This is a genomic window from Sedimentibacter sp., from assembly GCF_038562225.1.
In the GTDB taxonomy this organism is placed as follows: Bacteria; Bacillota; Clostridia; order Tissierellales; family Sedimentibacteraceae; genus Sedimentibacter.
Window position 1 is genome coordinate 56,644 of the sequence record NZ_JBCFAS010000005.1, and the last position, 57,671, is coordinate 114,314.

Sequence of the window (57,671 nt, forward strand, 5' to 3'; positions counted from 1 at the left end):
TAACATCAAAGCCTTTAATATATCCTTCTTCCAACAATATAGAGGATATTTCCTTCTTTATTTTAGAAGCGGGTATATCAACAAATTCATGTTTTGAGTGATTTGCATTTCTTATTCTTGTTAACATATCTGCGATAGGATCTGTCATTACCATGTAAGTAACCTCCTTCCATTATATAAAATTTTACCAACTAGCTTTTTTAACGCCAGGTATCTGACCTTTGTAAGCCAGTTCTCTAAAGCATATACGGCATATACCGAATTTCCTTAAATAAGCATGAGGTCTTCCACAAATCTTGCATCTTGTATATTCTCTTGTTGAGAATTTCTGTTTTCTCTGTTGTTTTACTTTTAGAGATGTCTTTGCCATGTTTTCGCTCCCTCCCTTACTTACTAAAAGGCATTCCCATTAATTTCAAAAGCTCACGAGCTTCCTCATCTGTATTCGCTGTGGTTGTGATGATTATGTCCATACCTCTTATTTTATCGATTTTATCGTAATTGATTTCTGGAAATATCAACTGTTCTTTTATTCCCAAAGCGTAGTTTCCTCTGCCATCAAAGGAAGTCTTTGAAACTCCTCTGAAGTCTCTAACTCTAGGTAATGCAATGTTTACAAGTTTATCGAGGAATTCATACATATGTTCTCCTCTCAAAGTAACCTTGCAGCCAACTGCCATTCCTTCTCTTACCTTGAAGTTAGAAATTGATTTTCTGGCTTTGGTAACAACAGGCTTCTGACCTGCTATGATAGTCATTTCTTCAACAGCATTGTCTAAGAACTTTTGATTTTCTTTAGCTTCACCAACGCCCATATTAATCACTATCTTTTCTATTTTTGGTGCCTGCATAATGCTTGTGTACTGAAATTTTTCCATCAGTGCCGGCACTACTTGTTCCTTATATGTCGCTTTTAATCTAGCCATATAGTTCGTACCTCCCTTCGAGCATTATATTAAATCACTGTACCGCACTTTTTACATGCTCTTACTTTTTTTCCGTTTTCTACTTTTACTTCAGTTCTTACGCCTGATTTGCATTTATCGCAATATAGCATAACATTTGAAACATTCACAGTGCCTTCCTGGTGCAAAATGCCAGCTTGCTGAACCTGATTATTCTGCTTTTGATGCTTGGTAATCATGTTTACACCTTCAACGATCACTCTGTTCTGTTTAGGCATGCTTGTAAGAACCTTACCGATCTTGCCTCTGTCGCTGCCTGCTATAACTACAACTTTATCGCCTTTTTTTACGTGCATCTTTATACACCTCCTATTAAAGTACTTCCGGTGCTAGTGAGATTATCTTCATGAATTTTCCATCTCTTAATTCTCTTGTTATAGGTCCAAATATACGTGTTCCGACAGGTGTTCTGTCTTCTTTGATGATAACAGCTGCATTCTCGTCGAATTTTATATATGTGCCGTCGTTTCTTCTTACGCCGGTTTTAGTTCTCACTATAACCGCCTTTACAACATCACCCTTCTTAACAACTCCTCCAGGTGTTGCAGATTTAACCGCACATACAACTATATCGCCAATGTTTCCATATTTTCTTACGGAACCGCCCATTACTCTTATTACAAGAACTTCCTTAGCTCCAGAATTGTCTGCGACTCTTAACCTTGACTCTGTTTGTATCATGAACTTCTACCTCCCTTCAATTGTCTTAGGGTTTATTTAGCTTCCTCTAGTATTTCAACTACTCTCCAGCATTTTGTTTTTGATAATGGTCTGGTTTCCATTATTTTAACAGTGTCACCAATTTTGCACTTGTTCTCTTCGTCATGTGCCTTGTATTTTTTAGTCATTTTTATTTGTTTTTTATAAAGAGGATGTGCTACAAGCTTTTCAGTAGCAACTACTATTGTTTTATCCATTTTATCACTAACTACTTTACCAATTCTTACTTTTCTGTTGCCTCTTTCCAAAGTAAATCCTCCTTTCTTATTGCGCGTTTATGTTCAATTCGCGTTCTCTGAGAACTGTCTTAACGCGTGCAATATCTTTCTTGACTTTATTGATTCTCATCGGATTATCAAGTTCTCCGGTTGCAAGTTGAAATCTCAAATTGAAAAGTTCTGTTTTCAGATCAACTACAGACTTATTCAATTCATCAACTGATTTATTTCTTAGTTCATTAGCTTTCATTTGCTTCACCATCCTTTTCTGCTGCCTGATCCTTGGTAACAAATTTGCATTTGATAGGCAATTTATGCATGGCAAGTCTCATTGCTTCTCTGGCTACTTCTTCTGAAACCCCTGACATTTCGAACATTACTCTGCCCGGTTTTACAACTGCCACCCAGTATTCAGGTGATCCCTTACCTTTACCCATACGAGTCTCGGCAGGTTTTTTTGTTACTGGTTTATCTGGGAATATTTTAATCCAGATTTGTCCGCCTCTCTTAACTGATCTGGTCATAGCTCTTCTGGCAGCCTCTATCTGGTTTGATGTTATCCAAGCTGGTTCAAGTGCTTGAAGCCCGAATTCGCCGTAAGTTACACTGTTGCCTCTTGTAGCGGCTCCGGTCATTCTACCTCTCATCTGCTTACGGTGTTTAACTCTCTTAGGCATTAACATAATAATTTCCTCCTTCCTTCAGGACTTATTACTTTTTATCTCTTTTATTGAAGTTATTGTTTGGTCTTCTTTTTTTCTTGTTATCTCTGTTATCTGAAAGTGCTTTTGTTGGTTCCTGATTGTCTGACAATAATGAACCTTTCTTTCTCAGCACTTCGCCTCTGCATATCCATACCTTAACGCCGATTTTACCGAATGTAGTGTTAGCTTCTGCAAAACCGTAGCTGATGTCAGCTCTTAAAGTCTGGAGAGGAATCTTACCCTCTGAATATCCTTCAGTTCTAGCCATATCTGCTCCGTTTAATCTTCCAGATACACTAGTCTTAATTCCCTTAGCACCCAATTTCATAGTTCTTTGCATTGATTGCTTCATTGCTCTTCTGAAAGAAATTCGCTTTTCAATCTGGCTTGCAATGTTCTCTGCAACTAACTGTGCGTTTAATTCAGGAACCTTTATTTCTTCTACATTGATTATAACAGTCTTGCCAGTTATTTTTTCTATTGCGTTTTTCAGGCTGTCAACGCCAGTACCGCCCTTACCGATTATCATACCTGGTTTTGCTGTGAATACACTTACTTTTACTCTGCTGGCAAATCTTTCGATTTCAACCTTAGCTATACCAGCTTGATTCAAGCTGCCTTTTATAAACTCACGAATTTTGTAGTCTTCAGTTAAGTTTAAACCAAAATTCTTTTTGTCAGCATACCATTTAGAGTCCCAATCATTGATTATACCAACCCTAAGTCCATGAGGATTTACCTTTTGACCCATTTTTTACCTCCTTTACTGATCTTATTCTCTTTCTTTTACTACAGCTCCAACGTGGCTGCTTCTTTTCAATATTTTAAACGCTGATCCTTTTGCTCTAGGTCTCCATCTCTTAAGAGTCGGTCCCTGATTTGCATAGACTTCAGACACATACAATTTGTCTCTATCCATTTCAAAGTTGTTTTCTGCATTTGCTGTAGCTGATTTAACTACTTTTTCCAGTATTTTAGCTCCCTTGCTTGGGTAAAATTTCAGGATTGCCAATGCTTCGTCAACTTGCTTACCTCTTACCATATCACACACGAATCTCATTTTTCTAGGTGATACTCTTATATATTTAGCAACTGCTCTAGCTTCCATTAAGCTTACCTCCCTTCCTATCTAACTTTTGAAGATTTTTCAGTCTTATCGTGTCCTCGATAAGTTCTTGTTGGAGCAAATTCGCCGAGTTTGTGTCCAACCATATCTTCAGTTATATATACAGGAACGTGCTTTCTGCCATCATGTATAGCTAATGTATGGCCTACCATTTCGGGGAATATTGTCGATCTTCTAGACCAAGTTTTTAAAACTTTTTTGTTGTTGGCATCATTCATTTCCACAATCTTTTTCATAAGACTTGGTTCGCAATAAGGCCCTTTCTTTAATGATCTACCCATTCACTATTTCCTCCTTTCACAAAACAATAGCCTATTTCGCGTTTCTTCTCTTAACAATCATCTTGTCAGATTTATTTTTCTTCTTACGAGTTTTGTAACCAAGGGCTGGTTTACCCCAAGGAGTAACTGGTCCTGGTCTACCTATAGGAGCTCTACCTTCTCCACCGCCGTGTGGGTGGTCGTTAGGATTCATTACGGAACCTCTTACTGTAGGTCTGATTCCCATATGTCTCTTTCTACCAGCTTTACCTATTGAAATGTTTTCGTGATCCAGGTTTCCTACCTGTCCGATAGTAGCTCTGCAATCCATGCTTACCATTCTCATTTCACCGCTTGGCAGTCTCAGAGTGGCATACTTGCCTTCCTTAGCCATAAGCTGTGCTGAGTTTCCTGCTGATCTTACCAACTGAGCGCCTTTTCCAGGTTTAAGCTCTATGTTGTGAATCATTGTACCTACAGGAATGTTTTTCAAAGGAAGAGCATTACCGATTTTGATATCTGCATCTGGTCCTGAAACAATAGTGTCACCAACATTCAATTTGTATGGAGCGATGATATATCTTTTTTCTCCATCAACGTAGTTGATCAAAGCTATGTTAGCGCTTCTGTTTGGATCGTATTCAATTGTTGCAACTTTTCCCGGTACTCCGTCTTTAGTTCTTTTAAAATCAATGATTCTATATTTTCTCTTTTCGCCGCCGCCCTGATGACGAACAGTTATTCTTCCGTAAGAGTTTCTGCCCGCTTTGCTTTTCAATGGAGCTAAAAGAGACTTCTCTGGTTCATTAGTAGTTATTTCTTCAAATGTTGAAACAGTCATTTGTCTCAACGCCGGAGAGGTTGGTCTGTATTTTCTAATACCCATGAGATTTTCCTCCTTTTTAATAATTTACCTTTTACATATTTTTAAGATTCTCGCAGTCTTTAGATTCCTTCAAAGAATTCTATTGTCTTGCTTTCTTCTGTCAGAGTTACGATGGCTTTTTTCCAGTCGTTTTTCTTGCCTATGCTTGCGCCCATTCTTTTTTGCTTTCCAAGCATGTTCATAGTGTTTACGCTGGCAACCTTAACTCCGAACACTTTTTCCACTGCGTTCTTTATTTCTGTTTTGTTTGATTTCTTGTCAACCACAAAAGTGTACTTTTTGTCAGCCATGTTTTCCATGCTGGCTTCTGTAACTATCGGTCTGATTATAATATCGTGTGGATCGCGCATTATGCGTACACCTCCTCCACTTTATTAACTGCATCCTTTGTTATTATGAAAGAATCACAGTTTAATATGTCATAAACATTGATTGTATTAACATAAGCCGTCTTAACACCTTCGATGTTAGCAGCTGCTCTTAATACAGCCTCATCTCTTTCAGGTAAAACTATCAATGTCTTTTTGCTTGCTTTAAGGTTAGCTAAAACCTTAACCATTTCTTTTGTTTTTGGCTGTTCCAGAACTATTCTGTCAACAACAATCATTTCCTGATCCTGTACCTTAGAAGTCAATGCTGACTTAAGAGCCAATCTCTTGAATTTCTTTGGTATTTTGTAGCTGTAATCTCTTGGTTTTGGAGCAAATACCACTCCGCCGCCTTTCCACTGCGGTGATCTGATACTTCCCTGTCTTGCTCGGCCAGTTCCTTTTTGTCTCCAAGGTTTCTTGCCGCCGCCGCGTACTTCGCCTCTGGTCTTTGCAGACTGAGTTCCTTGTCTTTGATTAGCCAAATAATTTTTTACAGCTTCATACATTACATGAGTGTTTACTTCTACACCAAATATGTCATCGCTTAATTCGATGTCGCCTACCTGGCTGCCTGTTATATCATAAAGAGCTACTTTTGGCATCTTTAATCCTCCTTTCCCTGCAATTATTACTTAGATTTTCTAACTGCTTCTCTTATTTTTACTAAACCTTTTTTCGGTCCCGGTATCGCACCTTTTAAAAGTATTGCATTTCTGTCAACGTCAACCTTTACCACTTCAAGGTTTAATACTGTAACTTTTTCATTTCCCATATGTCCGTGATGCTTAGTTCCCTTAACTACTCTTGCAACACCTGTAGAAGCTCCCAAAGAACCTCTTAATCTGTGGAATTTAGAACCGTGGCTTGCATCACCTGTGTGGTGTCCGTGTCTTTTAATGCTTCCCTGGAATCCCTTACCTTTGGAAATTCCTGTAACATCAACCTTTTCACCAATCTGGAAAATATCAACGCCGATTTTCTGACCAACTTCATAGTTATCAATGTTATCAACTCTGAACTCTCTCAGGAACCTTTTAGGCTCTACTTTTGATTTATCAAAATGACCCTTTATAGGTTTAATAACATTTTTAATTTTCACGTCGCCAAATCCAACCTGAATTGCGTTGTAACCGTCTTTTTCAACAGTCTTCTTCTGAACAACAACCATATCGCCGGATTCAACAACAGTTACCGGAACAACTTCACCTTGCTCTGTGAACACCTGAGTCATTCCGACTTTCTTACCAAGAATTGCTTTCATGTTTACACCTCCTATTTTCTTACAGCGGATTGCCGCTTAGGCAATCATTCTAAGCAGAGTTGCTTTTGCTTTTTATTTCTCTACTTTTTCTTACAATTTGATTTCGATGTCAACTCCTGCCGGCAGATTCAGCTTCATCAGAGAATCAACAGTCTTCGGAGTCGGGTTAGTTATGTCTATCAATCTTTTGTGAGTTCTTTGCTCAAACTGCTCTCTGGAGTCTTTGTACTTGTGAACCGCTCTAAGTATTGTGATAACTTGTTTCTCAGTCGGCAGCGGAATAGGACCTGCTACTGTTGCACCAGTACTTTTAGCTGTCTCCACGATTTTTTGTGCAGATTGATCAATTAATTGATGATCATAAGCTTTTAACCTAATTCTTATTTTCTGTGCGTTTGCCATTTTTTTACCTCCTTCTTCGTATGTCATCCATACAACTCGGAACCGCTCGATACACCACGCCGGGTGTTTCGTAATTATGTTTTAAAAAAGCAGTACCGGTCGCCCTGTTTCCTAACAGGACATACTCTGCAAAAATTACCTGAAACATTTGTATTTCAGCAACCTTCTGCGTCATCGCATGTGGCAAGCTTTATAATAATATACCATTAATTATCATAAATCAAGAGTTTTTTTCATATTTTTTAAATTATTTCAGATGTTTAACAATTGTTACATCCGGTTCATAAAGCTTGTGTTTTCCTCGACATTATTGCATGTTTTCTCATTGATTTTTGAAGATTTTATGCTATTTGCAAAATTTAATAATTAAAATCAGGAACTTTTTCAATTATACCATGTTGCGTATTTAATTCATACACAATTTTTATATAATTGGTATTATATAAAAACGAGGAGTACATGTCGGACGTCCTTGCCGTCAAAGGACTGTTCAGAGACTCTGCAGGAAAAAAATCACCACCCGGAATTATTCTGGATGGTGATTTGAATAGTCCATATTTAATTGTTAAAGTGATTTGCTTTCCTGTATTCTTTTAGCATTGATTTCTTTCCAAAGTTCCACGTCAACACCTTTCCAGGATAGCTTCTCAGGATCATAGTAAGGATCCTTGCCGGCTTTCATTTGTTCAACATAGTCATTGTACAGAGCGATACATTTTGGGAATAATAAGATAACAATTAACATATTAACCCATGTAGTTGTACCCAGAGCAAGGTCTGAAAGATTCCAAGCTGTACCGGATTCAATGATACCCCAGCAGAATACTAATACAGGCATACCAAATTGCATAGTTCTTGTTATAGCTTTACGAATTTTTTGTTGTTCCGGTTTTTGGAACAAGTACAGAGCTGCTGTTTCTGCTTCATAGTAGTAGCTGATTAAGCATGTGAAAGAGAATAATAACAGCATAACTGCAATAAAGATATTTCCGAATCCGCCAAGAACTGTACTTGCAGCCGCTTGAACGAATACAACACCGCCGGTAACGCCTTCAGCAATACCGCTGCCATGGTAGCCGCTTGCTGTATTAAAGGTGTCTGTTAAAAGAATCAAAAGACCTGAGCATGTACATACGATAACTGTATCTAACCATACACCTGCAGCATTTGACAAGCCTTGTTTAACAGGATGACTGGTTTCAGCAGCAGCAGCTGTTGGCGTAGACTCACCCATACCTGATGCAGATGAGAACGTACCTCTCTTAACACCTTGCTGAATAGCAGTACCTATAGTAGCGCCAAATACTGCGTTCAATCCAAATGCTGAAGTAACAACGTTAGAAAGCAATGCAGGAACTTTTGTGATGTTTAACACTACAACTATAAGAGTAACCGCCATGTAAACAACTGTCATAAAAGGAACTATCATAGAAGCTACGGAGCTTATACGTTTGATACCGCCAAAGACTGTTATGAACAGTAATACTGCAATGACAGCAGAAGTAACTGCCATTGGAACACCTGTTGCTTCACGGAATGCATCAGAAATTGTATACGTAGCAGCTGCCGGCATAAATACAGCGCAAGCCACACCAAAAACTAAAGCCATAAAAGTACCGTATGCTTTCCAGCCAAGGCCACGCTCTGCACAGTAAGCACCGCCGCCACGATATGCACCGTCAACACGGATTTTATAAAGCTGACCCAACGTACACTCAGCAAAGCAAACTGCAGAGTTAGTCATACCTATAAGTATCATCCAAAACATCGCGCCGGGACCACCCATATAAATTGCAACGGCAACACCTGCAATATTACCTGTTCCGATACGCATAGCCATTGTTGTACAGAATGATGCAAATGCAGAGATACCTGATTCAGAGTCACCTTTTTCCAGGATACGGCTCCACATATCTTTAAAACGAACAAATTGGAAAAAACCTAATCTTACTGTAAAATAAATACCGGTACCAGCGATAAGCACTAGCATACCAACGCCCCAAATATAGCCATTGGCCCAATTAGTAAAACTGTTTAACAAATTTAACATGACTTTCCTCCTAAAAATGTAGTTGATAATGTTTTCACAACTGATATGCTTATATTACCAACCTAATGCCTGTTCTTATAAGAATGTCAATTTATGTTCTTATATAAAATTCCTGTGTTTCAAAATCAACAAATCCTATTAATACTATGGCTAAGTCAATAATATAAACCAAATATAAATTAAGCAATTACTATGCCAACTCTTATTTTTCTTTCAGAACTGCAAAGTATCAGTAAAATTCAACATAATAAAATTCACATCGTTTTATATGTGAATTTATGTTTTAGCACAATGTACAAAAATCATAACATTAAGTGTACGATAATTTTACACTTGTATTAAAATCCATCAAATTTTAAAACATTTTTTTGTCATTCTAATGCTTCACCAGAAAAGTTTTATAAAAAAGTTGCTCCGCAACTCCGCTATGGGGACCTATGTCCCCCTTCGGCGTAAAAACGCTTACGCATTTTTACTGAGCACCCCCCTTGACGGCAAGGACGTCCCGTCCTTTGCAATCCTCGTTTTTTATATAATAAGAAAGAGAACTTTCTTATTATATAAAAAAACAGCTTTCGTCAGAAAGCTGTTTTATCATTAATTGTTCATTGTTCACTATTCAGTGTTCAATGCGCAGTCTCATTCACCAATGTATTTGCTTCCGTTGGTCGCATACATTGGGAATTCGTTGCGAAAGACCTACCGCTATTTTTCAGAAAAAATCATTCTGAAAAACAGGGTTAGGGCTTCTTATTTTATTATAGAAGTAACAACGCCTGATCCAACTGTTCTTCCGCCTTCACGGATAGCGAATCTCAAACCTTCTTCGATTGCTATCGGGTGAATCAGTTCAACGATGAATCTTGAGTTATCTCCAGGCATGCACATTTCTACGCCTTCTTCAAGGTCGATCTGTCCTGTGATGTCTGTTGTTCTGAAATAGAACTGTGGTCTGTATCCGTTAAAGAAAGGAGTGTGTCTTCCGCCTTCTTCTTTAGTCAGAACGTAAACTTCAGCATTGAATTTTGTGTGTGGTGTGATTGAACCTGGTTTTGCAAGAACCTGGCCTCTCTGGATTTCATTTCTCTGAACTCCTCTTAAAAGAGCTCCGATGTTGTCTCCAGCCTGTGCCTGATCAAGCAACTTCTTGAACATTTCAACACCTGTACAAGTAGTTTCAGTTGGTTCTTCATTCAATCCAACGATCTGAATCTTATCCTGAACCTTCAATACTCCTCTTTCAACTCTTCCTGTTGCAACTGTTCCTCTTCCTGTAATAGAGAATACATCTTCTACAGGCATCAAGAATGGTTTGTCAATGTCTCTTTCTGGTGTTGGTACCCATTCGTCAACTGCTGCCATCAATTCAAGTATTTTATCTCCCCAAGGTCCCATTGGATCTTCAAGAGCTTTTAATGCTGAACCTTTTACTATTGGAGTGTTGTCTCCGTCGAATTCATATTCTGAAAGAAGTTCTCTTACTTCCATTTCAACCAATTCGATTAATTCTGGATCGTCTACCATGTCTTCTTTGTTCAAGAAAACAACTAACTTAGGAACGCCAACCTGTCTTGAAAGAAGGATGTGCTCTCTTGTCTGTGGCATAGGACCATCAGCTGCTGATACAACTATGATACCGCCGTCCATCTGAGCTGCTCCAGTGATCATGTTCTTAACATAGTCAGCATGGCCTGGGCAGTCAACGTGCGCGTAGTGTCTGTTAGGAGTTTCATATTCAACGTGTGCTGTTGAAATTGTGATTCCTCTTTCTCTTTCTTCTGGAGCTTTGTCTATGTTTTCAAATGCTACAGCTTCTCCAGTACCATATCTTTCATGCAATGTCTTTGTAATTGCTGCTGTTAAAGTAGTCTTACCATGGTCAACGTGGCCAATTGTACCAATGTTAACATGGGGTTTATTTCTTTCAAATTTTTGCTTTGCCATTTTGTTTCCTCCATAATTTATTTATTATTGTTATTGTTGTTGTTGTGTTATTTTTTCAGCTACGCTGTTTGGAACTCTTTCAAAGTGGTGGAATTCCATCGAATAAGCTGCTCTACCCTGGCTCATGGAACGAAGAACAGTTGCATATCCAAACATTTCTGATAATGGAACAAATGCATCTACAATCTTAACTCCACTTCTGTCAGAGAATCCTTCAACTCTTCCTCTTCTAGAACTAATGTCTCCCATAACATCTCCTAAGTAATCTTCTGGAGTTGTTACTTCAACTTTCATATATGGTTCCATCAATACTGGTGAAGCCTTTCTCATAGCTTCTTTGAAAGCCATAGAACCGGCAATCTTAAATGCCATTTCTGAAGAGTCGACTTCATGGTATGATCCATCATACAATGTTACTTTGAAATCAAGTACCGGATATCCTGCAAGAACACCGTTTTCAGCTGCGCCTCTTATACCGGCTTCAACTGCTGGAATATATTCCTTAGGAATCGCTCCACCGACAATTGCATTGACAAATTCAATACCTTTGCCTGCTTCAACAGGTTCCATAGTGATTTTAACATGACCGTACTGTCCTTTACCACCGGACTGTCTTGCATACTTCATATCAACATCAGATGTTCCTGTAATTGTTTCTTTGTAAGAAACTTGTGGCTTACCAACATTTGCTTCAACCTTGAATTCTCTTAAGAGTCTGTCAACGATGATTTCCAAATGAAGCTCGCCCATTCCTGCTATAATTGTCTGACCAGTGTCAGGATTTGTATATGTCTTGAATGTCGGGTCTTCTTCAGCAAGCTTCTGAAGGCCGATACCCATTTTTTCCTGTCCTGCCTTAGTCTTAGGTTCAATTGCTACTTCTATAACTGGGTCAGGGAATTCCATAGATTCTAATACTACCGGATGGTCAGGATCACACAACGTATCTCCTGTTGTAGTGAACTTTAAACCTACCGCTGCTTCTATGTCTCCCGAATAAGATGTTTTAATTTCTTCTCTCTTGTTAGCATGCATCTGAAGTATACGGCCAATTCTCTCTTTTTTATTCTTAGTGGAATTCAGAACGTAACTTCCTGATTCTAATGTTCCGCCATAAATTCTAAAGAAAGTCAATTTTCCAACGAATGGGTCAGTCATGATCTTAAATGCCAACGCTGCTAAAGGAGCATCATCTGCAATATGCACTTCAACTTCTTCTTTAGTGTCAGGATCAAAACCTTTCATTTGTGGTACGTCAACTGGACTTGGCAAGTAATCTATTACTGCATCCAACATCAGTCTAACACCTTTATGTTTATATGCTGTGCCGCAAAGTACAGGAATTATCTGAACATTGGTTGTAGCAATTCTTATTGCTTTTTTCAATTCTTCAACAGTGATTTCTTCGCCGTTTAAGTATTTTTCCATCAATGCTTCATCAGTATCGGCTACAGCTTCAACTAATTTTTCTCTGTATTCATTTGCTTGATCAACATATTCTTCTGGTATTTCTGTAATGGTGATATCTGTTCCTTCATCGTTGCCATAGTTTATAGTCTTCATTTCAACTAAATCTATAATAGCTCTGAAGTTTTCTTCAACACCGATAGGCAACTGAATTGGAACAGCATTAGCTTTTAATCTGTCAATGATTGTTCCGACTGAATAGAAGAAATCAGCACCCATTTTATCCATTTTGTTTATTAAACAAATTCTTGGTACACCATATTTATCTGCCTGTCTCCAAACAGTTTCTGACTGAGGTTCAACCCCCATTTTAGCATCAAATACTGTTACTGCACCATCAAGTACTCTCAATGATCTTTCAACTTCAACTGTAAAGTCTACGTGGCCTGGCGTATCTATTATGTTTATTCTTACATCTTTCCAATGACAAGTAGTAGCAGCTGAAGTTATTGTAATTCCTCTTTCCTGCTCTTGCTCCATCCAGTCCATCTGAGATGCACCTTCATGAGTTTCTCCAATTTTATGAATTTTCCCGGTATAGAACAGGATTCTTTCAGTAGTTGTAGTTTTTCCCGCATCAATGTGCGCCATAATACCAATATTTCTGGTATTTTCCAAAGAATATTCTCTACTCATTTTAACCTCCTTCACGCTGCTAAGTTAAGTTCTTTACTTAATTTAAGCATATTACCATCTGAAATGTGCGAATGCTTTGTTAGCTTCTGCCATTTTATGTGTATCTTCTCTTTTCTTAACGCTGGCTCCTACGTTGTTAGCTGCATCCATCAATTCCTTTGCAAGCTTTTCACGCATAGTCTTTTCTCCTCTTTTACGAGAATATCCTACAAGCCATCTCAATCCCAAAGTTTGTCTTCTCTCTGGTCTTACTTCAACCGGTACCTGGTAAGTGGCACCGCCAACTCTTCTTGCTTTAACTTCAAGAACTGGCATGATGTTGTTCATTGCTTTAGTGAACACCTCTAACGGTTCTTCACCTGTCTTTTCTCTTATGATGTCAAATGCATCATACACGATTGTTTGAGCAACTCCCTTTTTTCCATCATACATGAGTTGGTTTATCAATTTAGTAACGACTTTGTCCTTATATATAGGATCTTCCATTACTTCTCTCTTTTGTATGTGACCTTTTCTTGGCACTTTGCTTCCCTCCTTAATAAAATTTAATTCACAGGTACTCGACAATAGTTTGCCGTTGTGCACAAAATGCAATTCATCTCTGCAACAGTCTATGTATTCATCTGATGATGAACTTTAAAACCGTAAACTTCAATGCAACAATTCCTGACGCTTCTCGGAGAACTCCGCAAAACATTAGAAAATTGTATATATATATTATGGCGCGTTTGCAATCATAACCTGCATAGTGTGCCGGATATCGTCTAGTTATTTCTTCACTTTTTCTCTCTTAGCTCCATACTTGGATCTAGATTGTTTCCTCTTTGCAACACCAGCTGTATCAAGGGTACCTCTTATAATGTGGTATCTAACCCCTGGTAAGTCTTTAACCCTTCCGCCTCTTATAAGAACAACTGAGTGTTCCTGTAAGTTGTGGCCAACTCCAGGGATGTATGCAGTAACTTCAACACCTGTTGTCAGTTTAACTCTGGCAATTTTTCTTAAAGCTGAGTTAGGCTTCTTAGGTGTTACAGTCTTAACTGATGTACAAACTCCTCTTTTTTGAGGTGAATTTGTTTCATTCATCTTCTTCTGAAGTGTGTTATAGCTTACGTTCAGTGCTGGAGAATTGGATTTGTAAGTAACTTCTTGTCTTCCTTTTCTCACTAACTGGTTAATTGATGGCATTCGTGCACCTCCTTACGGTTTGTTTTTATTTTAAAACGGCAGCAGCCGCTGCGTTTACGTTGATACCGACAGACGTTCCAAGTTCTTTCATGTTTTCAAAATATACTATTTCAATATTCTTTTCCTTGCAAACATCAGCTATCGGTTTAGTAACATGCAAATCAGCATCCTTTGATATATAAATCTTCTCGGCCTCATTTCTGGACAAAGCTCTCAAAGTCTGCTTACTGCCTATCACTATTCTTTTTTCTGCATCCATATAATCACCTATCATTAACAAATGCCCGGTTTGCGGCAATGCCGCAAACCAAGCTCATTAATTCACTTAAGGATTAAAACACTAAAGTATTCTACCATCTTATTTTTTAGATGTCAAATATTTTTTGATTTTATTCCAATGATTATTCTTCTAAGGCTTCTTCTTCCTCAACCTCTACATCAGCGGTTGTGATACCTATGTTTCTGTACTTCTTCATACCGGTTCCGGCCGGAATCAGTTTACCTATGATTACATTCTCCTTCAGTCCCAGAAGGTTGTCAACCTTGCCCTTTGTTGCCGCATCCGTCAGTACTCTGGTTGTTTCCTGGAATGACGCTGATGCAAGGAAGGAATCTGTTGCAAGTGACGACTTCGTGATACCCAGAAGTGCTACCTCGCCTGTTGCAGGCTCCTTACCTTCAGAAACTGCTTCTAAGTTCTGACTGTTGAAATCAAATGTTGAAACCAAGCTTCCCGGAAGAAGTGTGGTGTCTCCTGCTTCGTCAATACGAACCTTGTTAACCATCTGTCTTATTATAACTTCAACGTGCTTGTCGGAAATATCAACACCCTGCATTCTGTAAACTCTCTGAACTTCCATGAGTATGTAAGCTTCAAGAGCCTTCATGCCTTTGATGTTCAGTATGTCATGCGGATTGATGGAACCGTCAGTAATCTTATCTCCGGCTTCCAGATAATCCCCTTCTGTAACCAGAATTTTTGAACCATAAGGAATCAGATAAGTCTTGCTTTCCATATTATCGTTGTTTGTAATTGTTACTTCTCTCTTGTGTATCTTTTCGGTCACGGTTACTTTGCCCGGTATTTCTGTGATGATTGCCTGACCTTTTGGCTTTCTTGCTTCGAAAAGCTCCTCGATACGCGGCAAACCTTGAGTGATGTCTGCTGCTGCTGCTATACCGCCTGTGTGGAATGTACGCATTGTAAGCTGAGTACCCGGCTCACCGATTGACTGAGCCGCAATTATACCTACAGCAGCACCTACGTTAACAAGCTTGCCTGTAGCAAGGTTTGTACCGTAGCACTTGGCACATACGCCGTGAGGTGTCTTGCAAGTGAGAACCGATCTTACCTTAACTGTCTTGATGCCTGAATTTTGAATCCTTTGGGCTGTAGCTTCAGATATGAATTCTCCCGCCTTTACCATCACTTCACCTGTTTCAGGGTGGAGGATGTCCCCGGATGCAAACCTGTCAGCACATCTTTCAGCCAATTCTTCAATTACTTCCTTGCCGTCAACGAAAGATTCAACTTCGATTCCGTCTGTTGTTCCGCAGTCTACTTCTCTTACGATGACATCCTGGCTTACGTCAACAAGTCTTCTTGTAAGATAACCTGAGTCTGCCGTTCTAAGAGCGGTGTCCGTTAAACCTTTACGTGCTCCTGTTGCTGACAGGAAGAACTCAAGAACAGACAGACCTTCACGGAAGTTTGACTTAACCGGTACCTCAACTGTCTTACCTGTTGCACTGGCCATAAGTCCACGCATACCGGCAAGCTGTTTTATCTGGTTACGGCCTCCACGGGCTCCTGAAACTGACATGATGTAAATGCTGTTCAGAGGATCAAGGCTGCCCATAAGAGCCTCTGTTACATCTTCTGTAGTCTGGTTCCAGATTTTAATAACATTTTCGTATCTTTCGTCGTCTGTCATCAATCCTCTTCTGTACTTCTTTTCATACTCAAGGACTTGTTTTTCTGCTTTTTCTATGAGAAGTTTCTTTTCTTCAGGAACTGTAATGTCGCTTACGGATATTGTAATTGCTCCTACGGTTGAGTATCTGTATCCTTTGGATTTTATACCGTCAAGCACGTCTGCCGTGTCTGCATTTCCGTAGCGTCTGAAGCATCTGTATATTATTTCTTCCAGATGTTTCTTTGTTACTGTCTTGTCTACTTCAAGTGAGAATTTGTCTTTTTCCCTGTCTACAAAACCAAGGTCCTGAGGAAGGTTTTCGTTGAATATGAATCTTCCAACTGTTGATTCAACAAGCCTTGTTTCGCCGTCAATTGTTTTTCTCACCCTTACTCTTGCATGAAGGTCTACTTCTTTATTGAAGTATGACATCATCATTTCTTCGTAATCCTTGAAAATCATTCCGCTTCCCTTGGAATTTTCAATTTCAAGGGTCATGTAGTAGCTTCCGAGTACCATGTCCTGTGTAGGAGTAGTTATTGGTCTTCCGTCTTTTGGTGCCAGAATGTTATTTACTGACATCATCAGGAATCTGGATTCTGCCTGAGCCTCTACAGAAAGAGGAACGTGAACTGCCATCTGGTCTCCGTCGAAGTCTGCGTTGTATGCTGTACATACGAGCGGGTGAAGCTTTATAGCCTTTCCTTCAACCAATACGGGTTCAAATGACTGAATACCCAGTCTATGCAGTGTAGGTGCACGGTTAAGCATTACGGTGTGGTCCTTGATTATCTCATCAAGAACATCCCAAACTGAATTATCTACTTTTTCAACTTTTTTCTTAGCGCTCTTAATGTTGTGTGCAGTGCCGTTTTCAACAAGCTTCTTCATAACAAACGGTTTGAAAAGTTCAAGAGCCATTCTCTTAGGAAGTCCGCACTGGTGGAACTTAAGCTCAGGGCCTACAACTATAACCGAACGTCCGGAGTAGTCAACACGCTTTCCAAGCAAGTTCTGTCTGAAACGTCCTTGCTTACCCTTAAGCATGTCTGACAGGGATTTAAGCGGTCTGTTGCCGGGACCTGTTACAGGTCTTCCTCGTCTGCCGTTGTCTATTAAAGCGTCAACAGCTTCCTGCAGCATTCTTTTTTCGTTTCTTACTATTATGTCAGGAGCTCCCAGATCAAGAAGTCTCTTTAAACGGTTGTTCCTGTTTATAACTCTTCTGTAGAGGTCGTTTAAGTCTGATGTTGCAAAACGTCCTCCGTCCAACTGAACCATTGGTCTTAATTCAGGCGGAATTACTGGTATCACGTCAAGAATCATCCACTCAGGTCTGTTTCCTGAAACCCTGAATGCTTCAATAACTTCAAGACGTCTTGTTATTCTTACCTTTTTTTGTCCCTTGCTGTCTTTCAGCTGGCTTTTGAGTTCAGCTGATTCCTTTTCAAGGTCTATTTTTTCAAGGAGCTTTTTGATTGCTTCAGCTCCCATTTCAGCTTTAAACGCATTTTTATAGTGGTCCTTGTACTCTCTGTACTCCATTTCAGTAAGAAGCTGTTTTTCAGAAAGTGATGTGTCTCCTGCTTCTGTTACAACGTACTGGGCAAAGTACAAAACTTTTTCCAGAGCTCTTGGAGACATGTCAAGAATGAGACCAAGCCTTGACGGAATGCCCTTGAAATACCAAATGTGGGATACCGGAGCCGCAAGCTCGATATGACCCATTCTTTCTCTTCTTACTTTTGCTTTTGTGACCTCAACTCCGCATCGGTCACAGACTACTCCCTTGTATCTGACCCTTTTGTATTTTCCGCAATGACATTCCCAGTCCTTTGTAGGTCCGAAAATCTTCTCGCAGAAAAGACCGTCTTTTTCGGGTTTTAATGTTCGGTAATTTATTGTTTCAGGTTTTTTTACTTCTCCCCTCGACCATTGCCTGATTTTATCAGGTGAAGCCAAACCGATTCTTATTGATTCGAAATTATTGTAATCTACCAAGGAGTTCGCTCCCTTCATTTTGATTTTTTAACAGCAATGCTGTATTCGAGGCAAGGCTTTTGCGCTTGCCTCGTAAATTTTCAAATGGTCCTTGTATTAATAATCATCATCATCGAAGTCGTCGTCAATATCTATATCTGCTTCTTCATAGGCGTCGATATCGTCAATATCTTCGATTTCATCAATGTCATCTATATCTTCAATACTCTCGGCGCCTTCTTCCTGCATGTCGACTTCAATCATTCCATCTTCCTCAACATACTTCATATCGCCGAGATTTTCACCATCAACATGCAAGTCTTCTTCACTGTCCATAGTATCGACAATTTCGACTTCATCTTGCTCACTGGTAATTATCTTGATATCCAGAGCCAAACTCTGCAATTCTTTTACAAGTACCTTGAATGATTCAGGGATTCCCGGTTCAGGAATGTTCTCACCTTTGACAATGGCTTCATAGGTCTTAACCCTTCCATTGACGTCGTCTGACTTCACAGTAAGAATTTCCTGGAGAGTGTGTGCTGCTCCGTATGCTTCCAGAGCCCAAACTTCCATTTCTCCGAATCTTTGTCCTCCGAACTGTGCCTTACCACCCAACGGCTGCTGTGTAACCAGGGAATAAGGTCCTGTTGAACGGGCGTGGATCTTGTCATCAACAAGGTGGTGAAGTTTAAGCATATACATGTAACCTACTGTTACAGGTCCGTCAAAATATTCCCCGCTTCTTCCGTCCCTTAGCGCAATCTTACCGCTTCTTGGATATCCTGCCATTTCAAGAGCATCCCAGATGTCATCTTCGCTGGCGCCGTCAAATACAGGAGTTGCCACGTGCCATCCGAGTTTTTTAGCTGCAAGGCCAAGATGCACTTCAAGCACCTGACCGATGTTCATACGCGAAGGAACGCCCAGTGGGTTTAAAACTACCTGCAGAGGTGTGCCGTCCGGCAGGTATGGCATATCTTCACCAGGCATGATGCGGGAGATAACACCCTTGTTACCGTGACGTCCGCACATCTTGTCGCCCACGTTTATCTTACGTTTTGTGGCAATGTATACTCTGACCAGCTTGCTTACACCAGGGCTTAACTCATCGCCGTTTTCTCTTGTAAATACTTTTACATCCACAATTATACCGGTTTCTCCGTGAGGAACCTTCAGTGAAGTGTCTCTTACTTCCCTTGCCTTTTCACCGAATATTGCCCTTAACAGCCTTTCTTCGGCAGTAAGCTCTGTTTCTCCCTTTGGAGTTACCTTACCCACGAGAATGTCTCCGGATTTAACTTCGGCACCTATGCGGATAATTCCTCTCTCGTCCAGATCCTTAAGCGAATCATCTCCGACGTTAGGAATGTCTCTTGTGATTTCTTCGGGTCCAAGTTTGGTGTCTCTTGCTTCCGATTCATATTCTTCAATGTGAACGGAAGTGAGGACGTCATCCATAACCAGTTTTTCGTTAAGAAGCATAGCATCCTCGTAGTTGTAACCTTCCCATGTCATGAAACCTATGAGCAAGTTCTTTCCTATAGCCATGTCTCCGTTGTCTGTTGAAGGTCCGTCAGCAATAATCTGACCTCTCTTCACATCGTCGCCTTTGTATATGATAGGTCTTTGATTCACGCAGGTACCGCTGTTTGATCTCTTGAACTTGAGAAGCGGATATCTGTCAATCATACCGTTGTCATTTCTTTTTACAAGAATTTCGGAAGCCGTAACAGAAAGGGCAACACCATCATGTTCCGCAACAATTACTGCGCCTGAGTCTTTGGCTGCCTTGTACTCAAGGCCTGTTCCTATAACAGGAGCTTCGGTTATCAAGAGGGGAACTGCCTGACGCTGCATGTTGGCACCCATGAGGGCACGGTTGGCGTCGTCGTTTTCCAGGAACGGTATCATCCCTGTTCCTATTGATATTACCTGTTTTGGAGAAACCTCCATGTAATCAACCATGTCTCTTGACACGATTTCGTTGATGCCGTCAATACCTCGAACGACAACACGAGTGTTGGCAAATGTGCCGTCTTCGTTCAAAGGCTCGTTTGACTGCGCTATAATCTTTGTATCTTCTATATCGGCTGTAATGTAGTCGATTTTATCGGTTACCTGCCCTGTTTCCTTGTTGAGCCTTCTGTATGGTGATTCAAGGAACCCGTAATCATTGATTCTCGCATAAGTGGCAAGAGAAGTGATAAGACCGATGTTCGGACCTTCAGGAGTCTCTATCGGACACATTCTGCCGTAGTGTGAATGGTGAACGTCGCGGACTTCAAAGCTTGCTCTGTCCCTGGAAAGACCGCCGGGTCCGAGAGCTGACATTCTTCTCTTGTGAGTAAGCTCTGCAAGAGGGTTCGTCTGGTCCATGAACTGTGACAACTGGCTGGAACCGAAGAATTCCTTGATTGCAGCTGAAACAGGTCTGATGTTTATTAGCACCTGAGGAGTTACTACATCAACGTCCTGAATGGTCATTCTCTCTCTTACGACTCTTTCCATTCTTGACAGACCCACTCTAACCTGGTTCTGCAGAAGTTCTCCGACGCTTCTGAGCCTTCTGTTGCCCAGGTGGTCTATGTCATCCGTATTTCCTATTCCCTTAAACAGACCGTACTGATAGTTTGCAGAAGCAATCATGTCCTCAACGATAATGTGTCTTGGAGAAAGTTCCTTCATATTTTCGATGATTGCTCTTTCAATGTCATCTGTTGAACTGTTTTCTTCCAGTATCTTTTTCATGGCTGGATAGAAAACTCGTTCCTTCAATCCTAATTTTTCAAAATCTATATCCAATCCAAAAATTCTTGGATTAACGAATTTATTGCTTAATACCTTTGTTGGTTTATCTTCGGAGTTGTATATCAAAACGGTGAAAACTCCTGCTGCTTCCAATTTGTCAATTGCTTCGGCACTGATCGTTTCATCTTTATGTACGAGTATTTCGCCGGTTTCCTTGTCAATTATGTTTTCAGCTGCCTTTTTTCCGATAATTCTGTTTTCAAGGCTCAATTTCTTATTGAATTTATAACGGCCAACTTTTGCTAAGTCATATCTTTTCGGGTCAAAAAACAATGAATTAATCAAAGATGAAGCGCTATCCAATGTAGGAGGTTCTCCCGGTCTCAATCTCTTGTATATTTCAATCAATGCCTCTTCGGAATTGGCAGTGTTGTCCTTTTCAAGAGTTTTCAAAAGCTGCTCTGTCTCGCCTAAAGTCTCTATGATCTGAGAATTAGATGAAAGACCCATGGCTCTTACAAGCACTGTGGCTGGCAGTTTTCTGGTACGGTCAACCCTTACATATATAATATCGTTAGAGTCGGTTTCATACTCAAGCCAGGCTCCCCTGTTTGGTATAAGAGTGGCCTCGTACAGTTCCTTACCGACTTTGTCCCTGTTCATATTGAAGTATACGCCAGGTGATCTAACCAACTGGCTTACTATAACACGTTCTGCACCGTTTATGATGAACGTGCCTTTTTCGGTCATGAGAGGAAACTCACCCATAAATGCTTCTTGCTCTTTAATTTCTCCTGTTTCCTTGTTGATCAGCCTTACTTTGAGTTTTAACGGAACTGAATAAGTTGAATCCCTTTCCTTACACTCAACCTGACTGAATTTCGGCTCACCATATAAAGAGTGATCAACAAACTCCAGAATCAAATTGCCAGTGTAATCCTCAATCGGTGAAATATCGTCAAATACTTCCTTCAAGCCTTCGTTCAAGAACCATTCATAAGATTTTTTCTGTACTTCGATCAAATCCGGCAATTCTAAAACTTCATTAATCTTAGAGTAAGACATCCTCACTCTATTACCTATTTTCACAGGATGCGGCATTTTTTCACCCCTTAGTTTAATAATTTTTTGTCAGCATACAAATTCTGTGCCAACATGATATGCTCATGGCAATATATAATAATATCACCATATATTTTTTCTGTCAATAATTTTTGAAAAATAATTAAAAATTTATGCATACTTTTTTACTGCACACACATTTGGTATTATTTGCTTGTTGAAAAAAATTATACATTATTTTCAATGTGCAAAAAAGACTTTACGTACATGTAAAGTCTTTTTTTTAATTGTCAATATTATTTTACAACAATTATTTAATTTCTACAGAAGCGCCTTCAGCTTCCAATGCAGCTTTCATCTTGTCTGCATCTTCTTTTGAAACTGCAGTCTTCAATGTAGTAGGTGCTCCGTCAACAGCATCTTTTGCTTCTTTCAAGCCAAGGCCTGTCAATTCTCTTACTACTTTGATAACTTTGATCTTGCCAGCGCCAGCGCTAGTAAGAACTACGTCGAATTCAGTTTTTTCTTCTTCAACAGGAGCTGCTGCGCCTGCACCTGCACCTGCTACAGCTACAGGAGCTGCTGCTGATACACCGAATTCTTCTTCGATTGCTTTAACTAATTCATTTAATTCTAATACTGATAACTTCTTTATTTCTTCAACAAAGTTTGTGATTTTTTCACTTGCCATTTTAAATACCTCCTATGGATTCATGTAATTTAATTTTTTAATTTATAATGTTCTATTGAGACCTTGCGCAGTCTCAATCACCAATTTATTTGCTCCTTACGTCGCATAAATTGGGATTTCGTTGCGAATGACCTACCGCTATTTTTCAGAAAAAACCGTTCTGAAAAGTAGGGTTAGGGCATCTTATGCTACTTCTTCGTTTTTCTTACTGATCTGATCAAGCATATAAGCAAGATTTCTGATATTTCCTTGTAATACGCCTGCCAGCTGAGCGATAAGAACTTCTCTTGCAGGTACGCTTGCCAATGCTTTAACTTCATCAGCATTCATAACCTTACCTTCAGCTATACCGGCTTTCAATATTACTGTGTCGTTGCTTGTCTTAGCAAAATCATTTGTAACCTTTGCTGCAGATACTTCGTCATCATATGATATAGCTATGGCATTCGGACCTTCCAGACTTGGAGTGATGTCTTTATATCCCAGCTCTTCAAATGCAAAACGCATCAAAGTGTTTTTGTAAACTTTATATTCAACGCCTGCTTCTCTGCATTTGTTTCTCAATTCTGTGGCTTTTTCAACTGTCAAACCTTTGTATTCTACCAATACGACAGATTTAGCGTTCCTAAGTTTTTCAGTTATGTCGCCTACAACTTGTTTTTTCTGTTCTAATACTGTTTGATTCATCCGGTTACACCTCCTTAATCGGTATACAAAAAATCTCTCCGCAGACGAAGAGAATTTATCTATTATCTCAACCTCGGCCGGTTATTAAGCTTTTCAGCTCCGGCTGTCTGCGGTGTTCTATTCAATTTAATGACTGTCGGTACTAGTCCATCAGCTTAGTGGTGTTCAGTTTAACACCAGGTCCCATTGTGCTAGCTATGGCAACACTCTTTAAGTATTTACCTTTAGCTGCTGCTGGTTTAGCCTTAACTACAGCATCGATTATAACTTTTAAGTTATCAACCAATTTCTGAGTACCGAAAGATTTCTTTCCTACAGGAACGTGGATGATGTTTGTTTTGTCAAGTCTGTATTCAACTTTACCGGCTTTGATATCTTCGATAGCTTTTGCCACATCGAATGTAACTGTGCCTGATTTCGGGTTTGGCATCAAGCCTTTAGGTCCCAATACTCTACCCAGTCTACCAACAACACCCATCATGTCAGGAGTTGCGATAACTACGTCAAAGTCAAACCAGTTTTCTTTTTGAATCTTGTCAGCCAATTCAGCTTCGCCTACATAATCTGCACCGGCTTCAGTAGCTTCTTTAGCTTTGTCGCCTTTTGCAAATACCAATACGCGAACAACCTTACCTGTTCCGTGAGGAAGAACTACAGCTCCTCTTACCTGTTGGTCTGCATGTCTTGAATCAACACCTAATTTAAAGTGAGCTTCAATTGTTTCGTCAAAATTTGCTTTTGCTGTTCCAAGCATTGCTTCTACAGCTTCTTCCAAGTCGTACAACTTCAATTTGTCAATTGATTTCATACTGTCTTGATATTTTTTTCCGTGCTTTGGCATATTGTTAACCTCCTTTGTGGTCCAGCAGCCTTAACGGCCTCCCACAGTGCCATGTTTATTTTTCTACTACAACACCCATACTTCTTGCAGTACCTGCTACCAGGTTCATTGCTGCTTCAACAGTATTTGCGTTTAGGTCAGGCATTTTCAATCTTGCGATTTCTTCACATTTTGCCTTTGAAAGTGTTCCAACTTTCTTCTTGTTTGGTTCTCCTGAACCGCTTTCAATTCCTATTGCTTTTTTGATTAGAACTGCTACTGGCGGAGTTTTTGTGATAAATGTAAATGATCTATCCTGATAAACAGTCAATACTATAGGTATTATCATACCAGCCTGATCAGCTGTTCTAGCATTGAATTCTTTACAAAATCCCATTATATTCACACCATGAGGTCCTAACGCTGTACCAACCGGTGGAGCTGGAGTCGCTTTTCCTGCTGGTATCTGCAGTTTAACAATAGCTGTTACTTTTTTAGCCATATCGTTGCACCTCCTTCATCGCTTAACGATGTATCTATTGAAAAGTTTTAAACTTTTTCAATCTGGTCATAATCAAGTTCGATAAGAGTCTCTCTTCCGAACATTGACACAAAAGCTTTAATTTTTCTTTTTTCCTGACTGATGCTTTCTACAGCACCAATGAAGTCCTCAAATGGTCCTTCTTTAACTTTGATGGTATCTCCCGGTACAAGTTCGATCGCAGGAAGTCTCTCAACAACACCCAGTGCTTTCACCTCTTCATCTGTCAAAGGAACAGGCTTTGATCCCGGACCTACGAAGCCGGTAACTCCCCTTGTGTTTCTTACAAGATACCAAGATTCATCAGTCATTATCATCTTGATGATAACATAACTGGGGAACATTTTTCTTTCTTTGATTTTCTTTTTGCCGTTTTTAACTTCTGGTACTTCTTCAACCGGCACTCTAACCTCGAAAATAATATCCTGCATCTCTCTGTTTTCAACCAGCTTTTCGATGTTAGCCTTTACTTTATTCTCATGTCCCGAATATGTATGAACAACATACCATCTTGATCCTTGTGACTCTTGCTTCATACCCGCATTACTCCTTCTTAGACAATCAATGCAACCAAATTCTGGAATATGAGATCTAATCCCCAAATTACAAGTGTCATAGCAAATGTAGTAGCAAGTACCACGATTGTGTAGTTTGACAATTCCTTTTTGGATGGCCAATTTACTTTTTTCAATTCTGCTTTAACACCCTTGAAATAATTACTTACACGAGCAGTAAACTTTGGTTTTTCATTTTCTCTGTTTGACATTTACCAACACCTCATATGGTTATTTTGTTTCCTTGTGAAGAGTATGCTTTTTACAGAACTTGCAATATTTGTTTAACTCTATTCTTTCAGGATTTTCTCTCTTGTTCTTCTCTGTGTCGTAATTCCTTTGTTTGCACTCTGTGCATGCTAACTTAACTGCTACTCTCATTTTACACCTCCAAGACCCTTATTTGTTCATAAGACCCATTATCCTACTTAAGATATCATAATTCAATTTAACTGTCAACATTTTTTTAGCATGTCAAAAGTTACCTCGAATATTCATCCATTAAAAAAAGCCCCTGCTCAAGCAAAAGCTTTTTTTATTTGACAATTGATTATATATTACGAAACAGCATCTGTCAATACATTTTCTATATTTTTTGTTTTATTTTCTTCCAAGCTCACATCTTCATCCTGCAATGCATCATACCCTTCTTCCCCTGTACGGATCTTCACTGCGTTTTCAACATCGTAAACGAATATTTTGCCGTCGCCGATGCTTCCGGTGTGAAGCACTTCCTTGGCCTTTTCGATAACGAGTCTAGCAGGAACCTTGCTGACAACAATTTCAACCTGAATTTTAGGCAGAAGGTTCATGTCAACCTTGACGCCTCTGTAATATTCCTGATAACCCTTTTGAATTCCGCAGCCAAGAACGTTGGTTACCGTCATGCCTGTGACCTCAATCTTTGACATGGCTTCCTTCAATGCCTGGAATTTGTTCTGGTTGATTATGATGACAACCTTGGTAATCTTGTTGGTCTTGGCCGATTTAACAGTCTTCACTTCTTCAGCTGTGTAGCCTTCATTTCTTACAATATGCATAGGGGCAGGAACTGAAGCCCCTGAATATGAGCTTACTGTAGACAACGCAGGCATGAAATCCGCATATGCGCTTATGAGTCCGTGTTCCATAATGTCAAGTCCTGTGATTTCCTCTTCTTCAGATACCCTAAGGCCGATTGTGCTGTTAATGAGTTTGAAAACAACTGTCATAGTCACTGCAACCCAAAGAACAACGGCGAGAACTCCGGCAAGCTGTACCATAACCATGGCAGCTCCACCTCCGTACAAAAGTCCTCCTTCAACTGCGAACACACCCGTCAATACTGTTCCGGCGGCACCGCACATTCCGTGAACTGCAACGGCTCCTACAGGATCGTCCACCTTAAGCTTCTTGTCAAGAAATTCAACTCCATATATTATAATGAAGGCAGCTATCAAACCTATTGCTGCGGCACCTGCAACAGATACAGTGTCACAGCCTGCAGTTATGGCTACCAGACCTCCAAGCGCACCGTTCAAGGTCATGGAAACATCAGGTTTTTTGTACCTTATCCATGTGATTATCATTGTTGTTGTTGTTGCTACCGCAGCAGCCATGTTTGTAGTGACAAATATTGTGGCAGCAGAAGCAATTGTTTCGTCTCCTGTCATGGATATTGTGGAAGTTCCGTTGAAACCGAACCAGCAGAACCAGAGTATGAATACTCCCAATGCACCGATAGTAAGATTGTGGCCAAGTATGGCATTAGGCTTGCCTTCAGAATCATACTTTCCTATACGGGGTCCAAGAGCCTTTGCTCCAAGGAATGCTGCTACGCCTCCAACCATGTGAACTGCAGTTGAGCCTGCAAAATCATGGAAACCTAATTGTGAAAGCCATCCTCCTCCCCATATCCAGTGTCCTGATACAGGATAAATAACTGCGCTTATAACCAAACTGTAAATACAGTATGAAACGAACTTAGTCCTTTCCGCCATGGCTCCGGAAACTATCGTTGCTGCCGTAGCAGAAAATACAGTTTGGAATATCAAAAATGCCATGGTTGGAATTGTGGACGAATAATCTCCCCTCACAAAGAAATCTGGTGTTCCAACAAAACCAAAATTGCTTGCTCCAAACATCAAGCCAAAACCCAAAACCCAGAATGCTATCGTGCCGATTGTGAAATCCAGCGTGTTTTTCATTATTATGTTTCCTGCGTTCTTCGCCCTGGTGAAACCTGTCTCAACCATAGCAAAACCGGCCTGCATGAAGAATACCAAAGCCGCTCCCAACAATACCCAAATAGTGTCTACTGATGAATACATATTACTCTCCTCCTTAAAAATAAAAATGATGAAATAAAAAACGGCGCGTACATACCAGAGTACATACACGCCTTTGTGCATTGGCCGGGATCATCCCCGACATATTCCGTAATTCCCATCCTCTATAAAAAAACAGGCGCCGCAGGTATTTCCTGCAGCGCCTTTGCTGTTTTTTATTATATTAAATGATGAAAAGCCATTTGTCAATAACTTTTTTAAAATTTTTCAATTTAACAATTATTAACTCTGTCATTCTGAACGAAGTGAAGAATCTCCTCGTTAATCATACGGATCCTTCGCATCTGCGCAGTCTCGTTCACCAATTTATTTGTTCGCTGTCGCTCACATAAATTGGGAACTCATTGCGAAAGACCTACCGCTATTTTTCAGAAAAAACCGTTCTGAAAAATAGGGTTAGGGCTTCTTTATTTGATAATTGAAGTAACTACTCCTGAACCAACTGTTCTTCCGCCTTCACGGATAGCAAATCTCAATCCTTCTTCGATTGCTATGGGGTGAATCAGTTCAACAATGAATCTGGCATTGTCACCAGGCATACACATTTCAACACCTTCAAGAAGGTCTATCTGTCCTGTGATGTCTGTGGTTCTGAAATAGAACTGCGGCCTGTAGCCGTTGAAAAACGGAGTATGTCTTCCGCCTTCTTCTTTGGTCAGAACGTAAACTTCCGCGTTGAATTTTGTATGTGGTGTTATTGAACCCGGTTTTGCAAGAACCTGACCTCTTTGGATTTCATTTCTCTGAATACCTCTGAGAAGAGCTCCTATGTTGTCGCCGGCCTGTGCCTGATCAAGCAGCTTCTTGAACATTTCAACACCTGTACAAACAGTTTCTTTCGGTTCTTCGTTAAGTCCGACAATCTGAATCTTATCCTGAACTTTCAATACTCCTCTTTCAACTCTTCCTGTAGCAACCGTACCACGGCCTGTAATTGAGAACACGTCTTCTACAGGCATCAGGAATGGTTTGTCAACATCTCTTTCAGGAGTTGGAACTGTTGAATCAACAGCTTCCATCAATTCAAGTATCTTGTCTCCCCAAGGACCCATAGGATCTTCAAGAGCCTTCAAAGCTGAACCTACTATTATTGGAATATTGTCGCCGTCGAATTCATACTCCGACAACAGTTCTCTGATTTCCATTTCAACAAGCTCGATAAGTTCAGGGTCGTCCACCATGTCGGCCTTGTTCAAAAATACTACCAGTTGCGGAACTCCAACCTGTCTTGCAAGAAGGATGTGCTCTCTTGTCTGAGGCATAGGACCATCAGCTGCAGAAACAACCAGGATACCTCCGTCCATCTGAGCCGCTCCTGTAATCATGTTCTTTACATAGTCAGCATGTCCTGGGCAGTCAACGTGAGCATAGTGTCTGTTTGGAGTTTCATATTCAACATGGGCTGTAGAGATGGTTATACCTCTTTCTCTTTCTTCAGGAGCCTTGTCAATGTTTTCAAACGCTACATATTCACCGGTTCCGTATCTCTTGTTCAATGTAAGAGTGATTGCTGCAGTCAGTGTTGTCTTGCCGTGATCAACGTGTCCGATCGTACCAACGTTTACATGGGGTTTAGTTCTTTCGAATTTTTGTTTTGCCATTTTATTCCTCCCGCGTTATTAAATTTTAATTAAATCACATACTTGGAGCTTACGAGCAGACTCGAACTGCCGATTCCTTCTTTAAATGAAGAACTCTGCCTGCTGAGCCTCATATGCAAATTTTCCTAAAATTAATTATTTTTAGCATGTGCTTATATTAATTTTTAGCACTGCACCCTTCATTTCATTAAGTGTATTATAACAAGAATATAATGTAAAATCAACAAAATTTTAAACAAAATGAAATAAGCTTCCACATTGAATATTGAAATTTAAGCAATGTTTTTCATGGTTACATTCCATAAGCCTGTAGATCTATCTCCAATAATCTTTCCTGGATGCTGCAGATAAAGTTATGATAAATAAAAAAGTTGAATATTCACCAGCTTAAGTGAATGTTCAACTTTTTTATATTTTTATGTTGAAGTCTCATCAGCGGAGATTTCAATTTTTGGAGCTTACGAGCAGACTCGAACTGCCGACCTCTTCATTACCAATGAAGTGCTCTACCTACTGAGCTACGCAAGCATGACGCCTTTCTGTTCAGCAAAATTTATTATACCAACAATGTTGAAATAAATCAATAGAAAAATCTCAGCATTCTAACAAATTTACTTTTCGAAGCCTTAACAGGCAATTTATATTCATGTGTTTATTGTCCGGGCATGGGGTTAGGGCATAACACAGTTTCGTTCACAATTTTGTTTGCTCACTGCCGTTCGCACAAAATTGGAACTCATTGCGGTTGACCTACCATCCATTCTTGCTTCGATGCGCTCGCAACAATGGGGTTAGGGCATACAAAAAGATGGCTAATAGTTCTTGGGCCATCTTTTCAATAGATGAAGTTCTCCTTGTTGCTGCATATTTTTTTTCGTATCCTTTGCACAGCGTTGTCTATGGACTTGATGCTTTTGTTAAGAGATGCTGATATTTCAGCATAGCTTTTTCCCGACCTGTATTCTGCCAGCACCTTCCATTCAAAGCTGCTCAGAACCTTGGACGCCATATACATGTATTGGTTCAATTCTTCACCGTTTATATAAACGAATTCGGGATTAAGCCTATTTGTATCAAAATTATCATCCAATACATTAGAATCGTTTTCATAGTCCGCACAATCGTGAAGAGGAATTATCTTGTATGCTGTTTTGTTTAATTCCGTCTTTCTGATTGCCGTAATGACCTGCCTTCTTATGCATAATTCCGCAAAGGACCTGAATTTTGTGCCGAGGTTTCTGTTGTAGGTTTTAACGGCCTTGACAAGTCCGATCATTGCCTCCTGAAATAAGTCATCCTTGCTTCCTCCTATAAGGAAAAATGAACTGGTTATTCTTTTAACCACATGAGTGTATCTTTTGCACAAATTCTCCGATGCATATTCGTCACCGAATCTGGACATGTCCACAAGCTCTTCATCCGAAAAAGCTTCGTAGTCTTCACTGCAGCACAAAAGACTGTTAAATAAAACAACTGGATTCATAACCCCTCCAAAACTTCCAATATAGGCAAATTATATATTATACTTACAATTAATGTCAACAGTTTACATGCTTCTTCTGAGTTTTTCCAATTTTTCCAGAGTTTCATCATCCAAAACCCGGTCAATATTTGTACCTTTTTGTCGAGGTTTCTCGGTTTTTGTTCGGATATCCTTTTTGGCGTTTTCAAGTTCCATAATCATTTCCTGAGCAGAAATTCTCGTACCACCCCTGGATATGACTATCTGCTGTATGGCACTGTCTGATGTGGCAACCTGTACTCTTTCGTATCTTCCTATCCTGTCCAGCTGCTTCTCGATGAAGCTGTCGGCGGTCTCATGTTCCTTTGTATAGACAATTTCCACTCCAGCGACAGTCTCCTTTTTTTCCAGGCTGCCCTTGACCAGGTGAGCATCAAAAACAACGATTACGTTAATCCCTTTGTATGCCTGGTATTCAACCAGAAGCTCAATAAGCTTGTTCCTGCTGTTGGCAATGTTTTTAACTTCCTTGTAATATTGCCACTGATTTATGATGTTGTAACCGTCTATGAACAGATATTCCTTTTTTGTTCTGGGCATTTTAAATGCCTCTCTGTTTCATTATTTCATATATTATAATGGAAGCAGCACATGATGCATTGAGTGAGTTGATGTTTCCCTTCATGGGTATTTTCACGAGAACGTCGCATTTTTCCTTTACAAGCCTTCCTATTCCGAAGCCTTCACTTCCAATAACCAGGCCTACAGGAGCATCAAATTTCTTCTGGTGGACATATTTTTCTCCTGCCATGTCAGCTCCGTAAATCCAAAGTCCCTTATCTTTAAGGTCCTCAATGGCGCTCACTATGTTTGTCACTCTGGCAACAGGCAAAAACTCCACAGCTCCTGCTGATGATTTCGCAACAACACCGTTAACCTGAGCCGCCCTTCTTTTTGGTATTATGACTCCATGTGCACCAAGGCACTCGGCAGTACGGATGATTGCACCCAGGTTGTGGACGTCCTGAACCTCATCAAGTATAACCACAAAGGGCTTTTCTCCCTTTGATTTAGCATTTTCAAGTATATCGTCAATTTCCTTGTATTCGTACTCCATGGCTTCTGCTATTATTCCCTGATGTCTCTTATTTTCGCTCAATCTGTCCAGCAAAGCCTTGTCGACATTCTTTACCAGTATGTTCTTCGTTTTAGCCAGCTCTATTATTTTTGTCATGGAGCCCTGCGCTGCTTCCCTGCTTATCAGTATGGTGTCTATCTGGGCATCACTTCTCAATGCTTCCATAACAGGGTTTCTGCCCTCAATTATTCTCATTTTTATCATCCTTTTCTTCTATTATATCAATAATTTTCTCAAACAGCTCCATGAGCCTTTCAAGCTGACCGTTTAAGTACAGGTAACCGAATAATGCCTCGAATCCCGTGGCATACCTGTAATCCATGAGCTCGACATTTTTGGGTGAAGAAGTAACCTTGGCGTTTCTGCCTCTTTTTACAATAGTCTTTTCATCATCTGTAAGTTCGTCTTCAAGCTGGCTTACAATATATGCCTGAGCCTTGGCCTTAACAAACTTTACCGCCTGTCGGTGCATGCGGTTCACGTTTATGTCGTTTTTCCTGATGATGTGGCTTCTAACCAACATCTCATAAACAGCATCACCTGCATAAGCTAGTTGTGCAGGTGAATACATGTAAGTGTTTTTTGATTTGGTCTCGCTTGCTTTTTTCATCAGCTCTTCGTCTGTGTGCATCAGTTTATTTTCTTCCAATTTACACCTTGTCTTGTATCTTCCAGCATGATGCCCTTTTCCAACAATTCTGCCCTTATGGAGTCAGCCAGCTGGTAATTTTTGTTTTTCTTTGCTTCCTGCCTTTTTTGAATCATTTCTTCAATATATTCCGCAAGCTCATCATGAACCTGGCACTGGTCATCCTTTAACAGGTCAAGAGAAAGAACTCTATCGAAATCTGCAGCCAGGTCAAGCTTTTGAACATTATTTATGTCATCAGACTTAAGCATTTCAAACAGCACTGTTATGGCATTTGCAGTGTTCAGGTCATCCTCAAGGCATTTTTTGAAATCATCCCTGTACTTTTCTGCTGCTTCAATATTTTTCTCTTTGTCGTCTTTTGAATTATCCTTTATTGTCTTTATCCTGCTTTTCAGCTTCAGGTATGCATTTTCTGCAGAAGCAAGAGAGTCGTAAGTAAATGCAAGCTGCTTCCTGTAGTGGGAATTAAGCACGAAGTATCTATAAGACAACGGTTTGAATCCTTTCTTCTCAATGAGGGACAGCGTCAGAAACTCTCCGCTTGACTTGCTCATCTTGCCGTTGTTGTCTATGAGAAACTCCCCATGCCACCAGTATTTAACCCAACTCTTTCCGGTATAGCTTTCAGTCTGCGCTATTTCATTTGTATGGTGCACAGGTATGTGATCCACACCGCCGCAGTGAATGTCCATCTGTTCTCCGAGATTTTTAAGGCTTATGACAGAGCACTCAATGTGCCAGCCCGGATAGCCCACTCCCCATGGTGATTCCCACTTCATAGCCTGGTTTTCAAATTTGGATTTTGTAAACCACAAAACAAAATCCTGAGGATTTTTTTTGTGCACATCCACATGCACATCTTCCCTGGACGCTGTTCTGAGCTCATCAAGATTCATGCCTGAAAGCTTTGTGTAGTCCTTTACCTTTGTGATGTCAAAATACACGTTGCCGTTTGCCATGTACGTGTATCCTTTTGACTCAAGTCCCTTAATGAATTCTATGTATTCTTCTATGTAATCGGTGGCCTTTGCAACAACGTCAGCCTTCTTGATGTTCAGTTTTTCAATGTCACTGAAGAAAGCATCCGTATAGTGCTGAGCTATTTCCCAAACTGTCTTGTTCTCTCTTTTGGCCCCCTTGAGCATCTTGTCTTCGCCTTCATCGGCATCGGATTCCAGGTGTCCCACATCTGTGATGTTCATTACCCTCTTTACAGGGTATCCTATATATCTAAGGGTTTTTTCCAGGATGTCCTCATGTATGTACGTCCTTAAGTTGCCCACATGGGCGTAATTATATACAGTAGGTCCGCAGGTATACATCCTGACCTGTTTTTCATCTATTGGTTTAAAATTTTCAATTGATCTGGATAGTGTATTGTAAAGTTTCATAAGAAATCTCTCCCCTCGTTACTCTGAAATTATTATATAATACTGTTTGTCGAGTATCAAGTTATTTTTTAGCCATTAAAATTATAATGTAATTAAACTGTAATGGGCATTTTGTCGAAAAATGTTATAATTTTCATACTGGAAATCATATCGTCCATGAAAGGGGGAATCATGTGAAGAAAATATTTGTGATGTCGGTAGTAATGCTTACTATGTCCATAACTACAGCCTTTGGAGCAACTTCAGGCTTTACAAACATATCAAGCATAGCCGTCTACAAAAGCGCGGACTATTCGTCAAAGATAAAAAACACGTTAAAAATCAACAGCCGCGTAGAAATTGTCAAGGAAAAGAACGACTGGTACAACATTAAGACCCAGGACGGAACCACCGGATGGATTGAAAAGTACTTTGTTACTGTACCGGCTGAAAAATATGTGGTAAACAACACAAGCTACAAAATAAACATCAGAACTTCTCCATCAACTGCCTCCAAACAGGTAGGACAGGTTTCTCCTGGAGAAAAGCTGAAATACGTGGACACTTACCACAGCTGGCACATAGTAGAATACAAGGGAAAAGAATATTACATAGCAAGCTGGCTGACAGACATCGAATACAAGGAATCAGAAAAAATATACCTGCTGTACGACAATGTGAACATCAGAGGTGCTGCAGTAGCTTCAGGAAATGTGATCACAACAGCAAACAGATATGACTCTTTTGACATCTGCGGCGAAAAGAACGGGTGGCTTAAGGTAAGACTGGGTGACGGGGGATACGGCTACGTAGCCGGTTGGCTTACAACCTATAACTTAAATTATTTCGCCGAAGGAAGCGAAGGCTATAAAAAAACAACTGACGACCTGAACATCAGAACAGAGCCTTCTGCAAAGAGCAAAAAAATTACCTCTGTCAAAAAAGGCACAACACTTATGGTAGTCGATTCACAGGACGGATGGGACAAGGTTGTTGACATGTCAGGAACCGTTGGCTGGTGCAACAATTCATACCTGATGGAAACACTACCTCTCGAAGGCAGAAAAATATTGCTTGACCCGGGACACGGAGGCAAGGATCCGGGTTCCATAAGCTTTTCCGGAAAGTACGAAAAATACGTGAACATGGATGTGGCACAAAACCTCAAGGCTGTTTTGGAATCCATGGGAGCAACGGTGTACCTCACAAGGGAAGGCGACACATACATAGCCAACAAGCAGCGTGGGCGAATGGCAGACAGTCTTGGAGCAGACATATTGCTTTCTATTCACCACAACTCGCTGAACAACAGCGATTATTTCGGTCTGTCAACCTATTACAACACAGTTAAATACAAGGACACCAGGTTCGGATACGACCTGGCGGAAGCCATCTATCTGAATGCAGTTACGGTTACTGGCATTTACAGGGACGGAATTTTGGACCGCAACTACGAGGTTCTCAGGGAGACAAACACTCCAGCCGCACTGATTGAGGTAGGGTTCATGTCAAATCCTGCAGAGGAAATGAACATACACAACTCAAGCTTTCAAAACGTTGTTGTTCAAAAAATAGCCGCAGGAATAACAGACTACTTCAATGCAATGAAGAATTAAGAATTAAGAATTAAAAATTAAGAATTAGATGAAAAAATCAGGGCCACGCCCTGATTTTACTTTTAATTCTTCATTATTCACTCTTAATTCTTAATTGATTTAAAGGAATATTTCCTCGAATATTTCGGCTGCCAGATCTTCCTTCACTGCAAGGGACAAAATTTTGTTTCTCTTAATGAAGCCCGGAACATTTTTTGTGTAGCCCAGAGGATTTTGCCTGAATTTTTCAACCGTCAGGTTTACAAACTCCCTTGCAGAATATATCTTGTACCTTTCCATGCCGAACTTTTCAGCTACACGTTCAGTGAGCCTGAGCAATATGTCCTGGTAGTCATACGTTCCCTTCATATCAAGAATCGACTCAAGGCGCGGCATGATTTTTTCGAAAAGCATCCTTTCTTCAAAGACATCATCAAAACCAAGCATGCGGCCTATGTTTGAAACCTTATCCCTGTTGTTCAGCAAAAAGTCCACCAGTATCTTTATGAAATCTCCTTCATAGGGAGTGCAGTAATATTTGTAGCCTTTAAGGTTCTTAAACACCTTCATGGTGTCATAGTACCCAAGCTTAATAAGCTCATCTGCTTTATCCCTGTTGAAATCAAGAGCGCCAAAAACTCCTCCCAACCCTTCGGCAGGCTGTATGTAAGTGACTTTCAAGTCCTTGACCTTTACTTTTCTCACAATACCAAGAGCCATTGTCCTTACAGCAATAATGTCCTTGTATCCTTTTTTGGCTAGCAGGCCTATGGGCAGGTTGTCGTAGAAACCTCCGTCAAGGTACTTCTTGCCGTCCATTTCTTCTATCCTGAAGGCAGGCAGATTTGCGCTGGCTAAAAGAAAATCCACCATTTTGCCTTCCGGAATGTCTTCCTTGTAAAGCTCCAAGGGCTTCTTGTCCGTCATATTGACTGTAACTATTCCAAAGTCAACAGGAGATTTTCTTATGGTTTCTTCGTCCACATATTCGTCGAAAAGTTCCCTTATCTTAGTTGTGTCCAATCCTCTGTTGTTCAGTATTTCCTTAGATTGATGAAGCAGGTATGAAAAATTTATTTCCTGCATATTGAGATTTTTAAGGTCTGCAATAGCCTTTTCATCAATGTCAAACAACTCGTGCGAGTTTACATTGTACCAGATCTTTTCAAGAAGTTCATAATCGCCTTGAACCATCAAGGCTCCGTTAATGGCTCCTATGGATGTTCCTGCAATTCCTCCGATTTCTATTCCAAGTTCCTTCAATGCCTTGAACGCACCCACATGGTATGCGCCCTTTGCTCCTCCGCCCTCTAAAACCAATCCGTACATATGATTCTCCTACTCAATTGATAACAGCTTTACAGAACTTACACCTTTAATTGATTTCATCTCTATTATAACATCATCGATTGATTTGCTGATGTCGGAAATATCCAGTGATACATTCACGGAAGCTTTGCCGTTTATAGGTATGCTCTGGTTGATGGTAAGTATGTTTGCATTTTCTGCTGAAAGGTGATTCAAAACATTTGACAAAACCCCTTTCTCGTGTCTTAACATCATAGAAATTACGGCTTTTCTTCCTATGGAATTCTCAGACGGCGAAAAAACATAGTCTTTGTACTTGTAATAAGTGCTTCTGCTGATACCCACCTTTTTAACTGCTTCGCTGATTCCCTTGACGCTGCCGTTATTTATAAGATTGCGTGCTTCAATTACTTTTTCGTATACATCCGGCAGTATTTTTTTGCTTACGATTAAATACTTCTTTAACATCTCTCCACCTCGTTAAAATATTTTGCTGCTATAAAACTTCCACAGTGGCACCCGAATAATCCGCCTGTAAAAATTTGATAACCCAACTATGTTTTAGTTTCATTATACTTCCTTTTATTATGTTTGTAAATTCGGGATTTTCAATAATGTTCATTAATGTGGGACCCGAGCCGCTGATGAAAAATGCATGGGACCCGTTTTCTACGCAGATTTTCTTAACTTCTTCACATTCATGAATGAGTTTCTTCCTGTATGGATGATGCAGCCTGTCCTTCAAGGCAACGTTGATGATGTGTAAATCACCTTCCTCCAGAGCCTTCAATAAAACAGCAACTCTTGATACGTTGAAAACCGCATCCTTGTATGACACTTCCGCAGGCAGGAGCTTCCTCGCCTCTGATGTTGAAGTCTCAAAATCAGGTATCAGTGCGCAGAATTTGATTTTTTCGTGAAGGCTGTACTTCATGCAATATGGAGTGTCTCCTTCCACTATGGAAGCAGTCAGTCCTCCATATACAGCTGGGGCAATGTTGTCAGGATGTCCTTCTATCTTAACAGCGATTTTGAACAGTTCATCCTTTGATAGCCCTCCGCAAAGAAGAGCATTGGCTCCAAAAACACCTCCCACTATGCATGCTGAGCTGCTTCCGAGACCTCTTGAAACAGGAATGTCAGTTTCCATGGATATTTTAAGTCCTTTAATGCTTTTCCCCATTTCCTTGGCAGCTATTTGAAAAGATTTATAAACCAGATTGTCTTCATTATTAAATTCATCGGGGCATCCTTCTATTTTCAGTCCGCTGTCTGTTTCCTCGAAGGAATACATGTTGTACATGTCCAGAGCCAGACCCAGCGTGTCAAAACCCGGGCCTATGTTCGCCGTAGATGCCGGCACTTTAACTTTTACCATATAAGTCTCCTATTTCGTCGCGATTTTTCTTACGAAGTCTTCCATCATATCCGCTTCGCAAACCGAACTGTGAAGAACCTTCTTGTCCTCTAGTCCCATGAGGTTTTCCGGAATTTTCACACCTGTTTTTTCGGAAAGTTCTTTCATTATGTCAAATTCATCTCTTTCAGATTCTCCATAGAGAGATTCATACACGCTTCTTGAAAACTTGTACGGACTTGCGGTGGACAAAACGATGCTTGCTGTCTGATCCTTTGTTTCATTTCTGTAATCTTCCAATGTTTTATATGCAACAGCAGTGTGCGTGTCAAGCAGGTATCCCGTTTTCTGGTATGTTTCCTTTATGGTTTTTTCAGTGTCTTCCCTGAACACGCAGCCCGCATAAAATTCTTGTTCTATTTGTTTTTTCATGGAATCTGTCACTTCGTACCTTCCTGAAGTTTTAAGACTTTCCATCAGATTTTTCACCATTTTGTTGTCCTTGCCGCTCATATAGTACAAAAGCCTTTCAAGATTGCTTGAAACCAGAATGTCCATGGAAGGAGAAATCGTCTTGTGAAAATCCCTGTTCCTGTCATATATTCCTGTCCTTATGAAGTCATAGAGCACGTTGTTCTCGTTTGATCCGCATATGAGCTTGTTGACCGGCAGTCCAAGATTTTTTGCATAGTAGCCTGCAAGTATGTTTCCGAAATTTCCCGTAGGAACGGCAAAATTCACCTTGTCATGCAGGCTGATGGCTTTACTTTCGACCAGCTTCATATAAGAATAATAATAATATACTATTTGAGGAACAAGTCTACCTATGTTTATGGAGTTGGCTGAAGAAAACATCTTGTTTTCCTTTTCTAGCTCGTCCTTTAACTGTTCATTTCCAAATATGTTCTTTACACCTGTCTGAGCATCGTCAAAATTGCCCTTAATTGCGCAAACATATGTGTTTTGTCCTTCCTGGGTTACCATCTGCGCCTTTTGAACCTGGCTGACTCCTCCGTCCGGATAAAATACGATTATTTTGGTTCCCTTAACATCCTTGAACCCTTCCAGTGCTGCCTTGCCCGTATCTCCTGATGTTGCAGTGAGAATTATTACCTCGCCTTTAATGTCATTCATTTCGTAAGACGCAGTCATGAGATGAGGCAGTATGGACAAAGCCACATCCTTGAACGCAGAAGTGGGTCCGTGGAAAAGCTCTGTTACGTATGTGTCTCCCACCTTGACAACAGGAGTGATTTCTTCGGTGCTGAACTTGTCTGTATATGCATTGTGCACACATTCTGTGATTTTGTCCTTAGGGATATCATCAAGCATCATGCTGATTATTTCAGCTGCCATTCCCATGTAGCTTTTCCCTGCAAGTTCCTCCAGCTTTATGCTTTTCTCCTGAATATTTCTCATGACGTAAAGTCCGCCGTCGTCTGCGATTCCCTGCAGCACAGCTTTTGAAGCAGAGGTCAGAAGACTTGAACTTCTAGTACTTTCATAACTTTGAAACATTTAATTCCTCCGTGTCTTTTATATAATACTATATGATATACTGTTCTCAGAATTATTACAAGTGTTTTTTTTAATAAAACAATTCGTAACTCAAAATATTTAAATCAGCGGCTATTTCCTATTTTTTCTATGCAAAAGAAAGCACCTGTGGTAAAATGTCCGTATGAATCAGCTACATGAAAGTTTAATATAAAAGGAGCAGCCATGAAATATATCAGCATACTTGGTTCCACAGGTTCCATAGGAACACAGACTCTGGACGTGGTTCGGGGACATTCGGACAAAATTAAGGTTTCGGCCATAACAGGCAACAACAACATAGAGCTTTTAAGAGATCAGATATTGGAGTTTCATCCTGAGCTTTGCTGCGTCATGAACAAGGAAAATGCATCCCTTCTTAAAGAAATGCTTCCCCCCCATATCAAAACAGAGATTATGGCCGGAATGGAAGGCCTTGTTGAGGCTGCAGAGTTTGACAAAAGTGAAATAATTGTAACGGCAGTTTCAGGAATGATCGGGCTTAAACCGACTCTGGCAGCAATAAAAAAAGGAAAGACAATAGCCCTGGCCAACAAGGAGACTCTTGTAACAGGAGGAAGCTACATAATTGATATGGCAAAAAAACATAACGCTGACATAATTCCTGTTGACAGCGAGCACAGCGCCATCTTCCAATGCCTCATGGCAAACCACAAAAAATCGGTAAACAAAATAGTGCTCACGGCATCAGGAGGACCGTTCAGGGGAAAAAACACGGAGTTTCTTAAAAATGTAACCGTTGAAGATGCACTTAAGCACCCCAACTGGTCCATGGGCAGAAAAATCACCGTGGATTCAGCCACTCTCATGAACAAGGGTCTTGAGGTAATCGAAGCAAAATTTCTTTTTGATGTTGAACCGGAGCAGATAGAAGTAGTTGTACATCCACAGAGTATAATACATTCCGGCATAGAATTCTGCGACCATTCTACATTGGCACAGCTAGGTCTTCCCGATATGAGAGTACCCATACAGTTTGCATTGTTTTACCCGGACAGGGTTCCAAACAGCTACAAAAGTTTGTCACTCTTTGAAATAGGAAATCTTACATTTGAAAAACCGGACATGGAAGTTTTCAAGTGTCTTTATCTTGCCTTCGACTCTTTGAAGGTCGGAGGAACAATGCCGGCAGTCCTTAACGCATCAAACGAAGTCTGCGTCAATTTGTTTTTAAATAAAAAAATTAGCTTCCTGGAAATAGGAAACTTAAACGAAAAAGTTATGCAGCTGCATATACCTAAAAAAATAGATTGTCTTGAAACAATTTTAGAAGCCGAAGAGTTTGCAGTAAAAACTATAAAGTCAATTTTGAAATACAATTAGACAATGGGGATGAATGTCATCCCCATAATTTTCAATATGAATCAATGGATTATAACAGCCTCTCTTGTTGAATTTATCCAATAAACCCTTGTGTTGAGGTTTTCAGCTGCAAATCTTAAAGGTACGTACGTGCGTCCGTTGACTATGGCAGGAGCCACATCAATATAGTATATGCTGCCGTTTACCAGGATTTCATTTTTATCAATCCACATAACAACCGTGTTCCCCTGCGCAGTCAATGTGATTTTCTGACTGCCGCCTTCCCAGCTCACAGTCCCGTCAAGTGCCTCCACAACTGCCCTTATGGGAACCATTGAACGTGATGATATTATCATCGGGGTAGTACCTCTTCCCGGGTCAATTTCCTCCCATTCACCGTTGACGCTCATGTTTGGATTATCCATCTGCAGTATTATAAAGCTGTTTTCAGCAACTTCAAAAATACTGCTGTCTTTTGTTTCAGCAAAATATTTGTTTTTAGCATCCTCTAAAACATCATCCTGTTCATTAAAATCATCTGTCGGGTTTGGTACGACGAAAACGTCATTAAATTTGAAGCTTCCGTCCCACTCTCCGTAATCACCTGATTCTACACCGTTTCTTAAGGTCCCCCTGTATGAACTTTGTCCGGGAAGTATTGTAATGCTTATTGTCTTTGTCTCGCCTACCTTTAAAATTCCTGCATGAACAGCCGCTGCTGAAATATCTGAATCATCAGTATAAATATCGGTTCCCCATACATCACCTTCCGTATCACCGGTTACTATGAGGTTTATTACTGTACCATGCTTTCCCTGATATTCCACGAGGTAAATGTCTTCTTCTAGGGTGGTTGTGCCTATCCCTTCCGTTAAACTTTGTTCGGCAAGGGGCAAACTTACGTCGGTAAACTTAAAGCTGCCATCAAATTCTATATATTCTTCCGCACGTACTCCGTTCCTCCAGCTGCCTTCATAGCTCAGCTGTCCGGGCAATATCGTCACTCTCACTGTCCTGGTTTCGCCATACTTTACTATTCCTGCATGGACAGCTGCTGTGGAAACATCTGAATCATCCGTATAGATGCCGTTGCCCCAGACTGATCCATCAAGTCTTCCTGTAACCGTTACATTCAAGGTTTCATTTACCCGGCTTCTGTAGTAGGTCAAATCTAAGCCAGCACCACTTAGCGCACCATTCTCAACGGCTGATTGCTGTTGAGGGTTTGCAACAGGTGGTGTTGTCGTAGTTGTTTGTGACGAGCTGCTGTTTTCTCCTTCAACTGCAACAACTTCAATTTCATTGCTCACTGCCAGCAAAACATTGTTGTTATCATAGATTCTGAAATGATATGTTCCTGCTTTTCCCGGAGTTGTAACAAGAAAATCTCCGTTTACTTTACCTGCGATATTTTTCCACTGTTCAGGATTTTCATTGAAGCTGCGTGTTGAATACAACCCAATGGTTGCATTGATCTGATTTGGTGCATTTTGATATTTAACATGTATATCAGGAACTGAACCATATTCACGCGGTCCCGGAACTATTTCTATGGGTCCCTGTGTCATATCAGAAAATGTCGGCCTTACACCATCAGGATCCAAATCAAATATTAAATTCAATATTTTATTCTTGTCTTCATTGCTTCCCCACATGAAGAAACCCATAAGCGGTGACCCATTATTCCAATCATATCCCACATCCATATTTCTGATAAAATATGTCATGGTATTTTTAAAAGGAGGAAAGCTGAGTGTGCCGCCAGAACCGGATACTCTTCTTAATTCCTGTATGCCAGGCTCCCCGATCAATGTCAGCTTCGTTAGCGTAAGCGTATTCTTGAATGGAGCAAATTCCTGACCATTGGTATTTGTACATGTTTTAAAATTCCCCATTTCCTGATTGATCGTATCGAAAGAACCGGATGAAAAAAGCCCTGATTGCATTGAACTGAGCGGCGGGTTTAAAAGAGTCATCCACTCATTGAGGTCAATTTTAAAAGCCTTGTTAACAGCAAAGTTTATGGCATCCTGCTTTGCGGTTTTATAATCCTGTTCAACGGAATCCGGCACGATTTCCATTATGAAATCAGAAACACTGCCTAAGCCATTTTTTACGCTGACTGCCACATCAGGATAACCAAGCATGCTCAAAAAGTGCTCGTCATACCATTTCTTCAGCTCATCCTTGTACTGCTCCATGCTGTTTCCATCAATAACCATTGTCTGAGCAGCCTTTTCGTTGGCATCTATCCACGCGCCAAGACCTCTGTCTATATCCTTAATCCATGCTTCACAATATGATTTTTGAGCAGCCTGCAGAGAAATGCCCCAAACAAACTGATCCCATGCATTTCCGTTTTTGTTGTTATTTATTGTTTCAATTCTGCTTGCACATGCATCACGGATTGTGAAGAACAATTCCAAATGAGGCGGCACACAATCAGTATCTCCGAAAAACTGAGCCATCCTGCTGTCCAGTGCAATATTTTGCAGATTTAATTCTCCGTCAACCAGCATTGTATCAAACAAGAATCTTTGCGGCACCTTAATTACATTATACTGATATGTTTTATACTTTGAAGGAATCTGTGAATCAATGTATGATTCCAATGCTGAATGGCGTTTTATAATATTTTTTTCTTCTGCATTGATTCCATCAGTTACGTTTGGCCACGGTTTTTCAGCCCACTTATTGATGTAGCTGTGTCCGAAATAATCTCCGGCTGCATGAGCCATAAATCCAAGTATATAAGCTTTTGCCTGTTGTTTATTGTTCATCCTTAAAAAGTCATTTGCTGGATCATTTGCATCTTTTGGCGGAATAACATCAATTTGAACGGTAGAACTTATATAGCTGCTCATGGACTGCTGCATCTGAGATGGAACATAATCCGGCAACTCATCAGCCAAGTGCCAAAACGTATTGATCATGTCTCCCGGTGTTTGATAGGTGTTACCTGGATGAAATATGGTCTGACCGATTAAAATATCCGGCATAAGATCCGGTCCAAGTGCACCGGCTCTGTAATATTCCGGATACTGCCTGAGTATCTCTGCATATTCAGGCAACACTGCAAATTCACCATAAGGCTTTATTTCAACAAATCCATCACTGACATCCTCCAATATTAAATTTGCAGAGTATACATGTGTTTTTACTTTCCATGCATATGCAGGAGACACATTTATTGAATAAAGAATAATAAGCAGCGTTACAATTTTAAAAATAGTTTTTTTACTCATTTTACCCCCTTGCCTTGTTTCAAACTTGAAAAAATTTACTTCCTGAACCTTCATTAACTTTTTATATACCCTCATACCTCCCTCCGAGCTTCAGGGTCAATATAATTTTATGTTCTGCTCCATTAAAAGTATATTCATTAAGTCTAACGAAGACACAAAAACAGACCTAACTAGTTCTAGTGAGGTCTGTTTGTATTTGTTATTCCAGCATGTCTTTTATTCTGCTGTTGTTGATTTCATCGTCAACATTGACTATTATCACATCCATGCCTATTTTGAGTATTTCCTCCCACTTTATCTTTCGGGCCTTGGATTTCCCAAGCATGCCCATGAAGCGGCTTGCTTCTTCTATGTAAAATGCTGATATCTTTCCGGCCTTAGTGTCTATTTCCACATCGTCAAATCTTCCGAGCACTTCTCCGTTTTTAATGTTTATAACATCCTTTTCAATCATGTCCCAATAATTAGTCATGAACTCACCCCTTCACAGCCATATATTACAAGCTATGTCTTATTTTATAAAATATTCCAAAAATTCACCGTTCAATAGAATTTCAGAATTAATAGTCAATAATTAAGAATGAAGAATGAAGAGTGAAGAATTAAAAGAAGGAACGCATACGCGTTCCCACATCAATTCTTAATTTTTAATTCTTAATTCTTAATTGAACTTACCTGAATCCTTTTTTCAGCTGGTTCAGTGCCGATTTTTCCAATCTGGATACCTGCGCCTGTGATATTCCTATTTCATCGGCAACCTCCATCTGGGTTTTTCCTTTGTAAAAGCGCATGTCGACTATCTGCCTTTCCCTGTCTGACAGGTTGTTTATGCTGTCTTCCAATGTTATTTTCTCAATCCATCTTTCATCGATGTTCTTTTCATCCTTCACTTGATCTACAACGTAAAGAGCATCTCCCCCATCATTGTAGATTGGTTCAAACAACGATACTGGTTCTTGTATGGATTCCAAAGCAAATATGATTTCTTCCTTGTCAACTCCGATTTCCTTTGCAATCTCAGCAATGGTAGGCTCCTGGGAATTGCTTGCCGTAAGCCTCTCCCTTACCTGCAGCGCCTTGTATGCAATGTCCTTCATAGACCTTGATACCCTTATGGAATTGTTGTCTCTTAAGTACCTTCTTATTTCTCCAATAATCATCGGCACCGCATATGTAGAAAATTTTACGTCAAGAGACAAATCAAAATTATCAATTGCTTTTATAAGACCAACGCATCCGATTTGAAACAAATCATCAACAGGCTCGTTTTTGGAATTAAATCTTTGAATCACGCTCAGCACAAGTCTTAAATTGCCATTAATAAACTGATCTCTTAGCTCATTGTCGCCTTCTTGGATTTTCTTTAACATACCTCTCATCTCTGAAGTCTTTATTGTAGGCAATTGAGAAGTATTAACGCCACATATAACTACTTTGTTTATCATCGTCGTTTTTCCCCTTATAAAGTTTTATCCCCCTTTAAAATTATTTCCCTGCATATGCTTTTTATACTGCCTTGTTGATTTCCTTTTTAAGCCTGTTGAGTATCTTTTTTTCAAGGCGTGATATATAAGATTGCGAAATTCCAAGCATGTCGGCCACTTCTTTCTGTGTGAAGCTTCTTGAATTGTTAAGGCCGAACCTCAGTTTCATTATGGTGTATTCCCGTTTGTTAAGCTTCTTGATGGATTCATTCAAGAGGGTCAAATCAACTTCTGTTTCCATGTCCCTGAACACAGTGTCGTCTTCGGTTCCCAGAATATCCGAAAGCAAAAGTTCGTTCCCGTCCCAGTCAATGTTCAGGGGTTCATCCAGAGATATTTCCGTCTTGGCCTTACCCACCCGCCGCAGATGCATGAGAATCTCATTTTCAATGCACTTTGAAGCGTATGTGGCAAGCTTGATGTTCTTTTCTGCTTTGAATGTGTTCACAGCCTTTATAAGCCCGATTGTTCCTATGGAAATCAAGTCCTCCACATTTATTCCGGTTGACTCGAACTTTTTGGCCAGGTACACCACAAGTCTCAAATTGTGTTCAATAAGCAGCGACTTTGCTTCTTCTGAATCCTTAAGCCTGTTTATTATTTCCCTTTCTTCATCCTGGGACAAGGGCGCAGGCAGAGTGTCGCTTCCTCCTATGTAAAAGATGTCCTGTATAAAACCCAGCTTATCTAGTACAAGGCTAAATATTCTATGTAAAAAATCCTTAACACGATTTAACATACTCATTATTCAATTCCCTCTCCCATTCCAGCAATTTATTAAACAGCAGCGCATCATAGTCATCTTTCTTGCTTATTCTTCCGGGGTAAATTCCAATAATGGCATCGGCTTTGATCACATTAATCTCATCTTTTGATATTTCGATATTGTCCGGAACAAGGCAAATCATGCTCTCGCCCTTGCTGCTGATGGTGTTGTACCTGATTATCCTTAAGTTTAAATCCTGTCTTTTTCCCAGCAGACTATCATATACGTTTGTTTTTGCTTTGCAGCAGCTTTGTATTTCTTCATACAGTTCATCGCCCAGAATGGTCTTTATGCTTTCAATGCCTACTACAATAACAGGTTTTCCAGTAACAGGATCTGTCAGCTCGTTTCCCGTATCAATGTAACCCCGCAGATTCTTCGTCCTGTTATTGGCGGATAAGTTGATGCTTCGCATGTAGTCATGTTTTTCAAGCCTGGCTTTTATCTCTTTAAAAAAGAAATGCAATGCTGCATATCCTGCAAAGAAGGATAATACAATTGCATTAACAGTCAGTCTGTCATAATCCAAGTAGTACAGGGCCGTTATTATTCCAACCATCAGAAGAGATGTGATGTAAAATGCAAGTATCAACCTCACATTTGCAACAATGCCTTTGGTATCGTAGGCAATCATCACCATCAAAACCGAAACGCTGAACTTGACAATGAAGTATGTCATGAATTCCCTGCCCATGTAAGCCGTCAATATGACATATACGGCGCCGATGGCAGAAGAAGCAATCAACCTCCTGTATATGATAATTTTTTTCAAGAGCCTGCCTGTCAGAAAGAGCAAAATAAAATCTATCAGGAAATTTTCAGCGAAGACATATTCAACATAATAAACCATCTCAACCCCGCTAAATGAATATATTTCAAACAAGCACAGCCGTAATATTTGCGAAATCACATTATTCATTATAATTTACTCATATAAAATATTTTGTCATTTCATGTAATCAAAAAAATAAAAAAATACGCGGTAAAAACCGCGTACTAGGAATAACGAGTATAATTACCGTATATGAGTGACGTAATCACACTGCTATTTAAACTTCGCAACCATCTGTTCCATGTCTTTCTTGTTTTCAAATCCCTGAACCAGATCAACAGTCTGAGAAGTATCACCTATCAGGATTCCACCTGTCAGTATGCCTCCCTTGAAGTACAGTTTCTTATATCCATTGATGTCAGTCTTCTTGAATGTTTCATACTCGGTGTTGGGGTCTGACCCTACGTCGCCTATGGAGAACACACTGGACCCGAATGCATTCAATGTGGTGGAAGGAATGATGGTCTCGTACCGGTGATTTCCTCCTATGACATTAATGCCTGCTGTCTTGCCCTGTTCTATGGCTTCGCTCCAAAGAGCATAGTTGATTCCGTTGTATTCTGCACAGTCCCCGCAAGCAAAAATATCCTTAACGGAAGTTTCCATCCTGCTGTCTACAACAATGGCTCTTTTTATTTCAACTCCGGTACCTTCTGCCATCTTTGTGTTTGCCTTTACGCCTGTGGATAAAACTATGACGTCTGCGTCAACGATATCACCGTTATCAAGAAGTATGCCGGTCACACTTCTATCACCCAGAATCTCTTTAGTACCTACTCCTTTTTTGAATATGATTCCTGCATTATGGACTATTTGTTCCAGAACCGCCGAAGCGTCCTTGTCAAGCTGTCTGGGCAAAATTCTGTCTACCATTTCTATTACCGTAACTTTCAGCCCCAGGTTCGCAAGCTCGTTGGCTGCCTCAAGCCCAAGAACGCCTCCTCCTATGACAGCGGCTGTCGTCTTGCCCTTGGCATATTCCTTTATTGCCTTACCGTCCTTTGCATATCTTAAGGTAAATACACCTTCCTTTTCCCTGCCTGGGAATGGAGGAACAAACACTTCAGCTCCCGATGCAATTATAAGCTTCGTGTATTCAATTTCCTCTCCGCTTTCAAGAACAACCTTCCTGCCTGCAGCATCTATGGATGAAACGACCTTGTTCAGAAGGAGGTTCACATTGTTTTCCTTCATCCACTTTTCATCCTTTATGGTCATGGATTCGATTGTAATGCTGTCGTTGCTGAGCATCTTGGAAAGCTGCGGTCTGTAGTATCCCATCACGTCTTCCTTGGAGATTATGGTAATGTCGCTTGCCTGGTTTCTTTTTCTTATTTCAACAGCAGCTCCCATGCCTGCACCGCTGGCGCCTATTATAACTATTTTTTCTTTAACGTTTGAAACTTCACCGTCTCCCTCATCCTCAAGCATGACAAAGTATTCCGGCCCCACGCCGCAAACAGGGCATCTTTCCGGCGGATTTGCACCTTCAACGATCTCGCCGCACACAGTGCATTTCCATCTGAAGGTTTTATTATCGCCGGCAGTAACAGCTTCTTTTCTTGCGCCAGGCTCCACTGTATAACCGAATTCAATCCCGAATTCGTAAGCTGTCTTCAGCTGCTCTTCCGATGGTTTGAATCTTATTTTCAAGCCTTCGCCAAAGGGCTTGAGCCTTATTTGTTTTATTCTTTGCATAAGGTTTGGTACAGCTTCGCCGCTCCAGCCATATGAACCAAAGGCAGAAGCATGCTTGCCCTTATAAACGGGAGGAAACATTTTTATGAGCAGACTCCAGATTGGTTCCAGCGCTTCGCCGACCATTGTAGGCGAACCGAACAGAACACCGTCTGCCCAGTATATTCTTTCCAGCACCTTCTTTTCATCTTCGTAAACCATGTCGTAAAGTTCAACCTTGATTCCTGATTCCATAATCCCTTTTGCTATTTCTTCAGCCATTTCCCTGGTGTATCCGTAAGCAGAAACATACGGTATCACTACCAGCTTTCCGTCAAAAGGTTTCTTCTCCGTTGAATATTCCTTGGACAGGTTGATTATTTTCCACGGATCCTGGTCAAGAACAGGGCCATGACCGGTGCAAACCATATCTATATCAAGGTTCTCAATTTTACTTATAGCCTGCAGAAAGAACGTCTTGAAAGGCCCAAATATGTTGTCAAAGTAATATTTGAATGCTTCCATATAGTCGCCTTCATTGGTTAACGTGCTCTGAAGCACTGTATCCAGCGAATAATGAGCACCAAATGCATCGCAGGTGAACAAAACCTTATCTTCCATAAGATATGAAAACATTGAGTCCGGCCAGTGAAGGAATTTGGCATCAATAAACCTGAATGTCCTATCTCCCAGCGACAATTCATCCCCATCCTTAACAACAATTGATTTAAACTGTACATTGCAGATATGGGTCATAAATTCTATTGCCTGCTTTGATCCGACTATCCGGATGTTAGGATTCATGTGAATAAGCTTTTCGATAGAACCCGTATGGTCCGGTTCAGTATGGTTCACTATTATATAGTCAACCTTTGACGGTTCAATGTCAATCTCCTTCAGTTTTTCAAGATAATCCTCAAAGCATTTCAGTTTAACTGTTTCAATCAGCGCAATTTTTTCGCTGCCCCTTACAGCATATGAATTATATGTTGTTCCGAACTTGGTGCGCATTATTATGTCAAAAACTTCAAGCCCAGGGTCAAGGCTTCCTACCCAAAATATATTTTCCTTTAATTTCAGTGACTTCATGATTCCTCCTTTAGTGAAACTAAGAATGATTAACGTAATAAATATACCCTGCTTTTCAACAGCCAAAACTCAGTCCTTTAAAAATATTAGTTATAATGAAACAAAAAATTAAATTTCAGCCCGGTTCTGCTTGTTATAATTTTAACTCTATGGTATTTTTTTGTAAATGCATTTCATACGACAAAATAATGCTAAAAAAAGAAGCGGAGCAAAAGCTCCGCCACTGAATCTTATTAAGTTTACGGCCATACCTTGTTGGGTTTAAGTCCAGTCCAAAGTTCGTCCTTGTCATCTTCGATAACATAATTGTGACTGTTTGTTGCTTCCATTACAGCTTCGTAGTACCAGTCGCTGCTTTTTATATCCGGCCAGAACATTGAATCCGGATGTATATTTTCTTCCGGTACTACCCTACCCAGTACATTGTTGATCAAAGTCATAGCTTCTGCTCTTGTAATGTCCTGCTCAGGTTTGAAGGTTAAATCAGGATAACCCTTGATCCATCCCTTGTTTTCGGAAGATGTAATATACTTCTCAGCCCAGTGGCCGAAAATATCCGTGAACTTGCTGGTATTGTTAAGCTCCAGTTTATCAAACTTAGCTGCTATGGTAGCAAATTCTGCCCTTGAAATAGGATCCGACGGTCTGAATGTTCCGTCAGGATAGCCTTTGATAATGCCTGCATTGTACAATGTTGATATTGCACGATTTGACCATCCATGGTTTTCCAAATCCGTAAACGGATTGTAATCACTCAGCAGGCTGTTTCTGCTTTCGTCAGTCAGCAATCTGTAGAATATCATCGCCACTTCTTCCCTGGTTATGTTGTTCAGAGGTCTTATATCTCCCTCAGGATAACCAATTACGTACGCAAAGTGGTCAAGCTTCTCAAGATCTGCCAGCGGAACGTCATTGTCTGGAATGTCTTCATCGTCATCATCATCGTCGTCATCGTCTCTGTCCATGTCGTAGTACAAGTTAACCGTAGTGGTTGTTACCAGCTTGATTGCTGATGCTGTTACTGCTGACCCTGTTGTTACTGATTCTGATGGAACTTCAACAATGATAGTTTCTTTGTCTGTTTTTGTACTGATTTCTCTTTTTACATATGTGTATCCCGAATCATAGTGAAGCTGCACATAGCTTGTAATATCGCTTTCTGCCGGCGTGCCTGTTCCATTCTTTGAATATCTCTGGTTGTATGCGTATGTGTTATAACCTGTTTCATACATCCAGTTAACCTTATGCAGATTTGATTCAATAACATCATACTTTGAATAGTAGAAGTTAATAACATTCTCATCTTCGTTTAATGTCACTGTAATCGATGCAGAACCCACAATATTGTAATTTTCTACATCCTGAGCTATCTCAGTAACCTCTTCACCAAATGCTCCAAATTTGTCAACACTTGGGACAACCGATAAACCGGTGTCTATATCCAAATAATTAACTTTGTATGCTACTTCATTTACTTTGTTTGTTACAACAAAGCCTTCATAAACATCACCTGATATTTCTGGAGTGTAGCCAATCACGCCGGATTCAGCAACTGTATATTCCGAATAATCAATTACATTGAAATCCCAGTAGCCATCTCCACTCATTTCATATTTAGGCAATTTGAAAGAATCTGTCCATTTGTTCTCTGCATTTAATGTTAAAGTCAAACCGGTTGATTCTTTGTTGGCATCAAGTAATGTAACTGTTACCTCTTTGCCTGTAGGACCGTCCCAAACCTTGGTCACCGGTACATGAATTGCTTCAATGTTATATACGCCAAAGCCATCGCTTGTTCCCCAATTATTGACTATAGCAAAATAATCATCCAGCTCATCTTCAATAACATAATATTGTTCAAATTCTTCTTCACTTACTTTATTAGGTAAGCTGAATTCACCTTCCCAATATTCCCAACCTTCTATATACTGTGGTTCTATTGTTATTGAATCAATTAAATCGTCATTTCCATCATATAAATGTAGAGTTATGCTGTCTGGCTTTTGAACGGATGACGCAACTAAACTCATATACTGCGGTTGTTCATAATCACTGATCCATTGCTTGTGGACCGGAACTTTCATTTCAGTTGAACTGTATTGTGCCACATACGTTGCATTGCCTGTTACCGTTGCTGCCACTGCCGGTGACCAGCCTGTAAATGTCCAGCCGCTTTCGTGATTGTTTTCTGCATCCGGTGCTGCCGGTGTAACGTCTCCGTATGTCAAATTCGGAGTTGATTGTTCTGCAAATGTTCCATGGTCTCCAGGCTGGTATGTTACTGTGTACTTATCCTGTGTCCATGTTGCCACATATGTTGCATTTCCTGTTACTGTTGCTGCTACTGCCGGGCTCCAGCCTGCAAATGTCCAGCCATTGTCATGATTGTTTTCTGCATCCGGTGCTGCCGGTGTAACGTCTCCGTATGTCAAATTCGGAGTTGATTGTTCTGCAAATGTTCCATGGTCTCCAGGCTGGTACGTTACTGTGTACCCTTCCTGTGTCCATGTTGCCACATATGTTGCATTTCCTGTTACTGTTGCTGCTACTGCCGGGCTCCAGCCTGCAAATGTCCAGCCGCTTTCGTGATTGTTTTCTGCATCCGGTGCTGCCGGTGTAACGTCTCCGTATATCAAATTCGGAGTTGATTGTTCTGCAAATGTTCCATGGTCTCCAGGCTGGTATGTTACTGTGTACTTATCCTGCGTCCATGTTGCCACATATGTTGCATTTTCTGTTACTGTTGCTGCTACTGCCGGGCTCCAGCCTGCGAATGTCCAGCCACTTTCGTGATTGTTTTCTGCATCCGGTGCTGCCGGTGTAACGTCTCCGTATGTCAAATTCGGAGTTGATTGTTCTGCAAATGTTCCATGGTCTCCAGACTGGTATGTTACCGTGTACTTATCCTGTGTCCATGTTGCCACATATGTTGCATTTCCTGTTACTGTTGCTGCTACTGCCGGGCTCCAGCCTGCAAATGTCCAGCCATTGTCATGATTGTTTTCTGCATCCGGTGCTGCCGGTGTAACGTCTCCGTATGTCAAATTCGGAGTTGATTGTTCTGCAAATGTTCCATGGTCTCCAGGCTGGTATGTTACTGTGTACCCATCCTGCGTCCATGTTGCCACATACGTTGCATTACCTGTTACTGTTGCCGCTACTGCCGGGCTCCAGCCTGCAAATGTCCAGCCGCTTTCATGATTGTTTTCTGCATCCGGTGCTGTCGGTGTAGCATCTCCGTATATCAAATTCGGAGTTGATTGTTCTGCAAATGTTCCATGGTCTCCAGGCTGGTATGTTACCGTGTACTTATCCTGCGTCCATGTTGCCACATATGTTGCATTTCCTGTTACTGTTGCTGCTACTGCCGGGCTCCAGCCTGCAAATGTCCAGCCATTGTCATGATTGTTTTCTGCATCCGGTGCTGCCGGTGTAGCGTCTCCGTATGTCAAATTCGGAGTTGATTGTTCTGCAAATGTTCCATGGTCTCCAGGCTGGTATGTTACTGTGTACCCATCCTGCGTCCATGTTGCCACATACGTTGCATTGCCTGTTACTGTTGCCGCTACTGCCGGGCTCCAGCCTGCAAATGTCCAGCCGCTTTCATGATTGTTTTCTGCATCCGGTGCTGCCGGTGTAGCGTCTCCGTATGTCAAATTCGGAGTTGATTGTTCTGCAAATGTTCCATGGTCTCCAGGCTGGTATGTTACCGTATAGTACAATACAATTATTGTAGCACTTGTACCTGTAAAGCTATGTCCGCCAGCTCCGAGATCTGCTCCGATGGTGAAGTTCCCATCTGCCGGTAAAGTTCTGTTTCCTAAATTAACTATAACCCAGTGATGTTGACTTGCATTTTTTGTTATATAATCACTAACTAAAAATGTGGTACCTTTAACAACCAATGTTTCATCATCAGGATGTTCGCTCTTAACCTCCGCAGTTATTCTAACCCCATCAAATTCAATGAATTGAACTGTTTTTGTATCATGGGCTGTAAAAGCAACATAAAGATTTTTAGGTGATGAATTATCATACCAAAATGCTGCAACTTTTGAATGTTCATTAGTTGAACTTATAGTTTGCGTGAAGTCATTTCCATCGAACAATTCACTTACTTGTGCATCTGTATACGTTACAGTTGAAGCACTGACAATACTACTCGGTAATGCCGGCATCATCATCATTAAAGCAATCACTAAACAAACAACTTTTTTAAACACATTTTTGTTCATAAAATTTCCTCCTTTCTTCAATAATTGTTTTTCTAACCTTCTCTTGTAAATCCAATCTTTAATAAGCATTTCAACATTTGCACCCCCTTTCTACATGTCTATTAACAATTGATATATAGCAACAACTAGCCCCCCTGTAAAGGTAGTTGCAACTAACTGATTAAGTTTCATAGCAATTTTAAATTTGCTGTAAGAAACAAAAAGCTGCAAAATAATATCTTCAGATTATTTTGCAGCTGAACGGTCATAGTACTTTCATACTTTAGACTTCAAAGCTTTGCGTCCCTGCCTTTCAGCAGGTTTGCCAAATATTCAATTTTACATATTTACCATATTATGTATAAATGTAATCATTATTATACAATTTGTTCTTCATTTTCCATGATATTCACAAACAATTCGGCAATCTTAGGGTCAAATTGGCTGCCGGCCTTCTCGCTGATTTCCCGAAGGGCTTCACTGTTTGACATTCTTGTTTTGTATGGTCTGTCATTGACCATTACATCGTAAGCATCCGCGATTGCGAAAATTCTTGCGACTACAGGAATTTCTTCATTTTTAAAGAGACCGGGATATCCCTTTCCGTCCCATCGTTCATGATGAATCAAAATCAATTCGTCAATTGGAGAAGCATCTCTGAATTCTCTCGCTATATAATATCCTATCTCGCTGTGCCTCTTTACGGTTTCCCATTCCTCGCTGTCCAGTGACCCTTCCTTTTGAAGTATATTTCTTGATACTCCTATTTTACCTATGTCGTGAAATTCACACAAAAGTCTTAATTCTTCCTTCTCTTCCCTTGACAGTTCCATTGCATCAGCCATGATCATTGTCAGATTTTTAAGCCTCTCGTAGTGGGATTTCGTTTCATATGTAATTTTCTCCAGCCTGCTCTTTAGGAATTTTATCATGGATAGCTTTGCTTCCTTGCTTTCCTTGAGCTTTTTGAAATACATCCTGTCTTCGGCTTTCTTCATGATTTTGTTTAAATCTTCATCTTCAGTTTCCTTTGTGGCAACTCCGAAGCTGATACTTATTTTTACATAATCCAATGTGTTGGTCTCACATTTTGCCTTGACCCTCTCAACAATTTCCGTTGCGGTCTCTGCTGTGGTTTTAGGCAGCAGCACTACAAATTCGTCTCCGCCGACCCTGCTTATTATATCTTCATCCCTGAAAGAACTTTTCATGATTTCAGATGCTTTTTTCAGGGCCTCATCGCCCATGCCGTGTCCAAATGCATCATTGATAAGTTTTAATCCGTTAATATCTCCCATTATAAGGCTGATTGGGAGCTGCCTTTTAGTATCAAGTCTGGACATCTCTTCCTCAAAGAAATTCTTGTTGTACAGTCCGGTTAATCTGTCCTTGTAATACAACTTTTCTCTGTCTTTCAGGAAATAAATGTTGCCTTGTTCATCTTCAGACTGGCTGTAAGGATACGGCACCCCTTGTTTAATATGTGTAACATCAACATAATATATTGTCATCAGGTCTTCCTGGGTGCTTTTGTCGGTAAATACACTGATCAGGTACCATCTTTCCATTTCCCTGATGTACATTTCAAACTTCAGTCTGGTTTTTGGAATCACGTTGAAATACAGGTCCTTGAATCCTAATTTATCAGAATAGTCGATGACGATTTCCGAGAACTTTTTCCCTTTGATGTTTTCAGGATTTATCCCGGCAGCCTTATAGAAGGTTTCACTAATATAAACCAGTACATAATCTATAAAATTGCCGCTTTTATTGTACACTGCCTTAAATTTAAGATAGAAATCATTTTTAGAAGGGTATTCCATTGCTTCACCCCATTTCAGGAAATATGACTAGCTAATTTGCTTAATATAATTATATATCTCATGAATTACATTTTTATTATTTGACAATTTGATTTCAATTACAATTCAATTACAAATTGATTTCACTTTTTCTCATTCAATAACGAAAAGAAGCAACCATTCAATGGTTGCTTCCGGTTAATTACCTATTACGGCCATACTTTATTGGCTTTCATATCTGTCCAGAGTTCGTCTTTGTCGTCCTCATAAATGTAATTGTGGCTGTTTGTTGCTTCCATAACAACTTCGAAGTACCATGCATCACTTGGATTATCCGGCCAGAAAACTGCATCCGGGTGTATATTCTCTTTCGGAACTGATCTTTCAAGGACGTTATTGATGAGTGTCATGGATTCAGCCCTCGTGATATCCTGCTCGGGTCTGAATGTCATATCCGGATATCCTTTGATCCATCCCTTTGTTTCAGAAGAAGAAATATACACTTCAGCCCAGTGGCCGAATATGTCCGTAAATTTACTTGTACTGCCCATTTCCAGATTATCGAACTTGGCAGAAATGGTCGCAAATTCTGCTCTTGTTATAGGTTCGGACGGTCTGAACGTTCCATCCGGATAGCCTTTCAGAACACCGGCATTGTACAGCGTTGAAATCGCACGGTTGGACCATCCATGCCCTTGTAAATCAGTAAACGGATTCGTGTCACTCAACAATTTGTTTCTGCTTTCATCCGTCAGTAATCTGTAGAAAATCATTGCCACTTCTTCCCTGGTTATGTTGTTGAGAGGCCTTACGTCTCCTTCAGGATAACCAATAATGTACGCAAAGTGATCAAATTTTTCCAATGTTGCCAACGGCGGATCAGTGTCAACAATTATTACCGGAGGATTGGATCTCCTGTTCCACTGTGCATAAAGCGTCACGTCGCTGCCTTCTATAAAGAATTCTTTTCCGGCTGTGTATGAAATTCCCTTACCGTCTGACTGAGTGTTCCAACCGGTGAAGCTGTATCCTGACCGCGTAAACATGTTTGCCAAGACTGTAACTTTTTCACCATATTCATATGGATTAAGCTCATCGGATATTACCGATGGAGTACCATAGTTTGAATTGTAGTATACATAGTATGGATTCAATGTATATGTGAATGTTATTGTCACTGATCCATCCGGCATTTTGCCTGTAACTGTTCCTGCTGTTATGTTTTCATTCAGCAGATCCGGTTCTGTTGTTATTCCCGAGTACGTGAAGCCCGTCTTATCAACCTTGCTCTTGCTTACTGCAGCATCGTATGGTGTCGATACCGTTGTTGTAAGCGATGTATCCTCGGTTCCGTCATATACGTGTTTCACCGTCAGGTTTTTGCTGTTCCTTGTGTATGTGAAGGTTATTGTCACATGTTCGTCCGGCATCTTTCCGGTTATGGTTCCATGTGTTGTTGTATCTTCGTCTGTCAAATCAACATCCGTAGTTATTCCCGAGAACGTGAAGCCCGTCTTGTCAACCTTGCTCTTGCTTACTGCAGCTTCGTATGGTGTCGATACTGTCGTCGTAAGCGATGTATCCTCGGTTCCGTCATACACATGTTTCACCGTCAGGTTGTTGCTGTTCCTTGTGTATGTGAAGGTGATAATCACATGTTCGTCCGGCATCTTTCCGGTTATGGTTCCAAGTG

At 40.4% G+C, this 57,671-nt stretch carries 53 protein-coding genes, 2 tRNA genes, 1 riboswitch and 1 other annotated feature (2 of these 57 only partly in view); of the genes, 2 read left to right on the forward strand and 53 right to left on the reverse strand.

Annotated elements, in window-relative coordinates:
* From rpsH to cysS, 40 genes are all read right to left on the reverse strand, one after another.
* A protein-coding gene (rpsH, locus tag AAGU76_RS16790) for a 30S ribosomal protein S8 (RefSeq protein WP_342486687.1) crosses the window boundary here: on the reverse strand, positions 1-154 show its 5' portion. 245 nt of this gene lie to the left of the window's left edge; only the first 154 of its 399 coding nucleotides appear in the window; it begins with the start codon at positions 152-154; its stop codon lies beyond the left edge, outside the window.
* Between the two features lie 30 nt (positions 155-184).
* Positions 185-370, reverse strand: a complete 186-nt coding sequence (locus AAGU76_RS16795) for a type Z 30S ribosomal protein S14 (RefSeq protein ID WP_019229589.1) — start codon at positions 368-370, stop codon at positions 185-187.
* Between the two features lie 16 nt (positions 371-386).
* Positions 387-926 carry a 50S ribosomal protein L5 gene (gene rplE / locus AAGU76_RS16800; protein WP_342486688.1) on the reverse strand — a complete coding sequence of 180 codons (540 nt, stop codon included), beginning with the start codon at positions 924-926 and terminating at the stop codon, positions 387-389.
* A 29-nt stretch (positions 927-955) separates the two neighbouring features.
* Positions 956-1,261 carry a 50S ribosomal protein L24 gene (rplX, locus tag AAGU76_RS16805; RefSeq protein WP_342486689.1) on the reverse strand — a complete coding sequence of 102 codons (306 nt, stop codon included), beginning with the start codon at positions 1,259-1,261 and terminating at the stop codon, positions 956-958.
* A gap of 16 nt (positions 1,262-1,277) precedes the next feature.
* The gene (gene rplN, locus AAGU76_RS16810) at positions 1,278-1,646 is read right to left on the reverse strand and encodes a 50S ribosomal protein L14 (RefSeq protein ID WP_342486690.1); all 369 of its coding nucleotides are present in this window, start codon (positions 1,644-1,646) and stop codon (positions 1,278-1,280) included.
* Between the two features lie 32 nt (positions 1,647-1,678).
* A complete protein-coding gene (gene rpsQ, locus AAGU76_RS16815; protein WP_342486691.1) occupies positions 1,679-1,933 on the reverse strand; it encodes a 30S ribosomal protein S17 in 255 nt (84 codons plus the stop codon).
* Between the two features lie 16 nt (positions 1,934-1,949).
* On the reverse strand, positions 1,950-2,153 hold the full coding sequence (gene rpmC / locus AAGU76_RS16820) for a 50S ribosomal protein L29 (RefSeq protein ID WP_019229594.1): 204 nt from the start codon (positions 2,151-2,153) through the stop codon (positions 1,950-1,952).
* Positions 2,143-2,586 (reverse strand): 50S ribosomal protein L16, encoded by a 444-nt coding sequence (gene rplP, locus AAGU76_RS16825; protein WP_342486692.1) that lies wholly within the window; start codon positions 2,584-2,586, stop codon positions 2,143-2,145. The genes rpmC and rplP overlap by 11 nt, the downstream gene beginning before the upstream one ends.
* Positions 2,587-2,614: 28 nt before the next feature.
* Complete coding sequence (rpsC, locus tag AAGU76_RS16830) at positions 2,615-3,358, reverse strand: 30S ribosomal protein S3 (protein ID WP_342486693.1); 744 nt, start codon at positions 3,356-3,358, stop codon at positions 2,615-2,617.
* A gap of 21 nt (positions 3,359-3,379) precedes the next feature.
* Positions 3,380-3,715 carry a 50S ribosomal protein L22 gene (rplV, locus tag AAGU76_RS16835; protein WP_342486694.1) on the reverse strand — a complete coding sequence of 112 codons (336 nt, stop codon included), beginning with the start codon at positions 3,713-3,715 and terminating at the stop codon, positions 3,380-3,382.
* Positions 3,716-3,732: 17 nt separating this feature from the next.
* Complete coding sequence (gene rpsS / locus AAGU76_RS16840; RefSeq protein WP_342486695.1) at positions 3,733-4,014, reverse strand: 30S ribosomal protein S19; 282 nt, start codon at positions 4,012-4,014, stop codon at positions 3,733-3,735.
* A gap of 31 nt (positions 4,015-4,045) precedes the next feature.
* Positions 4,046-4,879, reverse strand: coding sequence for a 50S ribosomal protein L2 (gene rplB / locus AAGU76_RS16845; RefSeq protein WP_342486696.1), 834 nt, complete (start codon positions 4,877-4,879; stop codon positions 4,046-4,048).
* 59 nt (positions 4,880-4,938) lie between these two features.
* Positions 4,939-5,229 carry a 50S ribosomal protein L23 gene (gene rplW, locus AAGU76_RS16850; RefSeq protein ID WP_342486697.1) on the reverse strand — a complete coding sequence of 97 codons (291 nt, stop codon included), beginning with the start codon at positions 5,227-5,229 and terminating at the stop codon, positions 4,939-4,941.
* Complete coding sequence (gene rplD, locus AAGU76_RS16855; RefSeq protein ID WP_342486698.1) at positions 5,229-5,852, reverse strand: 50S ribosomal protein L4; 624 nt, start codon at positions 5,850-5,852, stop codon at positions 5,229-5,231. The genes rplW and rplD overlap by 1 nt, the downstream gene beginning before the upstream one ends.
* Positions 5,853-5,878: 26 nt before the next feature.
* Positions 5,879-6,511, reverse strand: a complete 633-nt coding sequence (rplC, locus tag AAGU76_RS16860) for a 50S ribosomal protein L3 (protein ID WP_342486699.1) — start codon at positions 6,509-6,511, stop codon at positions 5,879-5,881.
* A 90-nt stretch (positions 6,512-6,601) separates the two neighbouring features.
* Entirely contained in the window at positions 6,602-6,913 is a 312-nt protein-coding gene (gene rpsJ / locus AAGU76_RS16865) for a 30S ribosomal protein S10 (RefSeq protein WP_312814601.1), read from the reverse strand.
* A 565-nt stretch (positions 6,914-7,478) separates the two neighbouring features.
* Positions 7,479-8,963, reverse strand: coding sequence for an alanine/glycine:cation symporter family protein (locus AAGU76_RS16870; protein ID WP_342486700.1), 1,485 nt, complete (start codon positions 8,961-8,963; stop codon positions 7,479-7,481).
* 750 nt (positions 8,964-9,713) lie between these two features.
* A complete protein-coding gene (gene tuf / locus AAGU76_RS16875) occupies positions 9,714-10,907 on the reverse strand; it encodes an elongation factor Tu (RefSeq protein WP_342483031.1) in 1,194 nt (397 codons plus the stop codon).
* A gap of 30 nt (positions 10,908-10,937) precedes the next feature.
* On the reverse strand, positions 10,938-13,010 hold the full coding sequence (fusA, locus tag AAGU76_RS16880) for an elongation factor G (protein WP_145087031.1): 2,073 nt from the start codon (positions 13,008-13,010) through the stop codon (positions 10,938-10,940).
* A gap of 51 nt (positions 13,011-13,061) precedes the next feature.
* Positions 13,062-13,532, reverse strand: coding sequence for a 30S ribosomal protein S7 (gene rpsG / locus AAGU76_RS16885; RefSeq protein WP_342486701.1), 471 nt, complete (start codon positions 13,530-13,532; stop codon positions 13,062-13,064).
* A 246-nt stretch (positions 13,533-13,778) separates the two neighbouring features.
* Positions 13,779-14,198, reverse strand: a complete 420-nt coding sequence (gene rpsL / locus AAGU76_RS16890; protein ID WP_019227368.1) for a 30S ribosomal protein S12 — start codon at positions 14,196-14,198, stop codon at positions 13,779-13,781.
* Positions 14,199-14,223: 25 nt separating this feature from the next.
* On the reverse strand, positions 14,224-14,457 hold the full coding sequence (locus tag AAGU76_RS16895; RefSeq protein ID WP_342486702.1) for a ribosomal L7Ae/L30e/S12e/Gadd45 family protein: 234 nt from the start codon (positions 14,455-14,457) through the stop codon (positions 14,224-14,226).
* A gap of 142 nt (positions 14,458-14,599) precedes the next feature.
* Positions 14,600-18,115: a DNA-directed RNA polymerase subunit beta' gene (gene rpoC, locus AAGU76_RS16900; RefSeq protein ID WP_342486703.1), complete on the reverse strand. Its 3,516-nt coding sequence runs from the start codon at positions 18,113-18,115 to the stop codon at positions 14,600-14,602.
* Between the two features lie 96 nt (positions 18,116-18,211).
* Positions 18,212-21,946 carry a DNA-directed RNA polymerase subunit beta gene (rpoB, locus tag AAGU76_RS16905; RefSeq protein WP_342486704.1) on the reverse strand — a complete coding sequence of 1,245 codons (3,735 nt, stop codon included), beginning with the start codon at positions 21,944-21,946 and terminating at the stop codon, positions 18,212-18,214.
* A gap of 271 nt (positions 21,947-22,217) precedes the next feature.
* Positions 22,218-22,598 (reverse strand): 50S ribosomal protein L7/L12, encoded by a 381-nt coding sequence (gene rplL, locus AAGU76_RS16910; protein ID WP_342486705.1) that lies wholly within the window; start codon positions 22,596-22,598, stop codon positions 22,218-22,220.
* 183 nt (positions 22,599-22,781) lie between these two features.
* A complete protein-coding gene (gene rplJ, locus AAGU76_RS16915) occupies positions 22,782-23,285 on the reverse strand; it encodes a 50S ribosomal protein L10 (RefSeq protein ID WP_342486706.1) in 504 nt (167 codons plus the stop codon).
* 17 nt (positions 23,286-23,302) lie between these two features.
* Positions 23,303-23,416: a sequence feature (ribosomal protein L10 leader region), on the reverse strand.
* Positions 23,417-23,427: 11 nt separating this feature from the next.
* On the reverse strand, positions 23,428-24,126 hold the full coding sequence (gene rplA / locus AAGU76_RS16920; protein WP_342486707.1) for a 50S ribosomal protein L1: 699 nt from the start codon (positions 24,124-24,126) through the stop codon (positions 23,428-23,430).
* Positions 24,127-24,181: 55 nt separating this feature from the next.
* Positions 24,182-24,607 (reverse strand): 50S ribosomal protein L11, encoded by a 426-nt coding sequence (gene rplK, locus AAGU76_RS16925; RefSeq protein ID WP_342486708.1) that lies wholly within the window; start codon positions 24,605-24,607, stop codon positions 24,182-24,184.
* 47 nt (positions 24,608-24,654) lie between these two features.
* The gene (gene nusG, locus AAGU76_RS16930; protein WP_342486709.1) at positions 24,655-25,182 is read right to left on the reverse strand and encodes a transcription termination/antitermination protein NusG; all 528 of its coding nucleotides are present in this window, start codon (positions 25,180-25,182) and stop codon (positions 24,655-24,657) included.
* Positions 25,183-25,199: 17 nt separating this feature from the next.
* On the reverse strand, positions 25,200-25,412 hold the full coding sequence (gene secE, locus AAGU76_RS16935) for a preprotein translocase subunit SecE (RefSeq protein WP_342486710.1): 213 nt from the start codon (positions 25,410-25,412) through the stop codon (positions 25,200-25,202).
* A gap of 19 nt (positions 25,413-25,431) precedes the next feature.
* Complete coding sequence (gene rpmG, locus AAGU76_RS16940) at positions 25,432-25,581, reverse strand: 50S ribosomal protein L33 (protein WP_019227378.1); 150 nt, start codon at positions 25,579-25,581, stop codon at positions 25,432-25,434.
* A gap of 176 nt (positions 25,582-25,757) precedes the next feature.
* The gene (locus AAGU76_RS16945; RefSeq protein ID WP_342486711.1) at positions 25,758-27,509 is read right to left on the reverse strand and encodes an ammonium transporter; all 1,752 of its coding nucleotides are present in this window, start codon (positions 27,507-27,509) and stop codon (positions 25,758-25,760) included.
* Positions 27,510-27,934: 425 nt separating this feature from the next.
* Positions 27,935-29,128, reverse strand: a complete 1,194-nt coding sequence (tuf, locus tag AAGU76_RS16950) for an elongation factor Tu (protein WP_342486712.1) — start codon at positions 29,126-29,128, stop codon at positions 27,935-27,937.
* 43 nt (positions 29,129-29,171) lie between these two features.
* Positions 29,172-29,245, reverse strand: a tRNA-Phe gene (locus AAGU76_RS16955).
* Between the two features lie 335 nt (positions 29,246-29,580).
* Positions 29,581-29,656, reverse strand: a tRNA-Thr gene (locus AAGU76_RS16960).
* A 307-nt stretch (positions 29,657-29,963) separates the two neighbouring features.
* Entirely contained in the window at positions 29,964-30,611 is a 648-nt protein-coding gene (locus AAGU76_RS16965; protein WP_342486713.1) for a sigma-70 family RNA polymerase sigma factor, read from the reverse strand.
* A 63-nt stretch (positions 30,612-30,674) separates the two neighbouring features.
* A complete protein-coding gene (locus AAGU76_RS16970; protein WP_342486714.1) occupies positions 30,675-31,190 on the reverse strand; it encodes an NYN domain-containing protein in 516 nt (171 codons plus the stop codon).
* Between the two features lies 1 nt (position 31,191).
* Positions 31,192-31,923 (reverse strand): 23S rRNA (guanosine(2251)-2'-O)-methyltransferase RlmB, encoded by a 732-nt coding sequence (gene rlmB, locus AAGU76_RS16975; RefSeq protein WP_342486715.1) that lies wholly within the window; start codon positions 31,921-31,923, stop codon positions 31,192-31,194.
* Positions 31,910-32,377, reverse strand: coding sequence for a ribonuclease III domain-containing protein (locus AAGU76_RS16980; protein ID WP_342486716.1), 468 nt, complete (start codon positions 32,375-32,377; stop codon positions 31,910-31,912). Before AAGU76_RS16980 ends, rlmB begins: the two co-directional genes overlap by 14 nt.
* Positions 32,359-33,771, reverse strand: a complete 1,413-nt coding sequence (cysS, locus tag AAGU76_RS16985) for a cysteine--tRNA ligase (protein WP_342486717.1) — start codon at positions 33,769-33,771, stop codon at positions 32,359-32,361. The genes AAGU76_RS16980 and cysS overlap by 19 nt, the downstream gene beginning before the upstream one ends.
* A 173-nt stretch (positions 33,772-33,944) precedes the next feature.
* Here cysS and AAGU76_RS16990 point away from each other — a divergent pair, with 173 nt between their 5' ends.
* Positions 33,945-35,366 (forward strand): N-acetylmuramoyl-L-alanine amidase, encoded by a 1,422-nt coding sequence (locus AAGU76_RS16990; RefSeq protein ID WP_342486718.1) that lies wholly within the window; start codon positions 33,945-33,947, stop codon positions 35,364-35,366.
* Between the two features lie 99 nt (positions 35,367-35,465).
* Here the strand turns inward: AAGU76_RS16990 and AAGU76_RS16995 are convergent, their stop codons facing one another.
* Genes AAGU76_RS16995 through thrC form a run of 4 tightly spaced genes read right to left on the reverse strand, consistent with a single transcriptional unit; the run spans position 35,466 to position 39,528 of the window.
* Positions 35,466-36,674, reverse strand: a complete 1,209-nt coding sequence (locus AAGU76_RS16995) for a patatin-like phospholipase family protein (RefSeq protein ID WP_342486719.1) — start codon at positions 36,672-36,674, stop codon at positions 35,466-35,468.
* A 9-nt stretch (positions 36,675-36,683) separates the two neighbouring features.
* Positions 36,684-37,121, reverse strand: a complete 438-nt coding sequence (locus AAGU76_RS17000; protein WP_342486720.1) for an ACT domain-containing protein — start codon at positions 37,119-37,121, stop codon at positions 36,684-36,686.
* A gap of 28 nt (positions 37,122-37,149) precedes the next feature.
* The gene (gene thrB / locus AAGU76_RS17005) at positions 37,150-38,031 is read right to left on the reverse strand and encodes a homoserine kinase (protein WP_342486721.1); all 882 of its coding nucleotides are present in this window, start codon (positions 38,029-38,031) and stop codon (positions 37,150-37,152) included.
* 9 nt (positions 38,032-38,040) lie between these two features.
* Positions 38,041-39,528 carry a threonine synthase gene (thrC, locus tag AAGU76_RS17010; RefSeq protein ID WP_342486722.1) on the reverse strand — a complete coding sequence of 496 codons (1,488 nt, stop codon included), beginning with the start codon at positions 39,526-39,528 and terminating at the stop codon, positions 38,041-38,043.
* A 204-nt stretch (positions 39,529-39,732) separates the two neighbouring features.
* On the opposite strand from thrC, the gene AAGU76_RS17015 reads away from it, so the two are divergent.
* The gene (locus tag AAGU76_RS17015) at positions 39,733-40,890 is read left to right on the forward strand and encodes a 1-deoxy-D-xylulose-5-phosphate reductoisomerase (protein WP_342486723.1); all 1,158 of its coding nucleotides are present in this window, start codon (positions 39,733-39,735) and stop codon (positions 40,888-40,890) included.
* A 41-nt stretch (positions 40,891-40,931) separates the two neighbouring features.
* Here the strand turns inward: AAGU76_RS17015 and AAGU76_RS17020 are convergent, their stop codons facing one another.
* From AAGU76_RS17020 to AAGU76_RS17060, 9 genes are all read right to left on the reverse strand, one after another.
* The gene (locus AAGU76_RS17020) at positions 40,932-44,114 is read right to left on the reverse strand and encodes a stalk domain-containing protein (RefSeq protein ID WP_342486724.1); all 3,183 of its coding nucleotides are present in this window, start codon (positions 44,112-44,114) and stop codon (positions 40,932-40,934) included.
* Between the two features lie 199 nt (positions 44,115-44,313).
* Complete coding sequence (locus AAGU76_RS17025) at positions 44,314-44,586, reverse strand: YlmC/YmxH family sporulation protein (RefSeq protein WP_342486725.1); 273 nt, start codon at positions 44,584-44,586, stop codon at positions 44,314-44,316.
* 199 nt (positions 44,587-44,785) lie between these two features.
* A complete protein-coding gene (gene sigG, locus AAGU76_RS17030; protein WP_342486726.1) occupies positions 44,786-45,559 on the reverse strand; it encodes an RNA polymerase sporulation sigma factor SigG in 774 nt (257 codons plus the stop codon).
* Between the two features lie 61 nt (positions 45,560-45,620).
* Positions 45,621-46,343 (reverse strand): RNA polymerase sporulation sigma factor SigE, encoded by a 723-nt coding sequence (gene sigE / locus AAGU76_RS17035; protein WP_342486727.1) that lies wholly within the window; start codon positions 46,341-46,343, stop codon positions 45,621-45,623.
* Positions 46,321-47,214: a sigma-E processing peptidase SpoIIGA gene (locus AAGU76_RS17040; protein ID WP_342486728.1), complete on the reverse strand. Its 894-nt coding sequence runs from the start codon at positions 47,212-47,214 to the stop codon at positions 46,321-46,323. Before AAGU76_RS17040 ends, sigE begins: the two co-directional genes overlap by 23 nt.
* Positions 47,215-47,409: 195 nt before the next feature.
* Positions 47,410-49,962 carry an FAD-dependent oxidoreductase gene (locus AAGU76_RS17045; protein WP_342486729.1) on the reverse strand — a complete coding sequence of 851 codons (2,553 nt, stop codon included), beginning with the start codon at positions 49,960-49,962 and terminating at the stop codon, positions 47,410-47,412.
* 239 nt (positions 49,963-50,201) lie between these two features.
* Positions 50,202-54,197, reverse strand: a complete 3,996-nt coding sequence (locus AAGU76_RS17050; RefSeq protein WP_342486730.1) for an S-layer homology domain-containing protein — start codon at positions 54,195-54,197, stop codon at positions 50,202-50,204.
* 228 nt (positions 54,198-54,425) lie between these two features.
* Positions 54,426-54,513, reverse strand: a riboswitch (cyclic di-GMP riboswitch).
* Between the two features lie 40 nt (positions 54,514-54,553).
* Positions 54,554-55,999, reverse strand: a complete 1,446-nt coding sequence (locus AAGU76_RS17055) for a diguanylate cyclase (protein ID WP_342486731.1) — start codon at positions 55,997-55,999, stop codon at positions 54,554-54,556.
* A gap of 188 nt (positions 56,000-56,187) precedes the next feature.
* The coding region annotated (locus tag AAGU76_RS17060; protein ID WP_342486732.1) for an S-layer homology domain-containing protein crosses the window boundary (this coding region is incomplete at its 5' end): on the reverse strand, positions 56,188-57,671 show 1,484 of its 1,621 nt. Its footprint extends 137 nt past the window's final position.

Excerpts from the sequence above, each read along its gene's own strand:
- AAGU76_RS16970 (WP_342486714.1), bottom strand. The coding sequence starts at position 31,190 with ATGCCCAGAACAAAAAAGGAATATCTGTTCATAGACGGTTACAACATC.
- fusA (WP_145087031.1), bottom strand. The coding sequence starts at position 13,010 with ATGAGTAGAGAATATTCTTTGGAAAATACCAGAAATATTGGTATTATG.
- AAGU76_RS17000 (WP_342486720.1), bottom strand. The coding sequence starts at position 37,121 with ATGTTAAAGAAGTATTTAATCGTAAGCAAAAAAATACTGCCGGATGTA.
- rpmC (WP_019229594.1), bottom strand. The coding sequence starts at position 2,153 with ATGAAAGCTAATGAACTAAGAAATAAATCAGTTGATGAATTGAATAAG.
- rpsS (WP_342486695.1), bottom strand. The coding sequence starts at position 4,014 with ATGGGTAGATCATTAAAGAAAGGGCCTTATTGCGAACCAAGTCTTATG.
- AAGU76_RS17020 (WP_342486724.1), bottom strand. The coding sequence starts at position 44,114 with ATGAGTAAAAAAACTATTTTTAAAATTGTAACGCTGCTTATTATTCTT.
- sigG (WP_342486726.1), bottom strand. The coding sequence starts at position 45,559 with ATGATAAACAAAGTAGTTATATGTGGCGTTAATACTTCTCAATTGCCT.
- rplN (WP_342486690.1), bottom strand. The coding sequence starts at position 1,646 with ATGATACAAACAGAGTCAAGGTTAAGAGTCGCAGACAATTCTGGAGCT.
- sigE (WP_342486727.1), bottom strand. The coding sequence starts at position 46,343 with ATGAGTATGTTAAATCGTGTTAAGGATTTTTTACATAGAATATTTAGC.
- rpoB (WP_342486704.1), bottom strand. The coding sequence starts at position 21,946 with ATGCCGCATCCTGTGAAAATAGGTAATAGAGTGAGGATGTCTTACTCT.
- AAGU76_RS17040 (WP_342486728.1), bottom strand. The coding sequence starts at position 47,214 with ATGGTTTATTATGTTGAATATGTCTTCGCTGAAAATTTCCTGATAGAT.
- rplL (WP_342486705.1), bottom strand. The coding sequence starts at position 22,598 with ATGGCAAGTGAAAAAATCACAAACTTTGTTGAAGAAATAAAGAAGTTA.
- AAGU76_RS17055 (WP_342486731.1), bottom strand. The coding sequence starts at position 55,999 with ATGGAATACCCTTCTAAAAATGATTTCTATCTTAAATTTAAGGCAGTG.
- AAGU76_RS16995 (WP_342486719.1), bottom strand. The coding sequence starts at position 36,674 with ATGTACGGATTGGTTTTAGAGGGCGGAGGAGCAAAGGGCGCATACCAT.
- nusG (WP_342486709.1), bottom strand. The coding sequence starts at position 25,182 with ATGAAGCAAGAGTCACAAGGATCAAGATGGTATGTTGTTCATACATAT.
- rlmB (WP_342486715.1), bottom strand. The coding sequence starts at position 31,923 with ATGAGAATAATTGAGGGCAGAAACCCTGTTATGGAAGCATTGAGAAGT.
- secE (WP_342486710.1), bottom strand. The coding sequence starts at position 25,412 with ATGTCAAACAGAGAAAATGAAAAACCAAAGTTTACTGCTCGTGTAAGT.
- rpsJ (WP_312814601.1), bottom strand. The coding sequence starts at position 6,913 with ATGGCAAACGCACAGAAAATAAGAATTAGGTTAAAAGCTTATGATCAT.
- rpsC (WP_342486693.1), bottom strand. The coding sequence starts at position 3,358 with ATGGGTCAAAAGGTAAATCCTCATGGACTTAGGGTTGGTATAATCAAT.
- rplK (WP_342486708.1), bottom strand. The coding sequence starts at position 24,607 with ATGGCTAAAAAAGTAACAGCTATTGTTAAACTGCAGATACCAGCAGGA.
- AAGU76_RS16795 (WP_019229589.1), bottom strand. The coding sequence starts at position 370 with ATGGCAAAGACATCTCTAAAAGTAAAACAACAGAGAAAACAGAAATTC.
- rpmG (WP_019227378.1), bottom strand. The coding sequence starts at position 25,581 with ATGAGAGTAGCAGTTAAGTTAGCATGCACAGAGTGCAAACAAAGGAAT.
- AAGU76_RS17050 (WP_342486730.1), bottom strand. The coding sequence starts at position 54,197 with ATGAACAAAAATGTGTTTAAAAAAGTTGTTTGTTTAGTGATTGCTTTA.
- AAGU76_RS16895 (WP_342486702.1), bottom strand. The coding sequence starts at position 14,457 with ATGGATGCAGAAAAAAGAATAGTGATAGGCAGTAAGCAGACTTTGAGA.
- rplD (WP_342486698.1), bottom strand. The coding sequence starts at position 5,852 with ATGCCAAAAGTAGCTCTTTATGATATAACAGGCAGCCAGGTAGGCGAC.
- tuf (WP_342483031.1), bottom strand. The coding sequence starts at position 10,907 with ATGGCAAAGCAAAAATTTGAAAGAAATAAACCCCATGTTAACATTGGT.
- thrB (WP_342486721.1), bottom strand. The coding sequence starts at position 38,031 with ATGGTAAAAGTTAAAGTGCCGGCATCTACGGCGAACATAGGCCCGGGT.
- rplV (WP_342486694.1), bottom strand. The coding sequence starts at position 3,715 with ATGGAAGCTAGAGCAGTTGCTAAATATATAAGAGTATCACCTAGAAAA.
- rplB (WP_342486696.1), bottom strand. The coding sequence starts at position 4,879 with ATGGGTATTAGAAAATACAGACCAACCTCTCCGGCGTTGAGACAAATG.
- rplX (WP_342486689.1), bottom strand. The coding sequence starts at position 1,261 with ATGCACGTAAAAAAAGGCGATAAAGTTGTAGTTATAGCAGGCAGCGAC.
- AAGU76_RS16965 (WP_342486713.1), bottom strand. The coding sequence starts at position 30,611 with ATGAATCCAGTTGTTTTATTTAACAGTCTTTTGTGCTGCAGTGAAGAC.
- rplJ (WP_342486706.1), bottom strand. The coding sequence starts at position 23,285 with ATGAATCAAACAGTATTAGAACAGAAAAAACAAGTTGTAGGCGACATA.
- tuf (WP_342486712.1), bottom strand. The coding sequence starts at position 29,128 with ATGGCAAAACAAAAATTCGAAAGAACTAAACCCCATGTAAACGTTGGT.
- rplE (WP_342486688.1), bottom strand. The coding sequence starts at position 926 with ATGGCTAGATTAAAAGCGACATATAAGGAACAAGTAGTGCCGGCACTG.
- rpsL (WP_019227368.1), bottom strand. The coding sequence starts at position 14,198 with ATGCCATCAATTAACCAGTTAGTGAGAAAAGGAAGACAAGAAGTTACT.
- AAGU76_RS17025 (WP_342486725.1), bottom strand. The coding sequence starts at position 44,586 with ATGACTAATTATTGGGACATGATTGAAAAGGATGTTATAAACATTAAA.
- rplP (WP_342486692.1), bottom strand. The coding sequence starts at position 2,586 with ATGTTAATGCCTAAGAGAGTTAAACACCGTAAGCAGATGAGAGGTAGA.
- AAGU76_RS16870 (WP_342486700.1), bottom strand. The coding sequence starts at position 8,963 with ATGTTAAATTTGTTAAACAGTTTTACTAATTGGGCCAATGGCTATATT.
- rplC (WP_342486699.1), bottom strand. The coding sequence starts at position 6,511 with ATGAAAGCAATTCTTGGTAAGAAAGTCGGAATGACTCAGGTGTTCACA.
- rplA (WP_342486707.1), bottom strand. The coding sequence starts at position 24,126 with ATGCCAAAGCACGGAAAAAAATATCAAGACAGTATGAAATCAATTGAC.
- AAGU76_RS16945 (WP_342486711.1), bottom strand. The coding sequence starts at position 27,509 with ATGTATTCATCAGTAGACACTATTTGGGTATTGTTGGGAGCGGCTTTG.
- rplW (WP_342486697.1), bottom strand. The coding sequence starts at position 5,229 with ATGCGCGATCCACACGATATTATAATCAGACCGATAGTTACAGAAGCC.
- cysS (WP_342486717.1), bottom strand. The coding sequence starts at position 33,771 with ATGAAACTTTACAATACACTATCCAGATCAATTGAAAATTTTAAACCA.
- AAGU76_RS17045 (WP_342486729.1), bottom strand. The coding sequence starts at position 49,962 with ATGAAGTCACTGAAATTAAAGGAAAATATATTTTGGGTAGGAAGCCTT.
- AAGU76_RS17015 (WP_342486723.1), top strand. The coding sequence starts at position 39,733 with ATGAAATATATCAGCATACTTGGTTCCACAGGTTCCATAGGAACACAG.
- thrC (WP_342486722.1), bottom strand. The coding sequence starts at position 39,528 with ATGTTTCAAAGTTATGAAAGTACTAGAAGTTCAAGTCTTCTGACCTCT.